49 protein-coding genes, 1 tRNA gene and 1 pseudogene (1 of these 51 running past the window's edge) are annotated in these 56,898 nt (G+C 67.0%); 15 read left to right on the top strand and 36 right to left on the bottom strand.

Features of this window, described 5'->3' with window-relative positions; translation table 11 throughout:
- The 5 genes from ACWV8V_RS18245 to ACWV8V_RS18265 all read right to left on the bottom strand — a co-directional run.
- Nucleotides 1-18: the beginning of a hypothetical protein gene (locus ACWV8V_RS18245; RefSeq protein ID WP_455900403.1), read on the bottom strand. Its footprint begins 177 nt before the window's first position; only the first 18 of its 195 coding nucleotides appear in the window; its start codon is at nucleotides 16-18; its stop codon lies beyond the left edge, outside the window.
- A gap of 967 nt (nucleotides 19-985) precedes the next feature.
- Nucleotides 986-1,318, bottom strand: coding sequence for a colicin immunity domain-containing protein (locus ACWV8V_RS18250; RefSeq protein WP_259259351.1), 333 nt, complete (start codon nucleotides 1,316-1,318; stop codon nucleotides 986-988).
- Nucleotides 1,315-2,406, bottom strand: coding sequence for a colicin D domain-containing protein (locus ACWV8V_RS18255; RefSeq protein WP_455900404.1), 1,092 nt, complete (start codon nucleotides 2,404-2,406; stop codon nucleotides 1,315-1,317). The genes ACWV8V_RS18250 and ACWV8V_RS18255 overlap by 4 nt, the downstream gene beginning before the upstream one ends.
- A 222-nt stretch (nucleotides 2,407-2,628) precedes the next feature.
- The gene (locus ACWV8V_RS18260) at nucleotides 2,629-3,000 is read right to left on the bottom strand and encodes a hypothetical protein (protein ID WP_455900405.1); all 372 of its coding nucleotides are present in this window, start codon (nucleotides 2,998-3,000) and stop codon (nucleotides 2,629-2,631) included.
- 83 nt (nucleotides 3,001-3,083) lie between these two features.
- Nucleotides 3,084-3,683, bottom strand: a complete 600-nt coding sequence (locus ACWV8V_RS18265; protein WP_455900406.1) for a hypothetical protein — start codon at nucleotides 3,681-3,683, stop codon at nucleotides 3,084-3,086.
- A 156-nt stretch (nucleotides 3,684-3,839) separates the two neighbouring features.
- Between ACWV8V_RS18265 and ACWV8V_RS18270 the strand changes: the two genes are divergently transcribed.
- On the top strand, nucleotides 3,840-4,328 hold the full coding sequence (locus ACWV8V_RS18270) for a hypothetical protein (RefSeq protein ID WP_455900407.1): 489 nt from the start codon (nucleotides 3,840-3,842) through the stop codon (nucleotides 4,326-4,328).
- Nucleotides 4,329-4,342: 14 nt separating this feature from the next.
- Here ACWV8V_RS18270 and ACWV8V_RS18275 read toward each other — a convergent pair whose 3' ends face one another.
- The 3 genes from ACWV8V_RS18275 to ACWV8V_RS18285 form a co-directional block, all read right to left on the bottom strand.
- A complete protein-coding gene (locus tag ACWV8V_RS18275) occupies nucleotides 4,343-4,570 on the bottom strand; it encodes a hypothetical protein (RefSeq protein WP_455900408.1) in 228 nt (75 codons plus the stop codon).
- A 201-nt stretch (nucleotides 4,571-4,771) separates the two neighbouring features.
- Nucleotides 4,772-4,845 (bottom strand) — tRNA-Gly (locus ACWV8V_RS18280).
- 124 nt (nucleotides 4,846-4,969) lie between these two features.
- Nucleotides 4,970-6,799, bottom strand: coding sequence for an autotransporter outer membrane beta-barrel domain-containing protein (locus ACWV8V_RS18285; protein WP_455900409.1), 1,830 nt, complete (start codon nucleotides 6,797-6,799; stop codon nucleotides 4,970-4,972).
- Between the two features lie 205 nt (nucleotides 6,800-7,004).
- Between ACWV8V_RS18285 and thiS the strand changes: the two genes are divergently transcribed.
- Genes thiS through ACWV8V_RS18305 form a run of 4 tightly spaced genes read left to right on the top strand, consistent with a single transcriptional unit; the run spans nucleotide 7,005 to nucleotide 10,644 of the window.
- Nucleotides 7,005-7,205: a sulfur carrier protein ThiS gene (thiS, locus tag ACWV8V_RS18290; protein ID WP_455900410.1), complete on the top strand. Its 201-nt coding sequence runs from the start codon at nucleotides 7,005-7,007 to the stop codon at nucleotides 7,203-7,205.
- Between the two features lie 38 nt (nucleotides 7,206-7,243).
- The gene (locus ACWV8V_RS18295; protein WP_259259348.1) at nucleotides 7,244-8,038 is read left to right on the top strand and encodes a thiazole synthase; all 795 of its coding nucleotides are present in this window, start codon (nucleotides 7,244-7,246) and stop codon (nucleotides 8,036-8,038) included.
- Complete coding sequence (gene trmB / locus ACWV8V_RS18300; RefSeq protein WP_455900411.1) at nucleotides 8,038-8,772, top strand: tRNA (guanosine(46)-N7)-methyltransferase TrmB; 735 nt, start codon at nucleotides 8,038-8,040, stop codon at nucleotides 8,770-8,772. Before ACWV8V_RS18295 ends, trmB begins: the two co-directional genes overlap by 1 nt.
- Nucleotides 8,773-8,796: 24 nt before the next feature.
- Complete coding sequence (locus ACWV8V_RS18305; protein ID WP_179460220.1) at nucleotides 8,797-10,644, top strand: SLC13 family permease; 1,848 nt, start codon at nucleotides 8,797-8,799, stop codon at nucleotides 10,642-10,644.
- 121 nt (nucleotides 10,645-10,765) lie between these two features.
- Here the strand turns inward: ACWV8V_RS18305 and ACWV8V_RS18310 are convergent, their stop codons facing one another.
- Nucleotides 10,766-11,113 (bottom strand): Rieske (2Fe-2S) protein, encoded by a 348-nt coding sequence (locus ACWV8V_RS18310; protein ID WP_259259341.1) that lies wholly within the window; start codon nucleotides 11,111-11,113, stop codon nucleotides 10,766-10,768.
- Nucleotides 11,114-11,290: 177 nt separating this feature from the next.
- Between ACWV8V_RS18310 and ACWV8V_RS18315 the strand changes: the two genes are divergently transcribed.
- From ACWV8V_RS18315 to ACWV8V_RS18330, 4 genes are all read left to right on the top strand, one after another.
- On the top strand, nucleotides 11,291-11,566 hold the full coding sequence (locus ACWV8V_RS18315) for a hypothetical protein (protein WP_121039319.1): 276 nt from the start codon (nucleotides 11,291-11,293) through the stop codon (nucleotides 11,564-11,566).
- 108 nt (nucleotides 11,567-11,674) lie between these two features.
- A complete protein-coding gene (locus ACWV8V_RS18320; protein WP_121039322.1) occupies nucleotides 11,675-12,382 on the top strand; it encodes a fumarylacetoacetate hydrolase family protein in 708 nt (235 codons plus the stop codon).
- A 54-nt stretch (nucleotides 12,383-12,436) separates the two neighbouring features.
- A complete protein-coding gene (gene mscL, locus ACWV8V_RS18325) occupies nucleotides 12,437-12,850 on the top strand; it encodes a large-conductance mechanosensitive channel protein MscL (RefSeq protein WP_121039325.1) in 414 nt (137 codons plus the stop codon).
- Nucleotides 12,851-12,996: 146 nt separating this feature from the next.
- Nucleotides 12,997-14,418 (top strand): M28 family peptidase, encoded by a 1,422-nt coding sequence (locus ACWV8V_RS18330; RefSeq protein WP_455900412.1) that lies wholly within the window; start codon nucleotides 12,997-12,999, stop codon nucleotides 14,416-14,418.
- A gap of 326 nt (nucleotides 14,419-14,744) precedes the next feature.
- Here the strand turns inward: ACWV8V_RS18330 and ACWV8V_RS18335 are convergent, their stop codons facing one another.
- The 7 genes from ACWV8V_RS18335 to ACWV8V_RS18365 all read right to left on the bottom strand — a co-directional run bounded on the left by ACWV8V_RS18335 (nucleotide 14,745) and on the right by ACWV8V_RS18365 (nucleotide 25,509).
- Entirely contained in the window at nucleotides 14,745-15,584 is an 840-nt protein-coding gene (locus ACWV8V_RS18335) for a TrmH family RNA methyltransferase (RefSeq protein ID WP_259259335.1), read from the bottom strand.
- Nucleotides 15,577-17,094 (bottom strand): alanine/glycine:cation symporter family protein, encoded by a 1,518-nt coding sequence (locus ACWV8V_RS18340; protein WP_455900413.1) that lies wholly within the window; start codon nucleotides 17,092-17,094, stop codon nucleotides 15,577-15,579. The genes ACWV8V_RS18335 and ACWV8V_RS18340 overlap by 8 nt, the downstream gene beginning before the upstream one ends.
- Before the next feature lie 129 nt (nucleotides 17,095-17,223).
- Entirely contained in the window at nucleotides 17,224-20,349 is a 3,126-nt protein-coding gene (locus ACWV8V_RS18345; RefSeq protein ID WP_259259332.1) for an efflux RND transporter permease subunit, read from the bottom strand.
- Nucleotides 20,346-21,434, bottom strand: coding sequence for an efflux RND transporter periplasmic adaptor subunit (locus ACWV8V_RS18350; protein WP_259259330.1), 1,089 nt, complete (start codon nucleotides 21,432-21,434; stop codon nucleotides 20,346-20,348). Before ACWV8V_RS18350 ends, ACWV8V_RS18345 begins: the two co-directional genes overlap by 4 nt.
- 245 nt (nucleotides 21,435-21,679) lie before the next feature.
- Nucleotides 21,680-23,737, bottom strand: coding sequence for a TonB-dependent copper receptor (locus ACWV8V_RS18355; RefSeq protein WP_455900414.1), 2,058 nt, complete (start codon nucleotides 23,735-23,737; stop codon nucleotides 21,680-21,682).
- A gap of 70 nt (nucleotides 23,738-23,807) precedes the next feature.
- Nucleotides 23,808-24,278 (bottom strand): hypothetical protein, encoded by a 471-nt coding sequence (locus ACWV8V_RS18360; RefSeq protein WP_346472558.1) that lies wholly within the window; start codon nucleotides 24,276-24,278, stop codon nucleotides 23,808-23,810.
- A 247-nt stretch (nucleotides 24,279-24,525) separates the two neighbouring features.
- Nucleotides 24,526-25,509, bottom strand: coding sequence for a LysR family transcriptional regulator (locus ACWV8V_RS18365; RefSeq protein ID WP_121039345.1), 984 nt, complete (start codon nucleotides 25,507-25,509; stop codon nucleotides 24,526-24,528).
- Between the two features lie 238 nt (nucleotides 25,510-25,747).
- Between ACWV8V_RS18365 and cysK the strand changes: the two genes are divergently transcribed.
- Together cysK and ACWV8V_RS18375 are read left to right on the top strand one after the other, a co-directional pair.
- Nucleotides 25,748-26,707: a cysteine synthase A gene (gene cysK / locus ACWV8V_RS18370; RefSeq protein WP_346472504.1), complete on the top strand. Its 960-nt coding sequence runs from the start codon at nucleotides 25,748-25,750 to the stop codon at nucleotides 26,705-26,707.
- A gap of 240 nt (nucleotides 26,708-26,947) precedes the next feature.
- Complete coding sequence (locus ACWV8V_RS18375; protein ID WP_123730339.1) at nucleotides 26,948-27,547, top strand: O-acetyl-ADP-ribose deacetylase; 600 nt, start codon at nucleotides 26,948-26,950, stop codon at nucleotides 27,545-27,547.
- A 4-nt stretch (nucleotides 27,548-27,551) separates the two neighbouring features.
- On the opposite strand, the gene ACWV8V_RS18380 is transcribed toward ACWV8V_RS18375, so the two are convergent.
- From ACWV8V_RS18380 to gap, 8 genes are all read right to left on the bottom strand, one after another.
- Nucleotides 27,552-28,868, bottom strand: coding sequence for a M1 family metallopeptidase (locus tag ACWV8V_RS18380; RefSeq protein ID WP_455900415.1), 1,317 nt, complete (start codon nucleotides 28,866-28,868; stop codon nucleotides 27,552-27,554).
- Between the two features lie 127 nt (nucleotides 28,869-28,995).
- Complete coding sequence (locus tag ACWV8V_RS18385) at nucleotides 28,996-30,000, bottom strand: class I fructose-bisphosphate aldolase (RefSeq protein WP_123730338.1); 1,005 nt, start codon at nucleotides 29,998-30,000, stop codon at nucleotides 28,996-28,998.
- A 152-nt stretch (nucleotides 30,001-30,152) separates the two neighbouring features.
- Nucleotides 30,153-31,619 carry a pyruvate kinase gene (pyk, locus tag ACWV8V_RS18390; RefSeq protein ID WP_259259314.1) on the bottom strand — a complete coding sequence of 489 codons (1,467 nt, stop codon included), beginning with the start codon at nucleotides 31,617-31,619 and terminating at the stop codon, nucleotides 30,153-30,155.
- A 213-nt stretch (nucleotides 31,620-31,832) separates the two neighbouring features.
- Nucleotides 31,833-32,474, bottom strand: coding sequence for an HAD-IA family hydrolase (locus tag ACWV8V_RS18395; RefSeq protein WP_455900416.1), 642 nt, complete (start codon nucleotides 32,472-32,474; stop codon nucleotides 31,833-31,835).
- The gene (locus ACWV8V_RS18400; RefSeq protein WP_455900417.1) at nucleotides 32,471-33,646 is read right to left on the bottom strand and encodes a phosphoglycerate kinase; all 1,176 of its coding nucleotides are present in this window, start codon (nucleotides 33,644-33,646) and stop codon (nucleotides 32,471-32,473) included. The genes ACWV8V_RS18395 and ACWV8V_RS18400 overlap by 4 nt, the downstream gene beginning before the upstream one ends.
- Before the next feature lie 114 nt (nucleotides 33,647-33,760).
- Nucleotides 33,761-35,137 (bottom strand): DUF3999 domain-containing protein, encoded by a 1,377-nt coding sequence (locus tag ACWV8V_RS18405; RefSeq protein ID WP_455900418.1) that lies wholly within the window; start codon nucleotides 35,135-35,137, stop codon nucleotides 33,761-33,763.
- Nucleotides 35,137-37,803 carry a DUF2339 domain-containing protein gene (locus ACWV8V_RS18410; RefSeq protein WP_455900419.1) on the bottom strand — a complete coding sequence of 889 codons (2,667 nt, stop codon included), beginning with the start codon at nucleotides 37,801-37,803 and terminating at the stop codon, nucleotides 35,137-35,139. Before ACWV8V_RS18410 ends, ACWV8V_RS18405 begins: the two co-directional genes overlap by 1 nt.
- Before the next feature lie 177 nt (nucleotides 37,804-37,980).
- A complete protein-coding gene (gene gap, locus ACWV8V_RS18415) occupies nucleotides 37,981-38,982 on the bottom strand; it encodes a type I glyceraldehyde-3-phosphate dehydrogenase (RefSeq protein WP_259259306.1) in 1,002 nt (333 codons plus the stop codon).
- Between the two features lie 200 nt (nucleotides 38,983-39,182).
- On the opposite strand from gap, the gene ACWV8V_RS18420 reads away from it, so the two are divergent.
- Entirely contained in the window at nucleotides 39,183-39,812 is a 630-nt protein-coding gene (locus ACWV8V_RS18420; protein WP_259259304.1) for an OmpW/AlkL family protein, read from the top strand.
- A 77-nt stretch (nucleotides 39,813-39,889) separates the two neighbouring features.
- On the opposite strand, the pseudogene ACWV8V_RS18425 reads toward ACWV8V_RS18420, so the two are convergent.
- A pseudogene (locus tag ACWV8V_RS18425) lies at nucleotides 39,890-40,114 on the bottom strand (aspartate/glutamate racemase family protein); the annotation flags it as partial.
- 127 nt (nucleotides 40,115-40,241) lie between these two features.
- Between ACWV8V_RS18425 and ACWV8V_RS18430 the strand changes: the two are divergent.
- The gene (locus tag ACWV8V_RS18430) at nucleotides 40,242-41,057 is read left to right on the top strand and encodes a S1/P1 nuclease (protein ID WP_455900420.1); all 816 of its coding nucleotides are present in this window, start codon (nucleotides 40,242-40,244) and stop codon (nucleotides 41,055-41,057) included.
- 10 nt (nucleotides 41,058-41,067) lie between these two features.
- Complete coding sequence (locus ACWV8V_RS18435; protein WP_259259301.1) at nucleotides 41,068-41,874, top strand: MBL fold metallo-hydrolase; 807 nt, start codon at nucleotides 41,068-41,070, stop codon at nucleotides 41,872-41,874.
- Between the two features lie 57 nt (nucleotides 41,875-41,931).
- Here ACWV8V_RS18435 and ACWV8V_RS18440 read toward each other — a convergent pair whose 3' ends face one another.
- Genes ACWV8V_RS18440 through ACWV8V_RS18450 form a run of 3 tightly spaced genes read right to left on the bottom strand, consistent with a single transcriptional unit; the run spans nucleotide 41,932 to nucleotide 44,067 of the window.
- On the bottom strand, nucleotides 41,932-42,501 hold the full coding sequence (locus ACWV8V_RS18440; RefSeq protein WP_259259299.1) for a hypothetical protein: 570 nt from the start codon (nucleotides 42,499-42,501) through the stop codon (nucleotides 41,932-41,934).
- Complete coding sequence (locus ACWV8V_RS18445; protein ID WP_455900421.1) at nucleotides 42,498-43,709, bottom strand: M56 family metallopeptidase; 1,212 nt, start codon at nucleotides 43,707-43,709, stop codon at nucleotides 42,498-42,500. The genes ACWV8V_RS18440 and ACWV8V_RS18445 overlap by 4 nt, the downstream gene beginning before the upstream one ends.
- Complete coding sequence (locus tag ACWV8V_RS18450) at nucleotides 43,702-44,067, bottom strand: BlaI/MecI/CopY family transcriptional regulator (protein WP_259259297.1); 366 nt, start codon at nucleotides 44,065-44,067, stop codon at nucleotides 43,702-43,704. Before ACWV8V_RS18450 ends, ACWV8V_RS18445 begins: the two co-directional genes overlap by 8 nt.
- A gap of 248 nt (nucleotides 44,068-44,315) precedes the next feature.
- Between ACWV8V_RS18450 and ACWV8V_RS18455 the strand changes: the two genes are divergently transcribed.
- Entirely contained in the window at nucleotides 44,316-46,268 is a 1,953-nt protein-coding gene (locus ACWV8V_RS18455; RefSeq protein ID WP_455900422.1) for an acetyl-CoA hydrolase/transferase C-terminal domain-containing protein, read from the top strand.
- Nucleotides 46,269-46,400: 132 nt separating this feature from the next.
- Here the strand turns inward: ACWV8V_RS18455 and tkt are convergent, their stop codons facing one another.
- From tkt to ACWV8V_RS18495, 8 genes are all read right to left on the bottom strand, one after another.
- Nucleotides 46,401-48,410 (bottom strand): transketolase, encoded by a 2,010-nt coding sequence (gene tkt, locus ACWV8V_RS18460; protein WP_455900423.1) that lies wholly within the window; start codon nucleotides 48,408-48,410, stop codon nucleotides 46,401-46,403.
- Between the two features lie 151 nt (nucleotides 48,411-48,561).
- Nucleotides 48,562-49,905 (bottom strand): dicarboxylate/amino acid:cation symporter, encoded by a 1,344-nt coding sequence (locus tag ACWV8V_RS18465; RefSeq protein ID WP_455900424.1) that lies wholly within the window; start codon nucleotides 49,903-49,905, stop codon nucleotides 48,562-48,564.
- A gap of 67 nt (nucleotides 49,906-49,972) precedes the next feature.
- Nucleotides 49,973-51,676 carry a BatD family protein gene (locus ACWV8V_RS18470; RefSeq protein WP_455900425.1) on the bottom strand — a complete coding sequence of 568 codons (1,704 nt, stop codon included), beginning with the start codon at nucleotides 51,674-51,676 and terminating at the stop codon, nucleotides 49,973-49,975.
- The gene (locus ACWV8V_RS18475; protein WP_455900426.1) at nucleotides 51,673-53,424 is read right to left on the bottom strand and encodes a VWA domain-containing protein; all 1,752 of its coding nucleotides are present in this window, start codon (nucleotides 53,422-53,424) and stop codon (nucleotides 51,673-51,675) included. The genes ACWV8V_RS18470 and ACWV8V_RS18475 overlap by 4 nt, the downstream gene beginning before the upstream one ends.
- Nucleotides 53,421-54,419 (bottom strand): vWA domain-containing protein, encoded by a 999-nt coding sequence (locus tag ACWV8V_RS18480; RefSeq protein ID WP_455900436.1) that lies wholly within the window; start codon nucleotides 54,417-54,419, stop codon nucleotides 53,421-53,423. Before ACWV8V_RS18480 ends, ACWV8V_RS18475 begins: the two co-directional genes overlap by 4 nt.
- Before the next feature lie 5 nt (nucleotides 54,420-54,424).
- Nucleotides 54,425-54,886 carry a DUF4381 domain-containing protein gene (locus tag ACWV8V_RS18485; RefSeq protein ID WP_455900427.1) on the bottom strand — a complete coding sequence of 154 codons (462 nt, stop codon included), beginning with the start codon at nucleotides 54,884-54,886 and terminating at the stop codon, nucleotides 54,425-54,427.
- A complete protein-coding gene (locus tag ACWV8V_RS18490; protein WP_455900428.1) occupies nucleotides 54,883-55,806 on the bottom strand; it encodes a DUF58 domain-containing protein in 924 nt (307 codons plus the stop codon). Before ACWV8V_RS18490 ends, ACWV8V_RS18485 begins: the two co-directional genes overlap by 4 nt.
- A 5-nt stretch (nucleotides 55,807-55,811) precedes the next feature.
- Nucleotides 55,812-56,834 carry an AAA family ATPase gene (locus ACWV8V_RS18495; RefSeq protein ID WP_455900429.1) on the bottom strand — a complete coding sequence of 341 codons (1,023 nt, stop codon included), beginning with the start codon at nucleotides 56,832-56,834 and terminating at the stop codon, nucleotides 55,812-55,814.
- Between the last annotated feature and the right edge of the window lie 64 nt (nucleotides 56,835-56,898).

The raw sequence follows: 56,898 nt of genomic DNA on the forward strand, positions 1-56,898 counted from the left end.
TTGTTCGGCTTCAGGCAAACTCGCATGCAGTGACACAAGGGCACAGTAACCGGGAGCTCCGCGGAGGCGATCTAACCGGTAATTGGCATTTCAAGGCTATGCACGTGCGCTTCGCAATTCACTCTAACGATCAGAAGGCAGTCAACAGCCCAATCCGTGCAAGAGCATCCGAAGAAACAAGGAGTGTGGCAGCGGCGTGTACGTGGAGAACAAGTTGTTCCAGGCGCTCTACCGCCACGCCGACGCCTTGCTGCGGGACGCCATGTACCTCACCGACCTCACCGGCCGGCGCGTCGGCGACGTCTAGTTCATCGACCTTTGCCAGCTCACCCCACGTGGCTTGGCCATTACGCAGGCGAAGTCCACTAACAAGTTGATCATGGAGATCACAGGTGAGCTCGCGACATTGCCGGAGCGGATCGCCAAACGGAAGAGCTAGAAGCTACCCGAGGGCAGATCCAAGCCCTACAGCACTCGCTTTATGATGGACAACAGCGGATTGGAACTCGGCTTCCGCGCTCCGCTACCGGCTTGACAAGACGAGTGACGACGCCGCTATGGCACCCCGGGACCTGCGCGCGAAGGCAGGAACGGAGAAGGCTGATTCGGCTAATGACATTCGCGAGGGGCAGGGCCAACTGGGGCATTTATCGGTCACCACGACCGAGATCAACGAGCGAGAGCTAGATGGAAGGCAAGCTTCACTTTGACAAACCAGCTACATGGCTCCTCATCGCATTCAGCAGGGACGACGCCCAGCAGATACCACAGCACCCTGCCTTACGCTGAACGTACACATTGCGGAGCGGGCAGGACTTTGCGGAGCGGCCAAAATCCATTAAAGCTCTGGGAAGCATGGAGCCGATGATGGGAACCGAATTATTTCACGCCAACCAATTGATTCTCCCAGCTTACCCAGCAGGAGGGTGATCCAAAAATTGTGCCTCAAATGGTACCCCAGTCATCCTATTTTGTCGTCAAGAAATCATCGGGCGCGGCCCGTTTTTGAAGGAGGGCGGGAGCGCGCTGCTTCCCGTGCCTCCACTAGGCGCAGCTCAACTGCGGCACTCATCGCCTGCTCCTTCAGCTGCTCAGCGTTCAGGTAGAAGGCAGGCAGTGACGCCAACAGCTTTTCGTCATCTGTATACGAATCCGCATCCCCGAACAGCCCATCCAAGACCATAAAGCTCTCTTCGGGAAGCGCTACATCCTCATTCTTGAACTTCTCTAAATACCTTCCACTGAACTCGTCGGCATCAATTTCGCCGCCAACGAAAGCATCGATTAGAGAGAGATACTCAGCAACTTTCCGAATCATTTTGAACCTCCGAGCGATCCACTCTCGAGCACGTGGTTCAGCTGCTGGTTGCTCAGCTTCCAACCTGAAAGGAAGCTGCCCGACGAATCTTTCATCACATTAAGCCCAGTCGCGGGATCAACGAAATGCGTGACATCGTTGCCGCGGTATGTTCCTTGAATGGCCACAGTTGAATCACTTGCCACATGCCGCTCAATTGCGGACCCGAACTCCGTTAACGTCTTGTTGTTAGCATTTCCTGCTACGCCAAAGTCGCCGGCATGCTTGAAAGCATGCTGAAGCTGAGGCCGGCTAAAATTCATCGACATGATACCTTCCTTGGCGATAAGGCTGGCGCCTCTCAGCATTTTCACCGGGGGGAGAACCGCCGCTATCTCCAGCCCAGCCCCTACCCTGTCACCTGAGTTGACTGATCCCCATCCCTTGTCAGAAATCTGACTGATCCCTTCAGCCCCAAGAACCGTCCAGGCGGCGCTCAAGGTCGCCCAACCGGCGCAGGACACGGGACCGCAGCCCTCCGCACCCGAATCAATCATCTCTCCAACACTTTGCCGGCCGTCAGGATCCGTGAAACGATACGGATTATTGTTAGCATATCTGTAGCGGTGAAACTGGCTAACCGGGTCACTGTAGGCCGTTACTGGATCCACAGACAGGAACATCCCTATCTGAGGGTCGTAATAGCGCTGCTGCATTTGCGAAAGACCGGTCATCGAGTCGCTGACGTGCCCTGCATAGCCAGGGCGGTCATTCGCCTGCCCATTCACCTCTGCGCCGTAGGGTTCATAGACGACCCGGCGGGTAACGACACCGTTCGCGTCCGACTCCGCAATGACTGACCCCTGCACATCTGTATGGATGTAGGTGACTGTCTGAGCGAAGGCGCCGGGCAGACAGAGCAAAAAAACGGCTGGTGACGCCAGCAATCTCGCAGTCCGTTCGCGACTGGATCGCCCGGACCAAGTGCGACCGAACTGAACGAGGGCTCCAACAACCCTACGCAGCGAATGCAAGATGCCGCTCACATACGTTGAGGCATTGCGGCATTCGCCACCGAGCCCGGACGGGGAAAGCTCCTCATTCTTCATCTCGAGATTCCTTTTGTGTATCACCAGCGCCACAGCCCCTTACGGACTCTTGAACGGAGCAGACTTTCTCTATGTAGCAGACCCACCGAATGCAGACCTATCGTCCGTCTCTAGAGACACTCTACTCTCCCATAAGTGACATAGGCCAACGCACTCGCCTTCCCTGACGCGCAAGAAGTGACAGGAACATTGATGATTGCCGACTCGGAATACTCGGACTGCTCAGTCCAATGATCGATCGACGCCTGCCCCCAAAAAGTTGAGTTCATCATGAATTCGATGCGACAGAAGGGGTAATCGGCGTCGCTCCCAAAGGCGCATTCCCACACCACTGTTCCAGCAGGTGGACCACTCGGCGTTGCACAGGTGTTGCCAGTGTTGACCCAGTCGCCGGCGGGCACCAAATTCCCACTCCAGGATTCCAAGACCCCAGTAATCCTCAATCTTAGGATTAGCTCGCCAAGCATCGTAGATGCTGATGATCTGCTCTACTGAAAAATGACCGTCGCCATCAAGACCCAAGCAGTGGACTCGATCCCCTTCTACCTTGACGAAGTGAAGCTCCTCATCGCCCAAAGTTAGGGTGACACTCACGCCTCGAACCGCCGCGCCTGCCTTACCTGTACGAGGAATTCGTTCGGGTACAGCATTCTGCTGCGCGTAAGCGAGCCAATATCTCAATCGATCTGATGAGAACACACGGTCTCCGGGAGGTTGCGGAGCGACCTGGCCATTGTGGCTGCCGCGTCCTGTTCAGCTTCCCGCATTTTATCCAGCAGCCACTCGTACACGCCACGCCAGCGCTCCCTATAGCTCGACTCATCGCGGCCGATGACCATCAGCTCGGCCTCGTCGCTGTTGATGCAGCGGTCCTGCATGGCCTCAACGGCCGTGCCGGTCAGGCGGCCAACGCCGGTGGTGATGTCAAGCAGCTTCAGCTGCAGCGCGCCGATCTCGTCCGGCCAGCCGCCCTCCGGCGGAGGCGGCACCACGTCCACGGCCATCCCGAGGCGGCCGGCCAGCGCCTGCATCCACTCCAGGGCGTACTCGCTGCCGCCAGCCTTCTCCTGCATCCACTCGGCAAGCAGTTCGGCGATCTCGATCGATACCGACTCACCCTCCAGGCCGCGCAGCTTCGCGCGCAGCGTCTCCGGGTGCATGGTCTTGCCGCGGCGATCAGCTAGGAACGCGGCCGCGTCGGCCACGCCGCCGGGCGTCTTGCGCACGGAGTTGTAGAGGACGTCGATCCAGTTGAGGGCGGAGGTGCGGCAGGTCATGGGTTCACCTTGGGAGGGCTGGTGCTTCAAGGTTTCGGGGCTGGCCCGGGCGGCGCACGATTGGCGCCATGGACAACAACTGCTCAGGGATCGAGGGCGCCGCCCTCCTTGCGTTACGCTGGATGTGCGAACAACTCAGCCCGCAAGGAGGGCGACATGGACTTGGCCTCAATCGGCATTGCTTTCACGGCTCTCGATACGATCCGAAAGGGACTTGGCGCAGCCATCGAGCTGCGCGACTTCAACAAGGCAGCTACAGAACTCGCGAAACTCAACGAAGCCCTGATCAGTGCTCAGACGGCCTTGCTTGCTCAGAACACCGCGCTCTTCGATCTGCAGCAAGAGAAGTTCGAGACCGCAGAGAAGTTGAGAAAAGCGGAGGAATCCCTCGCGGAGCGGGGTCGCTACTCGCTGTTCGAGCTCACTTCCGGGAACTACGCCTATCGCGTGAACGTCGCCCCACAACAGAGCGGGTCCAGCGAGCCAGGAAGCTCGGAGCCTATGCACTACCTCTGTCAGCCTTGCTTCGACAGTGGGCGAAAGGTCGTTCTGCAGAGGCAGTGCGCACTCGGTTCGATCCACGCCCGTTGCCCTGCTTGTACCAACGAGGTCGACACTGGGGAGCGGTACAGCATGAGCGTTTGAAGGCTGAGACCGGCTCATGCAGCCTCCACGTTGATGATTCGGTCAGCGTCCGGGTCGCGCGGTGCCTCTTGGGCGACCGGCTGCTGTTCCTGCACGCCCAGCAACCTCATCACCTGCGGCAGCGCCGGGACGCTCTGCTCTTCCGGCCAGCCCTCCACCTGCTCAACGGGCAGCTTCAGCAGCTTCGCCAGGGGCGCATCGGTCTTGAAACCGAACTTCGCCCGCAGCGCGCGCTTGCTCATACGGCTACGGTGTTGCGCCGTATCAGGATGGCGGGGCGACAAGCGGGCCAGTTGTCGAGTGGACACTGACTTTGCCAACTGAGGAACAAGCAAACGCGCTACTGGCCGAAATCTAGGCTGTACCGTGGCGGCAGAAGCTCAAATTGCGGAGCGGCTGGGATATTGCGGAGCGGCCCAAATCCCCGCATGCATTGGGGGATATGGAGCGGGTGAAGGGAATCGAACCCTCGTCAGTAGCTTGGGAAGCTACAGCTCTACCATTGAGCTACACCCGCAAGGCGCGGCGTAAGTCTATTCGGGCGGGGGCATGAAAGGCAACGGGCGGCACTGGGCCGCCCGTTGCTTCTCGCTTTCCGCTGCCGTGCGCGGCGCCCGCGAACGGGCACTGCGCACGTGGGATCAGAAGCTGGCGCCGAAGCTGGCGAACAGCGACACGTCACGCGCGCGCTTCTGCATCGTGGTGGTGCTCATGCCGATATTGCTGCTCAGGCCCCACAGGTTCAGGCGCGCACCCAGCACGGCGGTGGCGTAGTCACGGTCGAACTCCAGGCCCGGCACCTTGTACATGCCCACGTCCGGCATGGTCTGCAGCCAGGCACTGGCCTGCTTGCTGTCCTCGAACTCGTGGTCGTAGGTGACCTGCACGTACGGCTTGACGTTGCCGCCATCGAAGCGGGCCTGCCAGCCAACGCGGCCGACGGTCGAATCCACATCCTGGTCGGCATAGCCCAGCGCCGAGGCGCTCAGGTTCGATTCGGTGTAGCCGTCCAGCTTCACCTTCTGCCAGATCACGGCGGCGACCGGACCGTGACGGAAGCCGCCTTCGGTGCCGAACTCGTAACCGGCGTTCAAGGCCGCGGTCAGGTTGCTGCCTTCCGGGGACCCCTTGTGGATGCGGGTGGCCGGGCCGAGCTGCAGCTTGCGGGTCACGTCGTAGTCCAGCCAGCTGTAGCTGAGCTGGCCATTGACCCAGGCGCGCTCGCCATACCAGCCGGCGAACAGGCCCACGGTGGTGTCGGACTGGGTGAAGTCACCCTTGCTGTTGCCGAAATCGGCGTCCATGCGGCCATAGCCGGCGAAGCCGCCGACCACCATGCCATCACGCGCCCAATCCACACCGAACAGGCCGGCCGGGGCCATGCCGTCGTACAGGTCGGCGTGGGCGTAGCGCTGCATGTCGCCGCGCAGGTTGCCCCACCAGCTCAGGCCGTCGGCCGGACGGCCATCCACATGCCAGCTGACCTGGTCAGCGCGCGAGCGGCCGATGGTCTGTGCCGAGTGGGTCAGGATCTGCTGGTTGCGCGGGGCTTCCAGGATCGACAGCGTGTACTGGCCCAGCATCTCGTGCGTGGCCGTGGTCGGGTGCACGCCATCGGCGAACACGTAGCTGTTGGCAGCGTTCGGGGTGGCGTAGCTGGTCGGGTTGCAGGTCAGCGAGGACGCCGTGGTGCAGGCCGGGCTGGTCACGTTGACGAAGCCGTACTGCGCCGGGTTGGCGACGATTTCCTGCAGGATGTGGAAGGTGTCGACCGGGATCACCTGCAGGCCGGCAGCCTTCAGGCCACCGAACAGGGCATCGTTGTAGGCCTTGGCCAGCGCGGTGCCGGCAGCCATGCCGGCCGGGCCACCGGCGCGGGCGCCCGGGGTCAGGCCGACGTCCGGAATGGTCGGGACGACGATGTATTCGGCGCCAGCCGCCTTCAGCGTGCCGACGATGCCGACCTGGTCGGTGACGGCGTTGGTGAGGGTGGAGACCAGCGGCGCGCCGGCCTGGATCGCGAACAGATCATTCGCACCGCCCCACACGGTGTACAGCGCGTTCGGATCGGCCTTGCCGCCGTTGGCCGCCAGGTACTGCGCGGTCTGGGTCTTGAGCGAGTACACCGGAACGGCCGGGGTACCGGCAGCCAGCACCTGGCTGGTGTCCACGCCGACGCGGGCGCCGCCGATGGCGTAGTTGTCACCGTTCTGGCCATTGCCGTGGGCCGCACCGTTGGTGCCGTAGTAATTGGCCACGTGCTGGGCCCAGGTCCAGCCCGGGTTGGTGGTGAACTGGCCGGTCACCGGCTGCACCGAAGCGGGCAGCAGCGGACGGAAGTAGCCGGCATCAGTCAGGCTGTCGCCGATGAAGACGGTCTTGGTGTACGGCGACTGCGCCATGGCCGGCATCGCGGCCAGGGCAATGGCCACGGCCATGAGGGAACGGATCGGGCGTTTGCTGAGCAACATGAAAATTCCTTTAAGGTGGGGAAAACGGCGGACGTACGCCGGCGCACGGTGCCATGTTTCCACTGCACCTCGCCGGCATCACGCTGCGCTGCGGCATGAACTGCCACAGCCCGCCGCCCGGCCATCGTTGGCCTGACGCGCGCGGCACCTCTGCCGCGGGGCGCACAGGGTACGCACTGCGGGGTGATTGCGGGACAATACCGTCATGAACATCCAGCTCAACGGCGAGAACCGCCAGCTTCCGCACACCGCCACCGTCCACGACCTGCTGCGCAGCGAAGACCTCCTTGAGCGCCGCGTGGCGGTCGAGGTCAACAGCGAGATCGTCACCCGCAGCGAGCACACCAGCCATGTCCTGCGCGAGGGCGACGTGGTCGAGATCGTGCACGCGCTGGGCGGCGGCTGAGGCAGCATCGTGACGCGCGATAGGCGATAATTCGGGCCATGAATGCACCTGCCCCCACTGACTCGCTGGTGATTGCCGGCAAGACCTATGCTTCCCGCCTGCTCACCGGCACCGGCAAGTTCAAGGATCTGGAAGAAACCCGCCTGGCCACCGAGGCCGCGGGCGCCCGGATCGTCACCGTGGCGATCCGCCGCACCAACATCGGGCAGAACCCAGGCGAGCCGAACCTGCTCGACGTGCTGCCGCCGGACCGTTACACCATCCTGCCCAACACCGCCGGCTGCTACACCGCCGAAGACGCCGTGCGCACCTGCCGGCTGGCCCGCGAGCTGCTGGACGGCCACAACCTGACCAAGCTGGAAGTGCTGGGCGACCAGAAGAGCCTGTACCCGGATGTGGTGCAGACCCTCAAGGCGGCCGAGCAGCTGGTCAAGGATGGCTTCGAGGTGATGGTCTATACCTCCGATGACCCGATCCTGGCCAAGCGCCTGGAAGAGATCGGCTGCGCCGCGGTGATGCCGCTGGCCGCGCCGATCGGCTCGGGCCTGGGCATCCAGAACAAGTACAACCTGCTGCAGATCATCGAAGACGCCAAGGTGCCGATCATCGTCGATGCCGGCGTGGGCACCGCCTCCGATGCGGCCATCGCGATGGAGCTGGGCTGCGACGGCGTGCTGATGAACACCGCCATCGCCGGCGCGCGCAATCCCATCCTGATGGCCAGCGCGATGCGCAAGGCCGTGGAAGCGGGCCGCGAGGCCTTCCTGGCCGGGCGCATTCCGCGCAAGCGCTACGCCAGTGCCTCCTCGCCGATCGACGGGTTGATCGCCTGATGACCAATCCTTTCGACAGCGCCGGTGCCAAGGCACCGCCCAAGCCGTTCACCATCACCGAAGGCCGCCGCGAGGTCCGCAGTTTCGTGCTGCGCCAGGGGCGTTTCACCCCGGCCCAGCAGCGTGCATTCGATGACCGCTGGCCGCGTTTCGGCCTGGATTTCACCGGTGAGCCGCGCGATCTGGATGCCACCTTCGGGCGCGATGCGCACAAGGTGCTGGAGATCGGTTTCGGCAATGGCGCCGCGCTGCGCTTCGCCGCGCAGCAGGATCCCAGCCGCGATTACATCGGTCTGGAAGTCCACGCCCCCGGCGTGGGCCGCCTGCTCAATGCCCTGGCCGACGACAACGCCGACCACGTGCGCCTGTACCACCACGACGCGGTAGAGGTGCTGGAGAAGGAAATCGCCGATGGCGCGCTGGATGAAGTGCGGATCTACTTCCCGGACCCGTGGCACAAGAAGCGCCATAACAAGCGCCGCCTGATCCAGCCCGGCTTTGCCGAGCTGCTGGTTCGCAAGCTGCGCGTCGGTGGCCGCCTGCACTGCGCCACGGACTGGGAAGACTATGCCGAGCAGATGTGGGACGTGCTCGATGCCACCGCCGGGCTGACCAATCGCGCCGGTCCGCGTGGCCAGGTGGAGCGGCCGGAATGGCGCCCGCAGACCCATTTCGAAACCCGTGGCCAGAAGCTCGGCCATGGCGTGTGGGACCTGTTGTACGACCGCACCTGATCCGACAAGGAACCGCGCCACCCCATGGATACCGCGCTGACGCTGACTACCGACATGAAGCTCGTCCTCGGGCTGGTCGGCTTCACGATGGCGATGTTCCTGTTCGAGCGCATCCGCGCCGACGTGGTGGCATTGGTGGTGCTGGTGGTGCTCGGCGTCACCGGCCTGATCGCCCCGGAAGAAATCTTCGGTGGCTTCTCCGGTAACGCGGTGATGAGCATCATCGCCACCACCATCCTCGGCGCGGGCCTGGACCGCACCGGGGCGCTGAACCGGTTGGCGGCCTGGCTGCTGCGGCGCGGGCATGGCGTGGAAACACGCCTGCTGATGATGACCACCGCGATCGCCGGCTTGAACTCTTCGTTCATGCAGAACCCCTCGGTGATGGCGTTGTACCTGCCGGTCGCCTCGCGGCTGGCCGCGCGCACCGGGCTGACGCTGCAGCGCCTGCTGCTGCCGATCGCCGCGGCCATCGTGATGGGCGGTGCGCTGACCATGGTCGGCAACTCGCCACTGATCCTGCTCAACGATCTGCTGGCCTCGGCCAACAACAACCTGCCCTCGGGCCTGGCCACCATCGAGCCGCTGCGCATGTTCGCGCCGCTGCCGATCGGCGTGGCCCTGCTGATCGCCTCGCTGCTGTATTTCCGCTACTTCGGTGATCGCAAGCTGGTGGAGGAAGAGACGCTGGCCAACGATGGCGTCACCCCGTCGCGCACCGAGAGCTACTTCGCCAAGACCTACGGCATCGAAGGCGATGTGTTCGAGCTGGTGGTCACCGCCGAGAGCCCGCTGGTCGGCATGACCCTGGGCGAGGCGGAGAACGTGCACGATGCGCCGCTGCTGCTGGCGCTCAAGACCGGCAACGACACTCGTCTGGCCCCGCCGGCGGAGATGCGGATCTGGGTCGGCAGCGTGCTGGGTGTGATGGGCGCGCGCCAGCAGGTCAGCGATTTCGCACAGAACCAGTTCCTGCGGATGTCCTCGCGGTTGAAGCACCTGGGCGATCTGTTCAACCCGAGCCGCGCCGGCATTTCCGAAGCGGTGGTGCCGCCCACCTCCGATGTGATCGGCAAGAGCGCTTCGGACCTGCGCCTGCGCAAGCAGCGCGGCATCAGCCTGCTGGCGATCAACCGCGACAAGCAGGTGATCCGCGAAGACGTGCGCAACGTGGCCCTGCGCGCGGGTGACATGCTGGTCTTCCACAGCATCTGGACCGACCTGGCGCAGGCGGCCAAGAGCCGCGACTTCGTGGTGGTGACCGATTACCCCAAGGGTGAGCAGCGCCCGCACAAGTTCAAGATCGCGATGAGCATCTTCGCCCTCACGATCCTGATCGCGCTGACCTCCAAGCTGCCGGTGGCGCTGACCCTGATGACCGGCGTGGCCGGGATGCTGCTGACCGGCGTGCTGCGCATGGACGAGGCCTACGCCTCGATCAACTGGAAAACCGTGTTCATGATGGCCGGGCTGATTCCGCTCGGCTGGGCGATGGACAGCAGTGGCGCGGCGGCGTGGATCGCCGGGCACACCATCGACCGCCTGCCGACCGGCATCCCGGTGTGGGTGCTGGAAATCGCGCTGGCATTGTTGACCACGATGTTCTCGCTGGTGATCAGCCACGTGGGCGCAACCATCGTGATGGTGCCCATCGCGGTGAACCTGGCGCTGGCCGCCGGGGGCAGCCCGACCGCGTTCGCGCTGATCGTGGCGCTGTCGGCCTCGAACAACCTGATGACCGCCTCGAACCCGGTGATTTCGATGATCACCGGCCCGGCCAATTACACCCCGCGCGAGCTGTGGCGCGTCGGCGCCCCGCTGTCGTTGATCTATACGGCGGTGGTGGTGCTGATGATCAACCTGATGTTCTAGGGCGTGCCGGCCGCTGGTCGGCTCGCCCGATACGCCCAGTAGTGCCGGCCGCTGGCCGGCATTGGAGGCGTAGCGGCCAACGGTCGCTACCTACCGATGGGCCCGGGCCCACCGGTCGTTGTCACGCCAGCCAGACCTGGCCGTCGCGCACCTGCACGGACACCGCGCGCAGGCGATCACCGCGACACGGGCCGGCCACGCAGTCGCCGTTCTCCAGCGAGAACGAGGCGCCATGCGCTGCGCAGACCAGATGGCCTTCCTTGCTTTTCAGGAACTGACCCGGCGCCCAATCCAACCGGCGGCCCGCGTGCGGGCAGATGTTCAGCCACGCACGCACCTGGTCGCCCTCGCGATACAGCACCACCGATTCACTGTCGCCATCGATGCTGGCATCGGTTTCAGCGAAACCTCCGTCGGCCATGGCGTCCAAGGCGATGAGGGCGGTGGCAGTGGTCTCTGGAACGGACATGGCATCTACAACAGGCAGTGGAGGCACAGTGTCTCACGCGCTCATGTCACTGGCTCCCGGATGAATACAAGTCATTGATTTGCAATGCACGCGGGGTACGTTTAACGCTTTTTTCACTCAGTCACAAAGGCCAGCACGGATACTCGTCCACTGCTGACCTCAGCCAAAAAGAGTGCCATGTACAGCCGCATCTTCCAGTTCAACCAGTTCCGTGCCCTGTTCGCGCCGCGCAAGCCGCGCCACCCGTTGGTGCGCGTCGCGGTCGGTCTGTTGGGCCTGGCGATCCTGGCCGCGCTGGTGTTCGTGGGTGTGTTCGTGGGCGCGGCGATGATCATCGCCGGTCTGGCATGGAAGCTGCTCGCCCAGCGCAAGAGTGCGCGCACCGTTCCGTCGCAGGTCGTGGACGGCGAGTACCGGGTGGTCCGCAAGCAGGCCTTGCCGATGTCGCGTTGATCGACGCGCATTCCTCCTGATGACGGCCGCGCCCTGCGCGGCCGTTTCTGTTTCTGGCGGCGGGAAAACGCTCTAGACTGCGGCGAAACCTCTCCACAGGACGCACGCATGACCGATGTAATTCCCACGCCCGAGCAGCCCCGTATTCCGGTCGCTGGCGGCGGTACCTTCCCGGTGCGTCGTATCTACTGTGTCGGCCGCAACTTCGCTGATCACGCGCGCGAAATGGGCGCAGCGGTGCCGTCTGCCGATGATCGCGGCCGCCCGATGTTCTTCAGCAAGCCGGCCGATGCGATCGTGGTCGGCCATGACGATGTGATTCCCTACCCGCTCGCCACCCAGGACCTGCACCACGAGGTGGAACTGGTGGTGGCGATCGGCAAGGACGCGCCTGCCGGCGAGCTGCCGGTGGACCAGGCCGAGGCGCTGGTGTTCGGCTACGGCGTCGGCCTGGACCTGACCCGCCGCGATCTGCAGGCGCAGGCCAAAGCCAAGGGCCACCCGTGGGATCCGGCCAAGGGTTTTGACCAGTCCGCCCCCGTGAGCGAGCTGGTGCCGGCCGGTGAAGTCGGCGATCTGGCCGCCCTCAACCTGTCGCTTGAGATCAACGGCGAAGTGCGCCAGCAGTCGCTGCTGGACCAGATGATCTGGAACGTGCCGGAGATCCTGCATGAGCTGTCCAAGCTGTGGGCGCTGCGCGCAGGCGATCTGGTGTTCATGGGCACGCCCTCGGGCGTGGCCGCGCTGAAGCCGGGCGACCGTTTCAGCGCGCGCCTGGAAAACGTGGCCGAGCGCCACGGCATCATCGCTGGATGACATCCACTGCGTTACGCTGCGGCGTCTTTTTCCCCACTGCGACAGGAGAGCCCGATGGGTGTACTGACTGAGTTCAAAGAATTCGCGATGCGCGGCAACGTCATCGATCTGGCCGTCGGTGTGGTCATCGGCGCGGCGTTCGGCAAGATCGTCACCGCACTGGTGGACAAGATCATCATGCCGCCGCTGGGCTGGATGATCGGCCGGGTGGACTTCTCAGAGCTGGCCTGGACCCTGGCCCCGGCCCGGATTGCCGCCGATGGCAAAGAGATTCCGGCGGTGGTGATCGGCTACGGTGACTTCCTCAACACCGTGGTGCAGTTCGTGATCGTGGCCTTTGCGATCTTCATGGTCGTGAAGTTCATCAACCGCCTGGCCCGCAAGAAGCAGGCCGAGCCGGCCGCCCCGGCGGCGCCGAGCGAAGAAGTGCTGCTGCTGCGCGAGATCCGCGACAACCTCAAGCACTGAGGCGGCACTACCCATCGAAAGCCCCGCTCCGGCGGGGTTTTCGCTTTTGGAAAACAGCATTCGCCGGAGCATGACCTACCGCCCATGTGCGGCCGGGAGAGGCTGGTAAGCTCGGACGCTTCCGCCCCGTTTCCCGGAGTTCGTCCATGCGTCGCCGCGTCCTTGCCATCGCATCTTCCCTCGCCCTGCTGGCCGCACCCGCGTTCGCGGCGACCGGTATCACCACGCTGCCGCCCAAGTCGCTGGCCACCGCTGCCGAGCTGCGCGAGCAGGCGCTCAAGGACGACACCGGCTGGAAGGTGGTCGAGTCGCTTACCACCGAGATCGGCCCGCGCATCGCCGGCAGTGAAGCCGACGCACGCGCCGTGGCCTGGGCGGTGGCCAAGTTCACGTCGCTGGGCTTCGACAAGGTCTGGACCGAGCCGGTCACCTTCCCCAAGTGGGAGCGCCGCAGTGAACACGCCGAAGTGATCGGCAAGCATGCCCAGCCGCTGACCATCACCGCCCTTGGCGGCAGCCCGGGCGGCACGGTGGAGGCTGAAGTCGTGCGTTTTGCCGATCTGGCCGCGCTGCAGGCCGCGCCGGAGGGTTCGCTGAAGGGCAAGATCGCCTTCGTCGATTACCAGATGACCGCCTACCGCGATGGCCGCGACTACGGCAACGGTGGCGCCGTGCGCAGCAAGGGCCCGTCCGAGGCGATCCGCAAGGGCGCGATCGGCTTCGTGATGCGGTCGGCCGGTACCGATTCGCACCGCGTGCCGCACACCGGCATCACCCGCTTCGATGACGGCCTGACCCCGGTGCCGGCCGCCGCGCTGTCGGTGCCCGATGCCAACCAGCTGGCGCGCCTGGTCGCGCTCGGCAGCACCACGCTCAAGCTCAGCCTGGATTGCGGCTGGGACGGCAAGGCAACCTCGCACAACGTGATCGGCGAGATCACCGGGCGCAGCCTGCCCAAGGAAGTGGTGGTGATCGGCGGTCATCTGGATTCCTGGGACCTGGGCACCGGCGCGGTGGATGACGGCGCCGGCGTGGGCATCACCATGGCGGCCGGCCATCTGATTGGTCAGCTCAAGCAGGCGCCCAAGCGCACCATCCGCGTGATCGCCTTCGCCAACGAGGAGCAGGGCCTTTACGGCGGCAAGGCGTATGCCGAAGCGCACGCCAAGGATGTGGTACTGCACCAGCTCGCGGCCGAGAGCGATTTCGGTGCGGGCCGCATCTACGCCTTCAACACCGGTTCGCCAAACCCGGCCTACTCGCGCGAGGCCACCCGCCAGATCGCCGAGGTGCTCAAGCCGCTCGGCATCGAGTACGCCGCCGACAAGGGTGGCCCGGGCCCGGACATCGGTCCGCTGGCGGCCAAGGGCGGCGCCTGGGCATGGCTGGCGCAGGACGGTAGCGACTACTTCCACCTGCACCACACCGCCGACGACACGCTCGACAAGATCGACCCGGCCGCACTGGCGCAGAACGTCGCGGCGTATACCGTGTTCGCGTATCTGGCGGCCGAGGCCGAGGGCAGCTTCGGCAGCGAAGCCAAGCCAACCACCCCGCCGAGCGAATGATCCCGACACGCAAGCGATAGGTACCGACCGCTGGTCGGTACAAAAAAAAAGCCCGGTCGCACAGCGACCGGGCTACCGGGACACATCACACCCCACGCGGTGAGCGCCGCTAGACCCTCGCGGTCCGGACAAGCGGATCGCCGCGCTGCGGGGGTGTCTCTCCTCACCCACGCAGCACAGCGCCCGCCCGGCACTGTGCGCAGTTTTCACTGCATGCACTATGCGATTAATCCGAAAGCGATGTAGTCACGACGAGTTCGGTGAAACCGATCACACCGTGGGTAGCGCGAATGATGACGCGCGTCCCCGAAACATGCCGGCCATGGTCAAACGCGACTGCGCCCGAACCACTGCGCCAACAGTACCGCCGTTGCCGAGGCAACGTTGAGGCTTTCCACCGCACCGGTACCGGGAATCGATACCTGGTGGTCGCAGTCCTGCGCCAATTCGCGATCCATGCCTTCGCCTTCGGCACCCATCACATAGACCAGGCGCGACGGCAGCGCGCTGGCAAACAGATCTTCGCCACCGTCCACCAGCGTTGCGGCCAGGCTCAGCCCGGCCGCACGCAGCTGGGCCATGGCTTCAGGCAGTTCCGGCAGGCGCACCAGCGGCACCGATTCAGCGCCGCCCTCGGCCACGCGCGCGGCCGCACCGGACAACGCCAGCGTGGAACCCGGCGGCAGCAGCAGCCCGGCCACGCCGAAGTGCGCCGCCGAGCGCAGGATCGCGCCGAAGTTGTGCGGGTTGCCCACGCCATCGAGCCACAGCGCCAGCACCGGCTTGCCGGCCGGCAGCGTGGCGAGCCACTCCTCCAGCTCCAGCATCGGCGCCCGCAGCACGTCGGCCACCAGGCCTTCGTGGTGCGTGGTCGCGGCGAGCTTGTTCAGATCCCCCTCTTCCACCACGCGGTAACCGACGCGGTTGGCCACGCACCACTTCAGCACCGGCTGCATGCGCGGAATCAGCGCCTCGGTCAGGTACAGCTTGCGCAGCGCCTGCGGGCGATGCTCGAACAGGGCCTGCACGGCATTCCAGCCGTACAGGCGCAGCTCGTCGTTGCCACGGCCGGGCGGCGGCGGGGTGCCACCTTCGCGGGGGGGCAGCGGAGTGGCGCGCGGCGGCCGTGCGGACGGACGGCGCGCATTCTTCCAGGGATCATTCACTACGGGACAGCTCCAGCTTGCGTTGACGCCAGAAATCGGCGTTCTTGATGCCCAGGGCATCGGGGTCGAAGGTCGGATCCAGGCCGAGCTTCTTTTGACGCTCATAGTCGCGCAGCGCCAGCATCGCCGGCTTCTGCACGATCAGGATCGCGATGATGTTCAACCACGCCATCAGGCCCACGCCGATGTCGCCCAGTGCCCACGCCATACCGGCATTGTGGAAGGCACCGAAGATCACCATGCCGATGATGCCCAGGCGCAGCAGCAGGACGGTCAGCGGACGCTTGGCGTTGTTGTTGACGTAGGTCAGGTTGGTCTCGGCCATGTAGTAATAGGCCATGATCGTGGTGAAGGCGAAGAAGAAGATCGCGATCGCCACGAAGGCTGCACCGAAGCCCGGGATGACGGTTTCCACCGCCGCCTGCGCGTAGCCCGCGCCTTCAGCGACACCGGCCAGGCCAGCGAACACGGGCGCGCCGCCCGGCACCGGCGAGTACACGTTGTAGGTGCCTGCGGCCAGGATCAGGAACGCGGTGGCGGTGCACACCATCATGGTGTCGAAGTAGATCGCGAAGGCCTGTACGTAGCCCTGCTTGGCCGGGTGCGAAACCTCCGAGGCGGCCGCTGCATGCGGGCCGGTACCCTGGCCGGCCTCGTTGGCGTAGATGCCGCGCTTGACGCCCCACTCCACCGCCAGGCCCATCATCGCGCCGAATGCGGCATGCGCACCGAAGGCGCTGCTGAACACCGTGCGGAACATGTCCGGCACGCGGTCGTAGTTGAGGATCATGATGGTGATGGCCATCAGGATGAAGGCGGCGGCCATGAACGGAACGACCACCTCGGCGAAGTTGGCGATGCGCTTGACGCCGCCGAAGATCACGACCGACAGCAGCAGCGCGACCACGATACCGATGCCCAGCTTGAGCGCCTGCACCGATTCCAGGCCCATGAACTGGCCATCCAGCGGCCCGCACAGGGCGCCGCCGCGGCAGGCATTGATGATGCTGTCGGCGATGGCATTGGCCTGCACGCCCGGCATCAGGAAGCCGGCGGCGATGATGGTCGCCACGGCGAACGCCAGTGCGTACCACTTCAGCCCCATGGCCTTTTCGATGTAGTACGCCGGGCCACCGCGGTAGCGGCCTTCGGCATCCTTGGTCTTGTAGATCTGGGCCAGGGTGCACTCCACGTACGACGTGGACGCACCGAGGAAGCCCATCACCCACATCCAGAAGATCGCACCGGGGCCGCCAAAGGCGATCGCGGTGGCGACACCGGCGATGTTGCCGATGCCCATGCGCCCGGCCATGGACATGGCCAGCGCCTGGAACGAGGAGACACCGGCGTCCGATTTCTCACCCTGTACGGTGAGTCGGCACATCTCCACGAAACCCCGGATCTGCATGAAACGGGTACGGGCACTGAAGTACAGGCCTGCGGCAAGACACAGGAAGATCAGAGCTTTGCTCCAGATGATCCCGTTGATGAAACTGACTACTTCTTCCACGCGCTCTCTCCAGTCGGCGGAAACAAAAGGAACGTCCCCGTCGGCTGGGACCCGGTCGATTCTCCACGATCCGGGCCGCACTGCGTAGTGGCAATTTCAATGAATGGGCGGCCTTGCCGCCCATTCGGGTCAGGCATGGCCACCGACCGAGGGAGTTTCCGCTTCCTGGCGGGCGAGTTCGCGGGCCACGGCTTCCGGCGAGCGGGTGTACGGGGCCAGCAGCGAGTAGAACGCCGGCACCACGAACAGCGACAGGAAGGTGGACACGGTCACGCCGAAGATCACCACCACACCGATCGTGCCGCGGCTGGCCGAGCCGGGGCCTCCGGCCACCACCAGCGGGATCGCACCGACCACGGTGGCGATGGAGGTCATCAGGATCGGGCGCAGGCGCACCATCGCCGATTCGACGATGGCCTGGTGCACGTTGCGGCCTTCATCGCGCAGCTGATTGGCAAATTCCACGATCAGGATGCCGTTCTTGGCCGCCAGGCCGACCAACATCACGATGCCGATCTGACTGAACAGGTTGATCGTGCCGCCACTGACATACAGACCCAGCAACGCGCCGAGCACGCCCAGCGGCACGGTCAGCATGATCACCAGCGGATGGATGAAGCTCTCGAACTGCGCGGCCAACACCAGGAACACCACCAGCAGCGCCATCGCGAAGGTCAGCAGCACGGCACTACCGGCGTTCTGGTACTCGCGCGATTCGCCCTTCCAGCTGATCTGTGCGTGCTGCGGCAGCTCTTCGCTGGCCACCTGCTGGGCCCAGGCGATCGCCTCGCCCAGCGGGTAGCCCGGGGCCAGGCCGGCGCTGATGGTGATCGAGCGCAGCCGGTTGAAGCGGTTGAGGCTGCCGGCTTCGGCCACTTCGCTGAGCGTGACCAGGTTGGACAGCGGGACCAGTTCGCCGCCACTGGCACGCACGCGGATCGCGGCCAGATCGGCCGGTGAAGCGCGCCCTTCGCGGCCAGCCTGGACCAGCACGTCGTACTCCTCGCCGTTGTCGACGAAGGTGGTGACGCGGCGCGAGCCCATCATGGTTTCCAGCGCGCTGCCGATCGCGGTGACCGACACGCCCAGATCGGCCGCGCGCTGGCGGTCGATGTTCACGCGCATCTGCGGGCGGGTTTCCTTGTAGTCCGAGTCCGTGCCGACCAGGCCGGGGTTGTCGGCCATGCGCAGCAGCATGCGGTCACGCCACTGCGCGATTTCCGCGTACTCCGGGCCACCCAGCACGATCTGGAACGGCTGGCCCTGGCTGCGCACCAGGCCACCACCGACCTGGGTGCGCACGCGCACGCCCCGCAGATCATTGAGGTGGGTCTGCAGCTCGGCCGCCACATCCGGGGTGGACACATCGCGTTGCCGCCACGGCTGCAGGAACACGCTGATGCGGCCGGTATGCATTTCTTCGCTGGAGCCCCAGCCACCGGGCACGCGCGGGTTGGCGCGCACGATCGGCTCATCCTCGCCAACGAAGCCGGAGACGATCTTCTCGACCTGCTGGACCTGGCCGACGGTGTAATCGAAGCCGGCACCTTCCGGGCCATCGATCATGATCTGGAACGAGCCACGGTCTTCGGCCGGGGCCAGCTCGGACGGCAGCACCTTGAGCAGCAGCGCGCTGGCCAGCAGCGAGAGGATCATCACCACGATGTAGACCCACGTGCGGGTCACATGCGCTTCCAGGAAGCGCCCGTAGGCGGCCGACAGGCGATCCAGATTGCGGTTGATCAGCCCGTGCAGGCCCTTCGGTGCCTGGCCGGTATGCGGCTTGAGCAGCTTGGAGGCCATCATCGGGGTCAGCGTGAGCGACACGAACGCCGACAGCGCCACGGCCGCGGCCAGCGCGACGGCCAGCTCGCGGAACAGGCGACCGGTGTTGCCTTCCAGGAAGCCGACCGGCAGGAACACCGCGACCAGCACCGCGGTGGTCGCGATCACCGCAAACGCCACCTGGGTAGTGCCGCGCTTGGAGGCGACCAGCGGCGGCTCGCCCAGATCGATGCGGCGCTGCACGTTCTCGACCACCACGATCGCGTCATCCACCACCAACCCGATACACAGCACCAGCGCGAGCAGGGTCAGCAGATTGATCGAAAAACCGAAGGCGTACAGCGCGATGAAGGCGGCGATCAGACAGACCGGCACCGTCACCGCGGGAATCAATGCGGCACGGAAACTGCCGAGGAACAGCCAGATCACCGCCAGCACCAGCAGCATCGCCTCGACCAGCGTGGCGTACACGCGATCGACCGCGGCCTCGATGAAGGTGGTGTTGTCGAAGGCCACGAAGATGCGGGTGCCTTCCGGCAGCGTGCTGCTGATCCGGTCGGCTTCGGCGCGTGCTTCGCGGGCGACATCCAGCGCGTTGGCGGTGGAGGTCTTGACGATGCCCAGGCCGATGTTCGGTTCGCCGTTGCTGCGGTAGTACGCCCGGCGTTCGGACGAGGCCAGTTCGATCTTGGCCACATCGCCCATGCGCACCACGTACCCGTCGGCGCCCTTGCCCAGCGGAATGCCGGCGAAGTCTTCGGGTTTGACGTAGTTGCGCTCCACGCGCAGGGTGAAATCGCGGTCGGCCGATTCGATGCGGCCGGCCGGCAGTTCCACGTTCTCGTTGCGCAGCGCGCTTTCCACATCGCCCACGGTCAGCCCGCGCGCAGCGAGCTGGTCGCGGTCCAGCCAGATCCGCATCGCATAGCGCTGGCGGCCACCGATACGCACCTGGGCCACGCCATCCAGGCTGGAGAAGCGGTCGACGATGTAGCGGTCGGCGTAGTCGCTCAGCTCCAGCGTATCCATCGAGGTCGAGCTCATGTTGAGCCAGATGATGGGGTCAGCGTCGCTCTCGACCTTGGCGATTTCCGGTGGCCGCGCCTCTTCGGGCATGCGGTCGGCAACACGGCTGACCGCATCGCGCACGTCGTTGGCGGCCGCTTCGATATCGCGGTTGGAGGTGAACTCGATGCTGACCTGCGAGCGCCCGTTGGAGCTGCGCGCGTTGATGGTATCGATACCTTCGATGCCGGCCAGGGCATCTTCCAGCACCTGGGTGATGCGGCTCTCGATGACCGCTGCCGACGCGCCGGTGTAATCCACCGAGACCGACACGATCGGCGGATCGATCGCAGGCAGTTCGCGCAGGGTCAAGCGCGTGAACGACATGAAGCCCAGCACGACCAGCAGCAGGCTCATCACCACGGCGAAGACCGGCCGCTGGATGGAAATGTCGGAGAGTTTCATCCGGCGGTGTCCGGCTGGGTGGCAGGTGCCGGTGCAGGGGTCGCGGGCGCGGCCTCATCGGCCTGCACTTTCAGGCCCGGGCGCAGCTTGCCGGTGCCGTCCACCACGATGCGGTCGCCCACGGCGAGGCCTTCGCGGATTTCCACCACACCACTGCGGCGCCCACCGGCGATGATGTCGGCGCGTTCCACGGTCTGGTCCTGCTTGACCCGGAACACGTAGGAATCGCGACCGACCTGGACCACCGCGATCTCCGGGATCACCAGTGCCTGGCGCTCGGGACGGAACATGCGCACATCCAGCAGCATGCCCGGGCGCAGCGCGTGGTCGGCATTGATGAAGTCCGCGCGCACGGTAACCGCACGCGTGCCGGGATCGACACGGGTATCGATGGTGGCAACCTCGCCTTCGAAACTGCGGCCGGGGTAGGCCACGCTGGTGGCAGTGACCTTGTCGCCGTTGCTCAGCGAGGCCAGCTCGGCCTCGGGCACCTGGAAGTCCACGTGCATGCGCTCGATGTCGTCCAGCGTGGTGATCGCGGTGCTCGGCGTGACCAGCGAACCGGCGCTGACCTGGCGGATGCCGAGCACGCCGGCAAACGGCGCGCGCACCCGGCGGTCGCCGATGTCCGACTGCATTTCGCGCACGCGCGCCTCGGCGGCATCGCGGATGGCGCGCTGGGTATCCAGTGTGGAGCTGGCCACCAGCTGCTGGGCCGCAAGTTCGCGCTGCCGCTTGTACAGCTGATCGGCTTCCTGGAAGGTCGCCTGGGCCTGCAGCAGGGCCGCTTCCTGGGCTTGGCCGCGCAGGGTCACCAGCGGTGTACCGGCGCTGACCTGCTGGCCACTCTCGAAGTGGACCGTCTCGATGATTTCGCTGACCTTGGCGGTGACCGTCACCGACTCGCGCGCCTTGGCCGTGCCCAGCGCCTGCAGGGTGTCACTCCATGCCGAGGTCTGCACCACCTGGGTGGTGACCGGTACGGCGTCTGCCTGCCGGCGAGCGGCCTCGTCTTTGCTGCCACACCCAGCCAATGCGACCAAGGCGATGCCAGCGGCGAAGCGCGCTGCGATGCGTCCCAACATGTAATGCGATCCCGGTTGTTTCTCGACCGCCGAGTGTATAGAGGGCCCGGGTGAAGACATATGTGCCAAGCGTTTACCGGCGCCTTCACATCTGCCGGTGGCGGGCGAAAGCCCTTTCGTGCTGGGGGGTAGCGGACGTGTATCGCCATGTATCGGCGCATGTCGAAACGCGCGCTGCGGTGCTGCCCTGTCGTGGCTGGCGCAGCAGGCGCCGGGCGAGGCGTGCCCCCGCCCGGCAGCCGGCCTCAATACCGGTAGTTCACTTTCAGCCACGCGGTGCGGCCGGGCTCATTGATCCGTACCGGATCGGCCGGGAAGCCGAAATCGGCGCTGCCGGCCAGGTTCAGATGCTCGCTGTAGGCGCGGTCGAACAGGTTGTCGACGCCTGCACTGACCAGGAGCGCCTCATTGACCCGATAACTGGTGTTCAAGGCCAAGGTGGCGAAGCCGGCGCTGGGGCCGAGATCGCGGGCGACCACGTTGCCCTGCCCGGCCGCCACCCGGCCCTGGCGGGAGACCGCACGTGCCAGCGCGCCCACGGTCCAGCGCTCGCCTTCCCAGGCGGTGCTGAGGCGGGCTTCCAGCGGCGGCATCTGCGGCAGCGCGCGGCCGTCACTGCGGTTTTCGCCCCAGGCATAGGCCAGCGTGCCGCCGAGTTTCCACTGCCGGGCCAGCTGCCACTCCGCGCCCGCCTCGGCGCCGGCGATGCGTGCATCCACGTTGGTTGCCTGGCTGGTACTGCCCATCATGCCGCCGTCGCGGTAGGTGAACAGGATGTAGTCCTGAATACGCCCGGCATACGCCGAAACCCAGGCATTGAGGCGATCGGTGCGGTACTGCAGGCCCAGATCGAGCTGGGTGGTTTTTTCCGGCTGCACGCCGGTAAACGCGTTGACCGCGCCAGCCGGGCCGAGACTCGGCGAGAACAGTTCCCAGTAGTCGGGCATGCGCTCGCTGTGCCCGACACCGGCGTACCAGGTCAGGGCGGGGGCGATGTCGCGCTCGAACCGGACAAACCCGCTGCCCAGGGTCTCGCGCCGGGCCTGCCCGGCGGTGGGATTCGGCATGGCCATCATGCCGCTGGTGGCGCGCTCGTCCTTCACCTCGGCACGGTCGATGCGCTGGCCACCCACCCAGCGCTGCGCTGTGCCCTCGCCCAGGGTGATCTCGGTGAATGCCCCGAGGTTCTCGAAGCGCGCATCGGTGCGCCACGGCTGCTGCCGGTACGTGTTGCGCCCCATCGCATTGCGGCTGCGGTGACGGCTGTCCTGCGCGTCCACGCCAGCCACGATGGCGATGTCCTGCCAGCGCCATTCCGAGGCGATGCGGCCCCCGGTGGTGCGGCGATCGACATTGGAGCCCATCGGCATCGGCATGCTGCTGGCCGGGTTCGGCGTGCGCAGCGTGTAGTTGTCCATCACGTGGTCGGCGTCGTTGTAGTACAGGTTCGCCTGCAGCCTGTCCCATGCGCCGGGCAGGTTGTCCTTCTCGAAGCGCGCGGCGTAGCTGGTGCGCTTGAACGAGGCACCGTCCATGCCGCGTCCGGCATAGCGCGCGATCGCATCACCGGTGCCGGCAGACAGCTCCAGCACGGTATCGGCATCGGGTGTCCAGCCGACCGCGACATCGCTGTTCCACTTGCGCCACGTGGACGGCACCACGTCGCCGTTGCCGTCCTTGTAGTCGTCCGATTCGGAGCGATTGCCGTTGACGCGCACGTAGCCCGGCGAGGCGCCGGCGGTGAGATCCAGCACCTGGTCATTGCGGTTGCGCGAGCCGACCAGCGCGCTGGCGTTGGTATCCACGCCGGGCTGATCGAACTGCGGGGTATCGCGCTCGAAGCGCACCGTGCCGGCCGAAGCGCCGGCGCCCCAACGCACGCTCTGCGGCCCCTTGATGATGGTCAGCCGATCGAAGGTCTCCGGGGCGATGTAGGACAGCGGGTTGTCCATGCGCGAGGGGCACGCACCGATCAGATTGCCTTCGTTGCTGACGATGTTCAGACGCGAACCGAACATGCCGCGCAGCACCGGATCACCGTTGGTGCCGCCGTTGCGGATCGCCGAGAAACCGGGAACCGTCTTCAGATAGTCCGCGCCATCGCTGGCCGGCACCGGCTGACGCGGCAGCCGCTGATCGGTGACCCAGTGCAGCGGCGAGGACGGCGCGGTGGCGGTGACCACCAGCGTATCGAGGGTGCGGGCGTCGTCATTGGCGGCATGCAGCGGCAGCGCGACCAGGGCCAGCGACAGGGAAACAGACAGGCGCGTCAGTGCGCCCGCGCTGCGGGAAGAAACAGTCATGGTGGAACTCCAGAAAAGCACACAGGCACGCGCCGCCATCACGGCGACACGGGCAGGAAGGGCGGCGGTTTCAGGAGATCGCGGGGGGACCGCGTGCGGCGTGGGCAGGCCAGCGCAGGCTGCGTGGCGTGCCCACCGCGCGCAGGACGCGTGGTGCGATGACCGGCAGCGCCGGCAGCAGCAGGATCAGCACCGCCAGCCACGGCATCAGCCGCGAGGCCATCATGCAGTACTCGCAGGCATCGCCATGGCCGGCGTGCTCGCTCATCGGTGGCGACGATGCGGGGGTGTCGTGGGCGCTTGGCAGGGCGTGCATCGGCATGGGTTGCATCGCCATGTCATGGCGCGCCATGTCGTGCTGCTGCATGTCGTGGTGGTGCACGTCGCGCTGCGCGATGTCGTGCTGCATGTCGTGCCCGGCGTGGGCATCGGGCGGCACGGGCGGCACGGGCATCGCGTGGGTCATGCCGGTCGGCATCAGCATCACCGGCGCCTCGGCATGCGCCTGTTGCCAGCGGCTGACCAGCGGCGCCAGCGCCATCAGCAACGTCGCCACGAAGGCAAGCTGCAACAGGACGGCATACGGGCGACGGCGGACGTTCACCCCGTCATGGTAGCGCCCGAGCGTTGGCCGGCCGACCCGACGCCCTGCGACCAACCGTCGCAGCGGCCCTTTCGAAGCGCCCACCGAACCCCTCAACCCCTCTGGAGAAAAGCCCCCTTCTGTTGAAGGGGGCGCGCCAACGGCGCGGGGTAGAGGGGGAATGCGCGGGCAGCCATCACCGTCGCTAGACGGTGATGGTCTGCGTCAGCGATTCCCACGTCGGCGGCAGCGGCCAGTTGGCCTCCTGGTTGCCGTCGATCACCCGGCGCAGGTCGCGGGTATCGATCTGCGGGGCGAGCACGTGCACCAGCTCCAGCGCGTAATCGCGCAGCACGCGGTCGCGCGGCAGCACCGCCCAGGCGATGCACTCGTCGATCGGCGCCGGGGCCGGCCAGGACCGCAGGTCTTCGTCGCTGGCGTTGACCGCCATTTCCGCCAGCAGGCCCACCCCCAGGCCGGTGCGCACGTAGGTCTTGATCAGGTCCGCATCCAGGGCGGTCAAGGCGATGTCCGGGGTCAGCCCGGCGCTGGCGAAGGCGCGCTGCAGCGAGGAGCTGCCGCGGGTGGAGGATTCGTAGCTGATCAGCGGGTGGCTGGCGAGCGCCTGCAGGTCCGGCGCCGCGCCCGGGCGATCCAGCGCGTGCCCACGCGGCACCAGCACCAGCCGGCGCCAGCGGTACAGCGGAATGGCCAGGCCGGCCGTGGGCTCACCGCCCGCGGTGCTGATGATGGCGATGTCCGCATCGCCCTGGCTGAGCAGGTCCAGCGCGTCGCTTTCAGCAGCCTGCTGCAGATGCACGCTGACCTGCGGGTAGGCCTGCTTGATCCGCGCCACCGCCGGCGGCAGCACGAAGCGCGCCTGGGTATGGGTGGTGGTGAGCACCAGTTGGCCCTGGCTTTCACGGCGCTGGTTGGCCGCATAGGTGCGGATATTGTTGGCCTCGCCCAGGACGGCGCGGGCGCGGCCGATCACTTCCACGCCCGCCGGGGTCACCGCTTCCAGGCTGCGGCCCTTGCGCACGAACAGCAGGAACCCGAGTTCATCCTCCAGCTGCTTGAGCTGTTTGGACAGGCCGGGCTGGGTGGCGTGCACACGGGACGCCGCCAGCGTGATGTTCAGCTCGGCGTCGGCGATGGCGACCAGGTAGCGAAGTTGAGTCAGCGTCATGGGCGGGCGATACGGCGCATGGAGAGGGGGCCATCCGACTGTAGGGCAAATGCCGTCACCAGCTTATAACCAAACGTTGTTTAAGAAGGTAATCAGGTCATTTCGCGCGGTCATATGCCAGCGGTACGGTCTGACCGACCCCGGCCCGGCCGCGCGCGGGCGCCTTGCGCCGCCACCGGCCCGACCCTTCCCCTGCCGCACGGCCCCCGGGCGGCACCGACTTCTCCGGAGCATCCCCATGGCCCTGTACGACTCCATCCTGGACACCATCGGCAACACCCCGGTGGTGCGCCTGCACCGTCTCGCCCCCGAGCACGTCACCCTGTATGCCAAGGTCGAGTCGTTCAACCCCGGCGGCTCGGTCAAAGACCGCCTGGCGCTGGCGATCATTCTCGACGCCGAGGCCAAGGGCCTGCTCAAGCCCGGCGATACCATCGTGGAAGCGACATCGGGCAACACCGGCGTGGCGCTGGCGATGGTGGCCGCCGCGCGCGGCTACAAGTTCGTGGCCACGATGGTGGAGACCTTCTCCATCGAGCGCCGCAAGCTGATGCGCGCCTATGGCGCCAAGGTGATCCTGACCCCGGCCGCCGAGCGTGGCTCGGGCATGGTGCGCCGGGCGAAGGAACTGGCCGAGGAACACGGCTGGTTCCTGGCCAGTCAGTTCGCCAACCCGGCCAACCCGGCCTATCACCGCAACACCACCGCCCCGGAAATCCTGCGCGATTTCGCCGGCAGGCGACTGGACTACTTCGTCACCGGCTGGGGTACCGGCGGCACCCTGACCGGCGTCGGCGAGGTGCTCAAGGTGGCGCGACCGGAGACCCGGATCGTCGCCACGGAGCCGGAAGGCGCTGCCCTGCTCAAAGGCGACGAGTGGAAGCCGCACAAGATCCAGGGCTGGACCCCGGATTTCGTGCCGGAGGTGCTCAACCGCGGTGTCTACGATGAACTGCTGACCATCGACGACGCCCGCGCGATCGAGACCTCGCGCCGGCTGGCGGCCGAGGAAGGCATCTTCGTGGGCATCTCGGCCGGTGCCACGGTCGCCAGCGCGCTGGACATCGCCGCCAAGGCCGCACCCGGCTCGGTGATCCTGGCGATGCTGCCCGACACCGGCGAGCGCTACTTCTCCACCCCGCTGTTCGCCGACATCAACGAAGGCTCCGACGACGACTGGCTGGCCGGTCTGCCCTGATCCCGGCGTTGGTCCGTATGAACGAAACGCCCGCCTTGATCGGCGGGCGTTCTGCTTGGTGACGCGCTTCATCTTCCGTGAAGCGATCCGGCGGCATCGTGTGAATGTCAGCCAGCGCCCGCCGGGTCGCACTGCCTGAGACGACGATGACGCAGCCTAGATGTCGCGCAGGTTACGGTGCAGCGCAGGCACGTCATTTCGTTGTATGGACCCGGTATCAGCACGTAAGGAGCGGTACGCATGAAGATCGAAGTGTGGCAGGGCGACATCACGACCCTGGCGGTGGATGCGATCGTCAATGCGGCCAACGAATCCCTGCTGGGCGGCGGTGGCGTGGACGGCGCGATCCATCGCGCAGCCGGCCCGCAGCTGCTCGACGCCTGCCGCGCCCTGCCGGAGATCCGCCCCGGCATGCGCTGCCCGACCGGGGAGGTGCGCGAAACTCCGGCGTTCGATCTGCCGGCAAAGCACGTGTTCCATACGGTCGGCCCGGTCTGGCAGGACGGTCTGCGCGACGAGCCGGCGCTGCTGGCCAACTGCTATTGGAAGTCGCTGCAGCTGGCTGAAAAGCTGGAACTGGAATCCATCGCCTTCCCGGCGATCAGTTGCGGCGTGTTCGGCTATCCGCTGCACCAGGCCGCGCACATCGCCGCCACCGAGACCCTGACCTGGCAGCGCTCGCACCACCAGCCGCGCCGGATCATCCTGGTGGCGTACAACGCGGCGACGTACAAGGCCTACCAGTCGGCGCTGGCCGCGCTGGGTCAGCCGGTCGAGCCGTCAACCTCGGCGATCTTCGCGCCGCTGGCGATGGGATTACCGCCGGCGGCAGCGCACTGACGCGTCAACCGACGCCGTAGACCCACTGCGCGAAAAATGGCTGCAATGATCGGCCGGCCGCGGTTTCCATCGCACGCTGGAAATCGGCGGTCACCACCGACCGCCCATCATTGGCCTGCGTGTACGCACGGATGCCGCGCCAGAACGCGGCCTCGCCCATTTCGCCGCGCAACAGGTGCAGTACGTACGCGCCCTTCTGGTACACCACCGCGCGGTCATCGCCGGTCGGCGCGCTCCAGTCCGCGTACACCAGCGCATGATCCGCGCCCTTGGCACGCAGCGCGTCCAGCCGCGTGCGCCAGATGGTGACCTGCGCCTGGTAGGCCGCCTCTCCCTGCGCCTGCTGGAGGTAGGCGGCGGTCATGAAGTTGGCCATGCCTTCGTTGAGCCAGAAATGTTCCCAGCCGGCGCAGGTCACCCGGTTTCCCCACCACTGATGCGCGGCCTCGTGCGCCATCAACGCGGTTTGGGCGGGGTCTTCCAGCAATTGCTGGCCGTAGCGCTCGGACATCAGCGACAGCCCGGCCATTTCCTGCCCGATCGTGCGGGCCACCAGCGCCTGCTGATAGTCGCCGCGATACGGCAGTCCCGCGCGTGCGGCGAAGAAATCCAACATCGCGCCCGTAGCGGTGAACACGCGCTGCAGCTGCTCGGGCGAGCGCTCCCTGGACAGGAACCGCAAGCCGGTCGCGCCATGCTGCTGTGTGGCTTCGTGATATCGGCCTGCGGTGAAGCCGTAGACATACCCCGGCATCGGCGTCTCCAGCTGCCAGCGATGTTCGATGCGCCCATCGGAAAGCGTGCGCACCGGCAGCGCGCGACCGGTCCCGGCGGCCAACAGGCCCGCCGGCAGGGTCACGGACAGGGCCAGCGTGGCGCGCTCGTCGGGGGCATCCACCGACGGCATCCACTGACTGGTCGAAAAGATCGTGTAGACCTCGTCGCGCTCGGGCGCGAATTCCAGGCCATACGGCGGTTGGCCGTGATAGCGGATCGTCACGCTGGCGGTATCGCCGCGCGCAAGCGGTTCGGCCAGCGTGATGTGCACCTTGGCCTCGTCCTGCGCGAATGCCAACGCGCGATCGCCCTGCAGCGCCGCCGTCACCTTGAGCGCGCCGCTGTCCAGCGTCACTGCGCGCAGCGCATGCTCGGCCCGGAACCGCACCGTCTGCTCGCCAGTGACGCGCTTGTGGGCGATGTCGGGCACCAGCGCGACCTCGTAATGCAGCACATCGAAGCCGCGCGATGGCACAGCGTGCGCCGATGCGCTCACCAGCAGCAACGGCAGCACACACAGCCAGATACAGAAGCGAGCGAACATGAGACCCATCCATGCGAAGGTGGACCGCATCGTGCCAGAGCACGCGCGCCTTTGCGCACCGTTGTATCGCGCAAACAAAAACGCCGGCACAAGGCCGGCGTTCTCGTTGACGGTGGTCAGGCGTGAATCAGCCGTTCCACTTGCCCAGGGCGGCCTGGCCGTTTTCCTTGGCGCGGTCGAACACGGTCTGCTGTGCCTTGGCGATGTTGGCCTTGGTGTCCTTGGCCCACAGCTTCAGCGCTGCCTGCTGCATGGCGCGGCCGTAGGAGAAGCTCAGCGGCCACGGCAGGTTGCCCATCTGGTTCATGGCGTTCAGATGCGCGGTGGACTGCTCATCGCTCTGGCCACCGGACAGGAACACCACGCCCGGCAGGATCGCCGGCACGGTGCTCTTGAGGCACATCACGGTCGACTCGGCCACTTCCTCGACGTCGGCCTGCTCTTCGCAGCCCTTGCCGGAGATGACCATCGAGGCCTTCAGGATGGTGCCTTCCAGCAGCACGTTCTGCTGGTACAGCGCGTCGAACAGCGAACGCAGGGTCGCTTCGGTGACTTCGTAGCAGGTTTCGATGTCGTGGTCGCCGTCCATGATCACTTCCGGCTCGACCATCGGCACCAGGCCGCATTCCTGGCACAGCGCCGCATAACGGGCCAGCGCGTGGGCGTTGGACTCGATGCAGGTGCCCGACGGGATGCTTTCACCGATGTTGATGACCGCACGCCACTTGGCGAAGCGCGCACCCAGCTTGTAGTACTCCTGCAGGCGCTCGCGCAGGCCGTCCAGGCCTTCGGTGACCAGCTCGCCCGGGCAACCGGCCAGGGCATGGGCGCCCTTGTCGACCTTGATCCCCGGAATGATGCCCTGGGCGGCCATGTACTTGGCGAACGGGACGCCGTCCTTGGTGGACTGACGGATGGTCTCGTCGTACAGGATCGCGCCGGAGATGTGCTCGTTCAGCTTGGGCGTGGTGAGCAGCAGTTCGCGGTAGGCGCGACGGTTCTCCTCGGTGTTCTCCAGGCCGACGCTGGCGAAGCGCTTGCCGATGGTGCCGGTGGATTCGTCGATCGCGATGATGCCCTTGCCCGGGGCGACCATGGCCTGTGCGGTTTCAGCCAGCTGTTCGATGCTCATGTACTTCCTGTGGCGGGTGCGGGAAAACGCCAATTATAGACCCCGCCTCCCGTGAACTGGCCGTCCACGAAATCTGGAAACGATTCCATCTGAAACGACGAACCCGCGCGGCTGTGAGGCTACGCGGGTCCGGGTACTGCGGGGCGGGTCGGTTAAAGCTCGCCCAAGCCGCTGGCACGGCCGTCTTCGCCGACTTCCAGCAGGCGCAGCGTGTTGGTGGCGCCATGGGTTTCCATGTGCTCACCGCTGGTGAAGACGACGCGGTCGCCGCTCTGCAGCTGGTTCGCTTCGAACAGCAGGCGGATGCTGCCGCGCGCGGCTTCGCGCGGGGTCAGGCCGCGGCTGTCGAAGTTGATCGGGAACACATCGCGCATCAGCGCCATCTGGCGGCGGGCGCCGTCATGGCGGGTCACCGCGAACACCGGTGCCGAGGCGCGGAAGCGCGACAGGTAACGCGCGGTGCCACCGGATTCGGTCATCGCCACGATCGCGCGCACGCCCACGTGCTGGGACAGGAACATGGTGGCCATGGCGATCGCCTGGTCAGCACGCTCAAGGCCGCGCGGCGAGGCGCCGAAATCGGTCTCGGTCTGGAACTGGCGTTCGGCACCGAGGCAGATACGCGCCATCGCTTCGACCGCCTTGACCGGGTACATACCCGCGGCGGTTTCGGCCGACAGCATCACCGCATCGGTACCGTCGATGACCGAGTTGGCCACGTCCAGCACTTCGGCACGGGTCGGGATCGGGCTTTCGACCATCGACTGCAGCATCTGGGTGGCGGTGATCACCACCTTGTTCTGCGCCAGCGAGGCCTTGATGATCTTCTTCTGCAGGCCCGGCAGTTCGGCATCGCCGATTTCCACGCCCAGATCACCACGCGCGACCATGACCACATCGCTGGCGTCGACGATCTCTTCGAGGTTCTCGATCGCTTCGGTGCGCTCGATCTTGGAGACCAGCGCGGCGTAGCAGCCGTGCGACTCGGCGATCTCGCGCGCGTCGTTCATGTCCTGCGCGTTGCGGCAGAACGAGACGGCGATGAAATCCACGCCGATCTTGGCCACGATGCCGATCAGTTCTTTGTCGCGCTCGGTCAGCGCGCCCAGCGACAGGCCACCGCCCTGCTTGTTCAGGCCCTTGCGGTCGGACAGCACGCCATCGTTGAGTACCGTGTTGATGATGCGCTCGCCCTGCACTTCGATCACCTGCAGCTGCATCAGGCCATCGTCGAGCAGCAGCACGTCACCGGCGACCACGTCCTGCGGCAGGCCGAGGTAGCTCACGCCGACCTGGGTGGTGTCGCCCGGCGGCGGGGTGGCCGAGGCAACCAGGTCGAAGCGGTCGCCCGCCTTGAGCTTGATCTTGCCTTCGGCGAAACGCTCGATACGGATCTTCGGGCCCGGCAGATCGGCCAGGATGCCCACTTCCACGCCCACGCGGGCGGCCGCGGCACGCACATCGGCGGCGCGCTTGGCCTGGCCGGACGGGTCACCGTGGCTGAAGTTGAGGCGAACCACGTTCACGCCGGCGCGGAAGAGATCCTCCAGCACGCCCGGCGGGTCGGTCGCCGGTCCGAGGGTGGCAAGGATCTTGGTGCGACGCTGACGCTCAATCATGGTTAATGGGCTCCCGTTAAAGGAGTGAAATTAGCACACCCATCACGTCCCATGAATACGATTACACCGCTGGCACGCTTGGGTTTCGCTGTTGTCCTGCAGACAGCCCGAGACGACCGGGCGGACAGTCGTTTGACCGCCCGGCGGCCAGCGCCAATCGCGGCGGGGCTTTGCGCAGGACATGCGGCGGCGTACGGATCGCCGCCGCGGCCCTCAATCGATCAGGCTGAGCAGGTCGTCCGGTGCCTGCGCGAGATGCGCCGCCCCGGCCGCCGTGAGCTCTTCGGCACCGCCGAACCCCCACAACACGCCGATATTGCGCAGACCATGATGGCGGGCGCCTTCGATATCCATGCGCCGGTCGCCGATCATCCAGCACTGCGCCGGGGTCAGCGACAACCGCTGCAGGGCCTCGGCGACCAACTGCGGCTTCTCGCTGCGGCTGCCATCCGGGGTGGCCCCGATCACATCCTCGAAGCAGTCGCCGAACGGCAGGTGCTCGACGATGCGCCGGGCGTGCGGCTCGTTCTTGGCGGTGACGATCGCCAGCCGATGGCCGCGTTCCTTCAAGGCCTGCACGACCTGGCCGATCCGCGGGTAGACCTCGTGCTCGCGCCAGCCGACCACGTCGAAGCGCTCGCGGTAATACGTCACCGCCTGTTCGACCTGGGCCGGATCGTTGAACAACGGCGCGAAGCTGGTGCGCAGCGACGGCCCGATCCAGCGCCGCAGGTCCGCCTGGGGCGGAACCGGCAGGCCCATCTGGGTGAGCGCATGCGCCACGCACCCGGTGATCCCGACGGCCGAATCGATCAGCGTGCCGTCGAGATCGAAGAACAGCACATCGCGGCTCACGAGCCGCGGGCCTCCAGCGCGGCGACGGCCGGCAGGGTCTTGCCTTCCAGGAACTCAAGGAATGCACCGCCACCGGTGGAGATGTAGCTCACCTCGCCCGCGATGTCGTACTTGTCGACCGCGGCCAGGGTGTCGCCGCCGCCGGCGATCGAGAACGCCGGCGAGGCAGCGATGGCACGGGCCAGCGCTTCGGTGCCATGGCTGAAGGCCTCGAACTCGAACACGCCGACCGGGCCGTTCCAGACCACGGTGCCGGCCTTGGCGATCAGGCCAGCGTAGTGCTGGGCCGTCTCCGGGCCGATATCCAGGATCAGGTCATCCTCGGCCACGTCGGTGACGGCCTTCACCGTGGCGTCGGCGTCCGGCAGGAACTGCTTGGCCACGACCACGTCGGTCGGCAGCGGGATGTCGGCGCCACGCGCCTTGGCATCGGCCACGATCTTCTTCGCGGTGTCCAGCAGGTCCGGCTCATACAGCGACTTGCCGACCGAGTAACCGGCGGCCGCGATGAAGGTGTTGGCGATGCCACCGCCGACGATCAGCTGGTCGACCTTGCCGACCAGGCTGGAGAGCAGTTCGAGCTTGGTGCTGACCTTGCTGCCGGCCACGATCGCCAGCAACGGCGGGGCCGGGGCGAGCAGCGCCTTGGCCAGCGCGTCCAGTTCGGCCATCAGCAGCGGACCGCCAGCGGCGACCGGAGCGAAGCGGATCACGCCGTGGGTGGAGGCCTGCGCGCGGTGCGCGGTGCCGAAGGCATCCATGACGAACACATCGCACAGCGCGGCGTACTTCTTCGCCAGCGCTTCATCGTCCTTGCCTTCGCCGACATTCATGCGGCAGTTTTCCAGCAGCACGATGGAACCCGGTGCGACGTCCACGCCATCGACCCAATCACGCACCAGCGGCACCTCGACACCCAGCAGCTGCGACAGGCGCACCGCCACCGGCGCCAGCGAATCGGCCTCGCTCCACACGCCTTCCTTCGGACGCCCCAGGTGCGAGGTCACCATCACGGCGGCGCCCTTCTCCAGCGCCAGCTTCAGCGTCGGCAGCGACGCGGTGATGCGCTGCTCGGAGGTGATCTGGCCGTTGTCGATCGGCACATTCAGATCCTGGCGGATCAGCACGCGCTTGCCGGAGAGATCGAGGTCGGTCATGCGAACGATGGACATAAGCAACTCTTTGGCTCTGAAGAAGGAAGGGCGCCGTGCGGCGCAGACGATCATTGTCCCGGCTGCGCGGGTGCATCGCAAATCCATAACAGGGACGGGGGTAGTTAAGCGCGCTTAACTACCCCCGTCCCCGTTAAGACGCGGCTGGCGCAGCAGGCTGACCGCGAAGCCACCGACGATCAGCACGCCGATCACCAGCAGCGCCCACAGCAGCCACTGCTTCCAGTCGCGCTGCGGGGCCACTGCGGCATCGCCAGCGAGTATTTCCGGTGCGCCCTGCACGCTTGCCTGCGCCGGTTGCCACTGCGCACCATGCTGCTCGCGCAGCTGCGCGATCACAGTGGCCACCGGCGCATCCTGGCGCTCGGCGCGCACGCTGCCAGCGGCCACCGCAAACGGGGGCTCGCCCTGGCTGAGGAACACCAGCGCTTCGGGCTGGTAGCCGAGCTTGAGCGTCGGTGCCGGCATCGACTGCGGCTGGCCGGCCACCAGCTTCCAGTAACGGTCACGCGTGCTGCGTGCCAGCGGCTGGGTCTGCGATTGGCGTCGGTCGGCGGCGTCCTGCAGCTGATAGGCCACCCACGGGCCGGCGCGCACCTGCCACGGTTGGTCGGCATCGTCGCGGCTCAACAGCGTCCACTGCACCACGCTGTTGTCGGCGGTGGCGATATCGGCCTGCGCGATCGGGAAGCGCCCGTCCAGCTGGTACTCGAATTCGCCGGGTTTGCCGGCGGTACCGGTCAGCGACTGCCAGCGCCACGCGATCGCCTGCGCGGCCGGCGCCAGCTCGGCCTGCACCGTGGACAGCGCCGGCAAGGCATCGGCGCCGATCGGCAGGATCCGGAAGTACTTGGCCTGGCGCGCGATCTCGATGCGGCGCTGCTGCAGGCGGCGACCTTCGTGCTGCAGGTCCACCAGCGGCACGTCGTCGGCGACGCGCAGCCAATCGCGCAGATCGTTGCTCATCTCCACGCGAACGCGCGCCTGCAGCGGCGACTGTGTCTGCCAGTCCAGGCGCAGCGCCTGCACGCCGGTCTTCAGCGCGCTGGCATCGATCAACCAGCCGGCCGGTTGCCCGGCCGCGCCACCGCGTCCCAGCCGCGCTTCCACCCGGCGCACGCTGCCGTCGGTATTGCGCTCGGTCAGCAGCTGCAGATCATCACCGGAGGTGCCGGCCATCGGCGGCAGTGGAAACCAGGACAGCGTCTGCCATTGCGGGGCCTGCGCCAGTGGCTGGTCGGCAGCCAGCAGCGCCGAGGGCAGTGCCTGGCCTTGTGCGTTGAACACCTGCACATCGGCCAGGCGTGGCGACACCGCGGTACGGTAGACGCCATCGTCGAGCGTCAGCCGGTAGGCACCGGCCTGCGGCTGCGCGAGCTGCAGCGGCCACTGCTGGCGATAGGCCTGGCGGTCATCGGCGACCTGGGCCTGGGCCTGCGCCAGCGCCGGAAGCGCCAGCGCGGTGAGGAGGATCAGCGGGCGAAAGGTCATCAAGACTGCGGCTCCACGGCGGGGTCCGGCGCGCGCGGCGGCGCCGGTGCCAGATAGCCCACGACCGTGCACAGCAGGCCGTAGGCGATGAAAGAAGAAATGCCCAGCAGGTTGCCCAGGTGCTGGCGGTCGATCAGCACCAGCTTGGCCAGCACCACGCCCATCAGCACCGCGCCGACCAGCCACAGCACGCGTTGCCCGCGGCGCGAGCCCCACACCCAGCTGATCACGCCGAGCACGCTCCACACCACGGTCAGGCTGGTCTGGGCGAGGGTCGAAGACCACAAGCGCTCGTTCCACGGCACCCCGCCCCAGTGATGCACGGCGTGCAGGGTGATGCTGGTCAGGGCGACAAAGCCGGCAATCGCCAGCAGCGGTATGCGCCTCGCACGCAGGCCATCCGGCGCCTGCGCGGACCACAGCCAGCGCGCGGCGAGCACCACAACGGCGAGCTGCGCCAGTTCCACCGGGTTGAGCAGCGGCAGCCACGGCAGTGGTGCAGCGCCGGCCGGGACCAGCAACAGGCCCGCCCAGCTCACGCCAAGCACCGCGAACAACGTGCCCTGCAGCGGCGTGCGCATCGGATCGAAACGTTCGCCGAGCGGCACCGTCAGCCAGCGCCAGCGCAACAGCGCCACTGCGGTGACGAGCAGCCACGGCAGCAGCATCAGGGCCAGGCCCCACCCCTGTGCGAGCGCGAAACGGTCGGCCAACCACAGGCAGGCCAGCGACACCACGGACGGCCACAGCAACCACCACAGGAACTGCGCCGCCAGCGATGTGCGGTCGTCGCCAGCGCGCAGACACCACAGGCTGCGCACGCCCACCAGCGCGAACACCGCCCAGGCCAGCGCGCCATAACCGGCGAACGGCTGGTCATGCACGTCCGCCTGCCACAGCGCCAACGGGAACGCGGCCAGCACCATTGCCAGCGTGGTGAGCACCAATGCGCGTGCCGGCCAGCGCCGATGCATCTCGGCGGCCAGCCAACCAGTGACGGCCGCGGCGATCAGCAGCGCATCAGGTTCGCTGCGGTGCGCGACGAACCGCAGGATCTCGTGGGTGACACTGCCCAGCCACCACAGCAGGCCCCACAGGTAGTAGACGATGGCCGGTGCATCGCGCTGCGCACGGCGATAGCTGAAGGCCGCGGCAAAACCGGCCAGCGCCAGCAGCAGGCCACTCATGAAGGTCGGGTTGGCGATGGCCGTGGCGTCCAGATGCCAGTAATCCGCGCCGACCACGAAGCCGAACGCGGCGCCCAGGGTCAGCAACGCACCGGTGATCTGCGGCAGCCAGCGCTGCTGGCGCAGCCCCAGCCAGGCCAAGGCGGCCCCTTCCAGCGCGAACACGCTGGCGGTGGCCCGTGCAGACAGCGCCAGCGGCACCGCCAGCGTCGCAAACCCCACCGCGAGTAGCGCATGCGACTGCCCCAGCGCGGCATAGCGCTCGCGCTTGATCAGCGCCCACGCCAACCCCGCATACAACGCGGCCAGTGCCAGCGAGCACAACGCCAGCAGCAGGCGATCGTCATGCAGCAGGCCGGCCTGCAACGAGAACGCAATCAGCGGCGTGCCGAACACCAGGCTGCCATCGATCAGGTCGCGCTTGCCCGCGCTCTGCCGACGCGCATAGAGGATCGGGATCAGCAGGTAGAAGGCGAAGAACAGCAGCAGGAACGGCTCGGTGCTGGCGAACTTGTCCGCGCTGTACTGGAGCACGCCCCAGGCCGTACCAATGCCGAAGGTGAAAGCAAAGCCGAGCAGATTCAGCGCGCGCCACGGTCGCCACCAGGCAATCGCCAGGATCGCCGCATTGAGCACCGCGTAATACGAGAACAGCGCGACGTGGTTGCCGCTGCCGGTGGACAGCCAGATCGGCGCCATGAAGCCGGCCAGGATGCCGAGCACGGCCAGCGTGCGCGAATTCTGCACCACCGCCAGCACACCCATGCCAGCGACCAGCAGCACGCTGAGCGCGAACGCCGGCGCGGCGGGGATCAGGTCATAGCGCTTGAACGCGGCGAAAATGGTCAGCAGCAGGATGCCGATCGCCCCGCCCTGCAGCGCCAGCGCGAACAGGCGCCGGGTATCGCGCTGCACCCAGCCGAACACCAGCCCGGCCAGCGCCGCCAGCGCGATGGCTGCCAGGCGCAGCTCGATCGGGGCGTTCAACCAGCCCTGGTCGCTGGCGTACTTGAGCAGGGCGGCCACACCGGCCAGCAGCACCAGCATGCCGATCTTGACCGGCACGTTGCCCTCGGTGAACCACTGCTTGAGGGTGCCGAGGATGCGCTCGCCGATGCCGGGGCCTGGTGGCTCAACCGGTGCCACCGGCGGCGCGGGCCGGGGCGGCAGCGGGGGCGGCAGGGGGGCTGCCGCTGCGGGGGCATCGACGGCGTCCGGGGGCTGGACGGGCGTCTCGACCGCTGGACGCATGGCGAAGTCCAGCGGCGCGGCCACGGTGTCCACGGATGCAATCTCCGTCCACCGCAGCGGCCTTTCCGGTTCGGTCGGCGCCGGCGCGGCGTCCCAGGCAGACCCGGCCGCGCGATGTTCCAGCGCGGCCACGCGACGGCGCAGGCCGGCGATCATCACCAACGCCACGATCAGCAGCAGTGGGATCGCCAGCAGTACCAGCACCAGCAGGACAATCAGAGCTTCCATTCCAGGCCATCCTCAAGAGGGCCGCCACGGCTGCACCCGGCAGGCACAGTGCCGGCGGCACGCGGGCCATGCTAATGGATCGGCGGCGGTGGCGGGATCAACGCCCCGACTGCCCCCTGAAACGACAGACCCCGGCAGGGGCCGGGGTCTGTGGAATGACGCAGGGACAGCGCTGGCTTACGCCGCGACGACCTTGACCATTTCCAGGCACTTGTTGGAGTAGCCCCATTCGTTGTCGTACCACGACACCAGCTTGACGAAGGTGCCATCCAGCGCGATGCCGGCATCGGCGTCGAACACCGAGGTGTGGGTTTCACCGCGGAAGTCGGTCGCCACGACCTTGTCTTCGGTGTAGCCCAGGATGCCCTTCAGCGCGCCTTCGCTCTGTGCCTTCACTTCGGCGCAGATCTCGGCGTAGGTGGCTTCCTTCTCCAGCTCGACGGTCAGATCGACCACCGACACGTCCGAGGTCGGCACGCGGAAGCTCATGCCTGTCAGCTTCTTGTTCAACTCCGGAATCACCACGCCGACGGCCTTGGCCGCACCGGTGGAGGACGGAATGATGTTTTCCAGGATGCCACGGCCACCGCGCCAGTCCTTGTTGGACGGGCCATCGACAGTCTTCTGGGTGGCGGTCGCGGCGTGCACGGTGGTCATCAGGCCACGCTTGATGCCCCACTTGTCGTTGATGACCTTGGCCAGCGGCGCCAGGCAGTTGGTGGTGCACGATGCGTTGGAGACGATCGCCTGGCCGGCGTAGGTCTTGTCGTTCACGCCGAACACGAACATCGGGGTGTCGTCCTTCGACGGTGCCGACAGGATCACCTTCTTGGCGCCCGCATCGATGTGCTTCTGCGCGGTTTCCTTGGTCAGGAACAGGCCGGTGGATTCGATGACGACGTCCACGCCGACGTCGTCCCACTTCAGGTTGGCCGGATCGCGTTCCTGGGTCAGGCGGATCTTCTTGCCGTTGACCAGCAGGTCGTTGCCGGAGACTTCCACGTCGGCCTTGAAGCGGCCATGCACGGAGTCGTACTTCAGCATGTACGCCAGGTAGTCCGGCTCCAGCAGATCGTTGATGGCGACGATTTCGATGTCATTGCCGAAGTTCAGCACGGCCGAGCGCAGCACGTTGCGCCCGATGCGACCGAAACCGTTGATGCCAACCTTGATTGCCATGTTCACAAGCTCCTGCAGCCGCGACGGTGCGGCGCCGATGGAAAGGGGCGTTCATTCTAGCAGGGCCGGAACCGGCCCGGCCCGGGGTAGACGAATGGGAACCAGTTACAACGGTAAATACCCGGATTGATCCGGATCAAGGCGCGCAGGCGCATGGACGGGAAAACTGGCGCCATTCCAACCCGCCACGAGACCGTCTCATGCGCAAGACCTCCCCCCTCCTGCTCTCCAGCCTGGCCGCCGCCCTGGCGCTGGCCGCCGCCCCCGCCATGGCCCAGTCCAAGGGTGACTGGACGATCGGTGCCGGCGTGCACCAGGTCGCCCCGAAGTCCAACAACGGCTCGCTGGCCGGCGGCACGCTGAAGGTCGATGTCGACAACGACATCAAGCCGACCATCACCGGTGAGTACTTCATTGCCGACAACCTGGGCATCGAGCTCCTGGCCGCGCTGCCGTTCAAGCACGACATCAACATCGCCGGGCTGGGCAACGTGGGCAGCACCAAGCACCTGCCGCCGGTGGTGTCGCTGCAGTATCACTTCAACAGCAAGGGCAAGGTGTCCCCGTTCCTCGGCGCCGGCATCAACTACACCACGTTCTTCAGCGAGAAGACCGGCGGCGCGTTGGCTGGCAGCACGCTGAAGATGGAAGACTCCTGGGGTCTGGCCGCCCATGCCGGCCTGGATTTCGCGATCAACGACAAGGGCTCGCTGCGCGTTGATGTGCGCTGGATGGACATCGACAGCAAGGTCAAGCTCGATGGCGAAAAGATCGGCACCGTCAACATCGATCCGCTCGCTTACGGCGTGTCGTACGTGTTCAAGTTCTGATCGGCGGATCAGAACCCAACAAGGCAACACCCTCGCAGCAAGACAACTTCCCCGGCTTCGGCCGGGTTTTTTTTGGCTCATTCGGCCAACAGATGCCGCCCCGCCGCCTGCGCATGCAGCGTGGTCGTATCGAACACCGGCACCGTTGCATCCTGCGCGCCGACCAGCAGCATGATCTCCGTGCAGCCCAGGATGATGCCCTGTGCACCGTGGTCCACCAGTCGCTGCATCACCGCCCGGTAGGTCTCGCGCGATGCCGGCAGCACCTGCCCCTGCACCAGCTCGTCATAGATGATCCGATGTGGGCCATGGGGACCTCCGGATTCTGCCCGATGCGGGCACCCGGCGAGCCTAGCCCACGCCGACGGACGCTGCAGCCGGCCAGATCCCGGCAAGCCCGCGCGCGGTCAGCCCGCTAGAATGCCGCGGATGAAAATGCCTTCTCTGCTCCCGGCCACCGTGCTCGCGCTGGCCCTCACCCTTGTTTCCACCGATGCCCTGGCCTGGGGCGCGCAAGGCCATCGGCTGGTGGCGCGGATCGCCGAAACCCGGCTGACCCCGCAGACCCAGGCCGAAGTCGACCGCCTGCTCGCTGCCGAACCGGACCCGACGCTGCACGCCATCGCGCCCTGGGCCGATGAGCTGCGCGCCAAGGATCCGGACCTGGGCAAGCGCTCGGCTGGCTGGCACTACGTCAACATCGGCGAAGACAAGTGCCACTACAACGTGCGCAAGCACTGCAAAAACGGCAACTGCGTGGTCGAGGCACTGAAGGCGCAGACCAAGATCCTGCGCGACCGCAGCAAGCCCGATGCAGAGCGCGCGCAGGCGCTGAAGTTCGTCGTGCATTTCGCCGGGGACATCCACCAGCCGATGCATGCCGGCTACGGCCAGGACAAGGGCGGCAACGATTTCCAGGTGCAGTTCAACAACCGCGGTACCAACCTGCACTCGCTGTGGGACAGCGGCATGCTGAACGAGCAGAAGCTGGATGACGACCAGTACCTCAAGCGTCTGCTGGCCCTGCCCGAGCCCAAGCTGGCCGAGCGTTCCAACATCGATGTCGATGCCGTCCAATGGGCCGAAGCCAGCTGCCGCATCGCCATTGCACCTGGCGTTTACCCGGACAAGCGTACGCTGGGCCCCAGCTATTCGGCGACCTACCGCCCGGTTGCCGAACGCGAGTTGCGCGTGGCCGGTGAACGCCTGGCCGTGCTGCTCAACGACACTCTGGGCAAACGCTGAGGTCAGCACCATGTCACTGCACGTCGCCAGTTTTTTCCACCCGGACAGCCACACCTTCAGCTACGTGGTGCACGACCCGGCGACGTTGCAGGCGGCGGTGATCGACCCCGTGCTGGATTACGACCCGGACACCGATGCACTCGGCGCCGGGCCGCTGCAGCCGCTGCTTGCCCATGTGCGCGAGCACGGTCTGCAGGTGCGCTGGCTGCTGGATACCCACGCGCATGCCGACCATGTCAGCGCCGGGCGCTGGCTCAAGACGCAGTGGCCCGCAGCGACCCTGGCCATGGGCCAGGGCATCGTGCAGGTGCAGCGCACCTTCGCGCCGCGCTACGCGTTGGATGTACCCACCGATGGCTCGCAGTTCGACCATCTGTTCGCTGACGGCGAACGCTTCACCCTCGGCGATGTCGACGCCGAGGTGATCGCAGTGCCGGGGCACACCAGTGACAGCGTCGCCTATCGCATCGGCGATGCGCTGTTCACCGGGGATTCGCTGTTCATGCCCGACGGGGGCACCGCCCGCTGTGATTTCCCGGGCGGCGATGCGGGGCAGCTGTATCGGTCGATCCAGCGGTTGTTTGCATTGCCCGATGCGACCCGCGTGTTCATCTGTCACGACTACGGCCCCGGTGGCCGCGAGGTCGCCAACCAGACCACCATCGGCGAGCAGCGCGCGCACAACATCCACCTGCGCGATGGCATCAGCGAGGCGGACTTTGTCGCCACCCGCCAAGCCCGTGATGCCACTCTGCCCGAGCCGAAACTGATGCAGCCCTCGGTCAAGGCCAACCTCCAGGGCGGTCCGGAAAGGTAGCGCCGGCCGCTGGCCGGCACCCCCTGTTGCCCGGTTGGCACAGTACGCGTTACCTGTTCAGCGTCCTTGCCGGCGCACCACGTGTTGCCCTTTCACGATCTCGAACGTGAAGCCGTACAGCAGGCTTACCGGCACCGGTTCGATGCGCTCGGCGCCTTCGCAGTCTCCCCGATCCGTCGGCACGCGCTGCGGGGAAAAATGACAGACCGCTGCGGGGGTGTAGCGCCACATCGCCACCGCTTCCTGCGCCGCCTGCATGAGCGGCGCGTTCTCCGGCGCATTGCCGGCCGCGCATTCGCCGCGATCACTCAACGGCACACTGCGCTCCACCCTGCCCTGGGCATCGATCACCACCTGCAGGCACACCATGGTCGGTGCCAGCTCGCGCCGAGGATCGCGTTCCCCGACCACCGGATCGGGCGCGGCGTAGAGCTGCGGCATGCGATAGCCCTCGGTGGGGCCGAGCTGATACGTCCCCACCTGCGCGCTCCCGTTCGTGCCCGCGCTGGCTTGCAGACGCTGGTGGTCCACGTTCTCGGCACGCGTGTCCACCGTGGTGATCTGATCGTGCCCTGCACAGCCCGACAGAAGCAGCAAAGACAGCGCCGTTGCCACCTCCCGCCTCATCGCGCGGGCTCGTCGTCATCCATGGCGAACGTGACAGGAATCTTCAGCGCCGACGCTACCGCTTTGCCATTCTTGATCGCTGGCTCGAAGGTCCACTGCTCCGCGGCAGCCACCGACGCCGCATCGAAGATGCCCGCCGGGGTGGCCTCCAGCACGCGCACGCTGGTGGCCTTGCCGTCGGCGTCGACGTTCACCTGCAACACGACCTTGCCGACGATGCTCTGCTCGAAGGCAATCTTCGGATAGGACGGTGGCGGCATCATGCGGGCAGTCGCGCCGCGATCGGCCGGCATGTCGACCTGTCCCATCCCGCTGACGGCAGCCGCTGCGCTGCCCTGGCTGGCCCACGCCACTGTGCCCAGACCCACACACAACCCGACCACCAGCACCTGCCCGGCCATCCACGGCAATGCGTTCCGCTTGTGTTCCTTCAACATGGCAATACGCTCCTTCAACATCGGTTGGCTGCGCCAGTGGCAGGCCATCGGGGCAACCGGGTGGACCAACTGCGCCTTCAGCAACGCGTTGGCGTAAAGCCGGCGCAGGGCCGGATGCGGGTCGACCGTGCGTGCGTCGCAGGCCAGTTCCTGATCCCGCAGGAACCGGCGCGCCACCCACCGCAGCAACGGGTGGAACCAGAACACGCAGCGCAGCGCGGCCAGCGCGGCGTTTGCCCAGGGATCGCCATGACGGCGGTGGCTGTGTTCATGGCGCAGGATCAGGTCCTGCTCGGCGGGGCTGAAGCGCTGCTCGAAGTCGGGGCCGACCACGATCCGCGGCTTCCACAGGCCCACCAGCGCCGGCAGGCCCGGGTCGCCACTGGCCTGCCAGCTGCCATCCCCGCGCAGTTGCAGCTCCCCCAGCGCATGTTCAAAACGACGTTGCGCGCGCCAGCTGAGGCCAGCCATCGCCACTGCGCCCAGCAGCCACACCGCCAACAGCAGCAGCGGCCACTGCGAGGCATCGCTGGGCACGGCCGGCGCGCGCAGGGCCGAGGCCATGACCATCACCGGCTCTATCTCAGTGATCGGCAGCCGTGGCAGTGGCAGATAAGGCACCACCAGCATCAACGGCAGCACCCACCAACTGCGATACGCCAGCGCCGCGCCGCCCAGACGCAGCAACACCGGCCGTGCGGCGGCCACCACAAGCGCCGCCAGCGCCAGCCAGACGCTGGCCTGCAGCAACCCATCAAGCAGCTCAGTCATGGTCCAGCTCCCGGATCAGTTGCTTGAGCTCGGCGATGTCCTGCGCGCTGAGCTCCCCGCGCTGGCTGAAATGCGCGACCAGCGGCGCGACGCGGCCATCGAACACCCGATCCAGAAAGCCTTCGCTCTGTTCGGCCACCCAGGCGTGGCGCTGCAGCACCGGCGAATACAGATAGCGGCGCCCGTCGCGGCTGGCACTGATCGCCCCCTTGGTCAGCAGCCGGTTGAGCAGCGTCTTGATGGTGGGCTCGGCCCAGTTCCGGCTGGCCAGCGCGGCCATCACCTCATCGGCGCCCAGCGGATGATTGCGCCACAGCACCTCCATCACGACAGCTTCGGCTTCACTGATCTGGCTCATCATTTACACCCGTAATCGACAGTTCGATTACGCCCGTAATCAGCGTGGCTGTCAACCCCTTCGACAGCCGGTTCATGCAGCCACTGCCAGCATCGGTGCATGCCCCACGGAGGCCTCGATGAGACGCTGCCGAATATTCGATGACAGCGGTGCACGGTTCCTGCGCACCGCCGATGACGTCGCGCGTCGCCGTCTGTTCAACCCCGGAATGCTGTAATGACCCGCATGATTTCGCAGGATAGCGCCGCATGACCGAACACCTGACCGACCTGGACGCCGCCGTCGACTGGCTGCTGCAGCGGGTCGATGGCCCCCTGCGCATCGGCGCACCGCTGGCGCTGGGCAAGCCACACCGGCTGCTCAACGCCCTGTACGCGCGCGTGGAAAACGATGCCTCGCGGCCGCTGCAGCTGTACACCGCGCTGTCGCTGAACCCGCCGCGCGGCGGTGCCGGGCTGGAAGCACGCTTCATGGCGCCGTTCGCCGAGCGTCATTTCGGTGCGGACTTCCCGCGCCTGGCCTATGCCGATGCGATGGTGCGCGACCACCTGCCGGCGCATGTGCAGGTGGAAGAGTTCTACATGCAGTCCGGTGCACTGCTCGGCTCGTCGCAGGCGCAGCGCAGCTACACCAGCCTGAACTACACACACGCCGCCGACGCGGTGGCGCAGCGCGCGCCGCATGCGATCGTGCAGAAAGTAGCGATGCGCGCGAATGATCGGCGCCTGTCGCTGTCGTGCAACAACGACATTACCCAGGACACGCTGGATGCGATGGTCGCGCGCGGGCTGCCACGCCCGCTGATGATCGCCGAGATCGATCCACAGCTGCCCTATCTGGCCGGCTCGGCCACGGTGGATGTGTCGTTCTTCGATCTGGTGATCACCCCGCCGGGGCCGTACCCGGCGCTGTTCGGCCTGCCCCGCCAGCCAGTCAGCGATGCCGATTACGCGATCGGCCTGTACGCCAGCACACTGGTACGCGATGGTGGCACGCTGCAGATCGGCATCGGCACGCTGGCCGATGCGCTCAGCCATGCGCTGGTGCTGCGGCATACCGACAACGCGCGTTACCGCCAGATTCTGCAGGCGCTGGATCCCGGCCTGGCCAGCCACCCCACCGTGCTGGAGTGCGGTGGCCTGGAGCCGTTCGAGATCGGCCTGTATGGCTGCAGCGAAATGCTCAACGAAGGCTTCCGCCGGCTGGTCCAGACCGGGGTGATCCGGCGCAAGGTGCATGACGATCTGGCCTTGTTGCAGCGGATCGAGAACGGCACCGCCTGGACCACCGACTACGCCACGCTCGAGGCCGAGGGCGAGTACCTGCACGGCGCGTTCTATCTGGGCTCGCCGGAGTTCTACCAGTGGCTGCGCGATCTGCCCGATGAGGAACGCAGCGCGATCGGCATGCGTCGCATCAGTGAGATCAACCAGCTCTACGGCGGCGATGAAACGCTGGAGCGGATGCAGCGCCGCGATGCACGCTTCTTCAACTCCTGCATGATGGCCACCGCGCTCGGCGCTGCGGTGTCCGATGCGCTGGAAGACGGCCGCGTGGTCTCCGGCGTGGGCGGCCAGTACAACTTCGTGGCGATGGCGCATGCCCTGCCCGGCGCCCGCAGCGCGCTGATCTTCCGTGCCACCCGCGAGGACAAGGGCGTACTGCACTCCAACGTGCGCTGGAACTACGGGCACACCACGATTCCGCGGCATCTGCGCGACCTCTACATCAACGAGTACGGCATCGCCGACCTGCGCAACATGACCGACGAGGACTGCGTGATCGCCATGGCCGCGATCACCGATGCACAGTTCCAGGTCGCGTTGCTGGACAAGGCGAAGGCCTCGAAGAAACTGGCGGCCGGTTTCACTCCAGCCGGTGATGGGCAGCGCAACACAGCCGCCGCCGTCAGTGCCGCGCTGTCACCGTTCCGCCAGTCCGGGCTGCTGCCGGATTACCCGCTGGGCAGCGATTTCACCGAGGTCGAGCAGCACCTGGTCAAGGCGCTGGGCTGGCTGAAGCAGAACACGCAGACGCCGATGACCAAGCTGCGCACGGTGCTGGCCGCCGTCACCCAACCCGCCGGCGATGGCGATCAGGCCTATCTGCAGCGGATGGGGCTGGAGGCGCCGAAGACGATGGGCGAACGCATCGAGGCGCGGTTGCTGCGGCTGGGGTTGGCGCGCACTGCGGCCGGGTGATGTAGACCCACGCCATGCGTGGATCTACCCTCGATCCAGGATGGCGTGGTGTTTGCCTTTCAACAAACGAAAAGGCCGGGGATATCCCCGGCCTTTCGCGTTGCAGCGGCCGGGCAGCGCCCGGCGCCGCCATCAGTTCGCCAGCTGCGCCTTGGCCGCAGCCACGACGTGCTCGGCGGTGATGCCGAAGTGCTTGTACAGCGCGTCCGCCGGGGCCGACGCACCGAAGGTGTCGATACCCACCACCGCACCGTCCAGGCCCACGTACTGGCGCCAGAAACCGGTGACGCCGGCTTCCACGGCCACGCGGTTGCGCACGGCGTTGGGCAGCACGGACTCACGGTACGCCGCGTCCTGACGCTCGAAGACATCGGTCGACGGCATCGACACCACGCGGGTCTTGATGCCGGCGGCATCCAGTTCCGCCTTGGCGGTCACGGCCAGGCCCACTTCCGAACCGGTGCCGATCAGGATCACGTCCGGCACGCCACCTTCCGCATCGGCCAGCACATACCCACCGCGCGCGATCTGTGCGACCTGCTCGGTGCTGCGCGGCTGGTGCGGCAGGTTCTGGCGGCTGAACACCAGGCAGCTCGGGCCGTCCTTGCGGGTGATCGCGGCCTTCCAGCTGACCGCCGATTCGACCGCATCGCACGGGCGCCACACATCGTTGTTCGGGATATAGCGCAGCGAGGCCAGATGTTCCACCGGCTGGTGGGTCGGGCCGTCTTCGCCGAGGCCGATCGAATCGTGCGTGTACACGTGGATCGCGTGGGCCGGGATCAGCGCGCTCATGCGCACGCCGTTGCGGGCGTAATCGCTGAACACCAGGAAGGTGGCGTCGAACGGAATGAACCCGCCATGCAGGGCCAGGCCGTTGGCGATCGCGGTCATGCCGAACTCGCGCACGCCGTAGTAGACGTAGTTGGCGTTCGGGTCATCGGTGGCGACCGACTTGCTGGCCTTCCACAGGGTCAGGTTGGAGTGCGCCAGATCGGCCGAACCGCCCACCAGTTCCGGCAGCAGCGGCGCGAACGCTTCGATCGCCAGCTGCGAGGCCTTGCGCGAGGCGATGGTCTGGCCATCGGCCTGGACCTGGGCGATGTAGGCATCGGCCTTGGCGATGAAATCGGCCGGCAGCTCGCCGTGCGAACGACGGATCAGCTCATCGGCTTCGACCGGGAACTGCGCGGCGTACTTGTCGAACTGCTGTTCCCACTCGGCCTGGCGCAGGGTGCCGGTACCGCCGGCACGCCAGCCGGCGTAGATGTCTTCCGGAATCTCGAACGGGCCGTACGGCCAGCCCAGCTGCTTGCGGGTCGCGTCCAGCTCATCCTTGCCCAGCGGGGCGCCGTGGCTGGATTCCTTGCCGGCCTTGTTCGGCGAACCGAAGCCGATGGTGGTGCGGCAGCAGATCAGGGTCGGCTTGTCGAACTGCGACAGCGCGCTGTCGATGGCGGCCTTGATGCTGTCCGGATCGTGGCCATCGACGCGGCGCACCACGTTCCAGCCATAAGCTTCGAAACGCTCGGGGGTGTTGTCGGTGAACCAGCCATCGGTGTTGCCGTCGATGGAGATGTGGTTGTCGTCCCAGAAGCAGACCAGCTTGGACAGGCCCCAGGTGCCGGCCAGCGAGGCGGCTTCATGCGAGATGCCTTCCATCAGGCAGCCATCGCCCAGGAACACCCAGGTGCGGTGGTCGACGATCTCGTGTTCCGGGCGGTTGTAGCGCTGTGCCAGCAGTTTCTCGGCCAGGGCGAAGCCCACGGCGTTGGCCAGCCCCTGACCCAGCGGACCGGTGGTCGTCTCCACGCCGGGGGTTTCATGGTGTTCCGGGTGGCCGGCGGTCTTGCTGCCCAGCTGGCGGAACTGCTTGAGCTGCTCGATCGGCAGGTCGTAGCCGCTCAGGTGCAGCAGTGCGTACTGCAGCATCGAGCCGTGGCCGTTGGACAGCACGAAGCGGTCGCGGTTGAACCACTTGGGATTCTTCGGGTTGTGACGGAGATAGTCGTTCCAGAGCACTTCGGCGATGTCGGCCATGCCCATCGGCATGCCGGGATGGCCGGACTTGGCGGTTTCGACCGCATCAGCGGCAAGGAAGCGGATGGCATTGGCCAACTGGCGGCGGGTAGGCTGCGTCATGGTTCTGTCGGAATCGGGAGGCGGCCGCGAACGTGCGGGCGGCCCATTGTCCCACAGCTGATCGGCCGGGTCAGGCCAAAGACAGGCCCGGCCCTTAACGCCGACGCCCCGCACAAGGCGGGGCGTCGGGAAGCACCAGACCTGCGCAGGCTCAGTCGCGCGGGGCTGGCGCGGGTGCCGGGGCCACGGCGGCGACGACCGGGCCGTCGTCCACCTCGCCCTTGGCCACCAGGGTGGTCAAGGCCAGATCGCCGGTGACGTTCAGCGCGGTACGGCACATGTCCAGGAAGTGGTTCACGCCCAGGATCAGGCCGATGCCCAGCGGGTTCACGCCGACCATGGCGCAGATCATCGCCACCACCGGCAGCGAGCCGGAGGGCACGCCGGCGGTGCCGATGCCGCCCAGGATGCAGACCGCCATGACCATGAACTGCTGGCCGATGCTCAGGTCCACGCCGAAGAACTGCGCCAGGAAGATGACCGTCACGCCCTCGAACAGCGCCGTGCCGTTCTGGTTGGCGGTGGCGCCCACGGTCAGCACGAAGCGCGAGACCTTCTGCGGCAGGCCCATCTGGTCGGCCACGCGCAGCGCGGTCGGCAGGGTGGCGTTGCTGGAGGCAGTGGAGAAGGCCATCACGGTGGCCTCCTGGGTGTCGCGGAAGAACGCCAGCGGCGAGCGACCGGACAGCCACACGGCCACGCCGTAGGTCACCACCATGTGCAGGCCCAGCGCCAGCACCACCACGCCCACGTAGGCGCCCAGGCGGATGATCAGCTCGAAGCCGAACAGGGCGGCCAGGTTGAACATGAAGCAGGCCACCGCGTACGGGGCCAGGCGGATGACCAGATTGATCAGCGTCATCGAGACTTCGAAGATGCCTTCGATGGCACGACGCAGCGGGGCCACCTTCTCTTCGGGCGAGAGCACCATGCCGATGCCGAACATCAGCGCGAAGAACATCAGCGACAGGATCGCGCTGTTGCTGGAGGCCGCCTCGACCACGTTGCCCGGCACGATCGACAGCAGCATGTCCATGCCCTTCGGCGTGCCATGGATACCGGCGACGATTTCCTTGCTGCGCTCGGCATTCTCGGCCAGCATCTGCGCGGCCACGACCGGGTCCACGCCCACGCCGGGCTTGAGCACGTTGACCAGCACCAGGCCGATGCCCACCGCAATGCCGGACAGCACGATGGTGTAGGCCAGCGTCTTCCAGCCGATGCGGCCGAGGGCGCGGATGTCGCCCATCTCCGACACGCCCATGATCAGCGCCGAGAAGATCAGCGGCACGATCAGCATGAAGATCAGATTGAGGAACAGGCCCGACGCCGGGCTGGTGATGTAGTCCATCACCCACTTGGCCACGCCGCTCAGGCCGTCAACGGTGCCGCCGAGGGCATGCACGGTCAGCCCGAGGACCAGGCCGATGATGAAGCCAATGCCCATTTTCCAGTGCAAGGGCAGTTTCTGCCGGGTCGTTGCGGCCTCAGTCATGGAGCGGCGTTCCTCGAAAAAATGAAATCAGCTTAGCAAAGGCGGCCGCCGTGACCGACACGCCTTTTTATGAATGCGCAGATGGGTACAACGGCGCAAGGGCATTGTTCTGGGCGGCCGCACGCACCCGCCAGTGTGGTCCGTCATGGAAGGCGCGCCGCAGGTCCTGCCGGGCCTGGCCGACATCGCCGCCCTGCCCGCCCCAGCGGACCTGCTGCATCTGGACCAACGCCTCGCGCTGCTGGGCATCGTCGAGGTGCTCCAGCACCTGCTCCAGGGTCTGCACACCGCCCATGCCCGCCAGCACCGCGACGATCTCATCGAGCCCGCCCGCTTCCATGGCCCGGCGCAGATCGGCGCGGGTGTACGCGCTGCCTGCCGCGGCGGCGGGAACGCCGCCTTCGGCACCGCGCACGGCAACCGGGCGCCCGCGCCGGTGCCAGCCCCAGACCAGGGTCAGCAGCCACAGCACGGCCAGGCCGGCCGACAGCCCGATCCAGCCCCACGGCCGTGACGCGCCCTGCGCCGGCGCCAGCTGCAGATCGGTGGAAGATGCCGCCGGCTCGCCCGGCAGGGCCGAGGTGGTGTCTACCGGCAAGGTCGGCGCGGCACTGCCAGCGACCCCGGCGGCGATGTCCAGTTGCAGGTCAGGCAGGGTGGCGCTGCGGGGTTGACCGGCGGCCACGTCCCACCACGCCATCCGCAGGCCCGGGACCGTCAGCGGCCCAGCCTGGCGCGGCACGATCGCAAAGCGCCGGGTCAGCGTGAGCTGCGGGGTGTTGCCATTGAAGGTTTCATCGAACTGCGGCGGCTCGGCGAACACCTGCGCGCCTGGGCCGACGTCCGGCACCGGCAGCTCCGGGAACTGCGCCTTGGTCGCGCCCTCGGCCACGGCCTCCACCACCACGGTGGCCGCTTCACCGGCACGGCCGGTGGTGGGCGCGGCGGTGTAGCGCAGGCGCAGCCCATGCAGTGGCAGCCACGGTTGGGGTGCCGAGGCTGGCTGCGCCTGGACCTGCAGCGTGCGCTGGGCCGAGGCCGCGCGGAGCCGACCGTCACCGCCGAACATGTCATTGAAGAAGCCGCCCGCACTGCGCCCATTGAACTGCGCGGCCGGCAGCACCAGCGGGCCACTGCGCTCGGGGATCAGCAGAAAGCGCCGCTCCACCACGTTGTAGCGGCGGCCGTTGACCTCGCGTACCTGGCTGCGGTCATCGCCCACCCGCTGCAGCGATGCACCGGCCGGCGTATCGAGTACCAGTTCACCGCTGAGCAATTGCGCGGCGTAGAACAGCCGCACCACCACGCCCACGCTCTGCTGCACATAGGGTGTGGCATCGTCGACCTCGGTTTCCAGGAACACGGCGGCATTGCTGCTGGCCGCCGCCGGGGCAGCGGCGCTGCTGGCAGCGACCTGCAGGGTCAGCGGCTGGGTCCGGCCGCTGCCCACCTGCAGGGCGGGAATCTGCAGCGTGCCACTGCGCCTGGGACTGAGCAGCACGGCATACAGCGCGCGCGAGGTCGTCGCGCCATTGGTCCACTGCACCTGGCGGCTGCTGGTCTGGCTGCTGAGATCGAAGTCGGTCCGCAGCGGGCCATAATCCGGCGCGCCGCCGCCCGCATCGGATTCGATGTTGAGGGTGACGGTATCGCTGTCGGTGATCTGCTCGCGGTCGAGCCAGGCACGGGTCTGCGCGTGCACGGCCATGCTCGCGCACAGCAGCAGGGCAAGCCCGGCGCGCAACCCGCGCTGTATCGTGGAATGTGTCATCGCCCTTCCTGTTTCCTGCGTTCGTTTTCCAGCTGGAACTTGGCCCGCAGCAGGCTGCCCGGGTCATCGGGTACCCGCCGCATCCAGGCTTCGACGGCCTGCTGCTGCTCGCGCTGCTGCGGGGTGCCGCTGACCTGGCCCTGCGCCTTGTCGGTGCCGTCGTTCTTCCCTTGGCGCTGCATCGCCTGCTGCATGCGCTCGCGCTGGGCCGCGTCGGCCTCGGCCTGCGCCTGGCTGTCGGCCGCTTGCGGCGACTTCTCGCCCTGGGAGCGGCCATCCTTCGGATCACCGGACGAGGGCGGCGGAGACTGCCCCTGTTCGCCCTTGTCCTGCGGCGGCGAACCGTCACCGTCCTTGCCCTGTCCCTGCCCCTGGCTCTTGCCGGCGTCGGGCTTGTCGGGCGGCTTCTTTCCTTCTTTCTGATCGTTGTTCTGGTCGTTGCTCTGCGGTGGCCTGCGCTTGCGTGCGGCATCGACCGCAGCGCGATTGGCGACCGCATCAGCCATGCCCGGGTGCGCTTTCAGCGCACGGTCGTAGGCATCGATGGCCGCGTCGTACTGGCCCTGTCGCGCCAATGCATTGCCGAGGTTGTACCAGCCTGCGTCCGTATCGATGCCCTCGAACTGCTGCTGCGCCGCCTTGAAGTCGCCCTTGCGGTACGCATCCACGCCGGTGGACAGGCGCTGCTGATCGAGCTGATCGGCGCGCTGCCACCATGTGCCCTCTGCTGCGTGCGCAGACGTCGGCATCGCCATCGGCAGCGCCGCGATCATCACCAGCACCACGAGCAGACCGCGGCGGCGGAACGCGAACAGTGCCAGCAGCATCAGCGGCGGCAGCAGCCAGAAGCCTTCATCGCGCCACGTGCGGCCCTGCCCTTCCCGGCTGTCATCGGCACTGACCCGCGGGGTCAACACGTCGAGCGCCGCAAGATCCTTGTCATCGGAGGCGATACGCGCATAGCGGCCGCCGCCACGGCTGGCGACACCCCGCAGCGTGCCCTCCTCCAGCCGCGCCGGCACGATCTGGCCCTCGCCGTTGCGGTAGGCCGCGCCCTGCGGCGTGCCCAGACCGAGCACGGAGACCACGAAGCCCTGCGCACGTGCCGAGGCCGCCGCCTGTTCGGCATCGGCGTCGGCGCGGTCGGTCAGCAGCAGGATGTCGCCGCTGCGCGCGCCGGATTGCTGCAGCAGCTTGACCGCCGTTTCCAGCGCCCGATCGGCACGCTGGCCATCGCGTGGCATCACATCCGGTGCCAGCGCATCCAGATACAGCGCGACATTGGCCATGTCGTCGGTCAGTGGTGCCACGGTGTAGGCATCATCGGCGTACACCAGCAACGCAATTTCGCCGCCCTGACGCTCGCGCAGCAAGGTGGCCAGCTTGGCGCGCGCCTGCAGCAGGCGCGACGGCGGCAGATCGGTCGCGGTAACGCGCGAGGAGAGGTCCAGTGCCACCACCAGCGGCGACGGCGTCTGCCACAACGGCTGGGCGACCTGCCGCCACGACGGGCCGGCCAGCGCGACGATGGCGATCGCTGTGCCGAGCAGCAGCACGATCACCCCACCCCAGGCGCGGCGGTCGCGGCCAACCAGCAGATGACGCAGCAGATGGGCATCGACCGTCTGCCGCCAGACATTGCTGCGCCGCCGGCGCAGCCACCAGATCGCCACCAGCAGCGGCAGCGCCAGCAGCGCCCACAACGCATCGGGGCGCACGAAATGCAGAGCATTCCAGCTCACGTTCATCGCCAGCGCCTCGGCAGCAGCCAGGCCAGGCCGGCCAGCAGCAGTGCCAACGCCAGCGGCAAGGCATAGCGCTCGATCCGCGGCCGCACCGCAGGCCCGGCCGATTTCACCGGCTCCAGGCGTTCCAGTTCGGCATAGATGCCGGCCAGCTCATTGGTATTGCGCGCCCGGAACGAGCGGCCGCCGGTGAGCTCGGCAATCCTGTTCAAGGTGGCCTCGTCGACCGGATCCTCGCCCGGGGCGATCTGCACGCCAAACAGACTGATGCCGCCGTCACCGCCAAAGGCCACGGTATAGACGCGCACGCCTTCGGTCTGGGCCAGCTCGGCCGCACGCAGCGGCTCGAGCACGCCGGCGTTGCTCACACCGTCGGTAAGCAGGATCAGCACGCGTTGGCCTTCGGGTTGTTCGCGCAGGCGTTTGACCGCCAGCGCGATCGCATCGCCAATGGCGGTCTCACGCCCGGCCAGGCCGACCACGCTGTCGCGCAGCTGATCGCGCACACTGGTGAGGTCGGCAGTCAACGGGGTCAGCGTATAGGCACGCTCACCGAAGATCAGCAGGCCAACACGATCGCCCACTCGGCGGTCGAGGAAGTCGGCCAGCACGGCCTTGGCCGCCGTCAGCCGCTCGACCACCTGGTTGCCGAGCATCATGTCCGCTTCGCTCATGCTGCCGGACACGTCCACCGCGAGCATCATCTGCCGGCCCTGCTGCGGTGGCGTCACCGCCTCACCCAACTGCTGCGGTCGCGCGGCGGCCACACACAGGCAGGCCCACGCCAGCCATAGCAGCGCGCGCCCCAGTCGTGGCCCGGCACCGCCCGAAGCAGGCCCGAGCGACTGCAGCTGCTCGGCGGCATACGGCACCCGCAACGCGGCACCTGCACCGGGCCGCGAGGGCCACCAGCGCATCAGGATCGGTAACGGCAACGCCAGCAGCATCCACGGCCAGGCCAGGCCGTCGAGCCAGCTCAACCATGCCGGCCATGTGATCGCGATCATCGGCGCCGCTCCGTCAGCAGCGACAGATAACGGCGGCGCGCGAGGACGCGCAACCGCTGCACCGCTTCAGCGTCGACACTCGGCCGATAGCCGCCCTCGAGCAGCAGCGCGCCGTCGCCCCCGGAAAAGGCCCGGCTGTTCTTCTCGTCCAGGAACGCCAGCCATGCGTCGCCCTGCAGACGTTCCGCCCCGGGCTGGTACTGACGTGCGGCGCGGCGCAGCAGCTCGGCGATGGCCGCCACTTCCAGCACCGGCGAACCGGCCTGGGCTACCTGGGCATCGAACAGATCCAGCCAGCGCTGGCGTACACGTCGCCGGCGCCATTGCCACGCCCAGATCGCTGCCGCCACCAGCATGATCGCGACAAACACCAGCCACCAGCCCGGCGCGGGCGGCCACCACGACGGTGACGGTGGCAGCTGCACATCGCGCAACGGCAGCGAGGCCGCGGTGCTCATGCCACCACCGCGGTCGGCATCGGGCTCAGCCAGCTGTCGCTGGCATCATCGGTGGCCACCACATGCACCTGGATGCGGCGCGCGGCCAGGCCGTTCTGCAGCGCTTCCAGTGGTGCCACGAAACGATCGCGCCAGTGCTCGCGCACCGCTGCGCTGCCCAGATCGAGCAGCACCCGCCGGCCCTGCGAAAGAAATGGCAATGCCTCGGCCGGAGGCGCCAGTTCCAGCGGATCGACCAGCAGCATCACCACCACTTCGTGGTGCATGGCCAGTGCGGCCCAGCGTGCACTGCTGATCGTCGCGGCGCGCGCCGGATCGGCCAGCACCACCACGCGTGCGCCAGGGCGCAGCAGCCGCGCCGCCTGCTCCAGCGCACGATCCAGGCCGGCATCGTCGGCGGGCGGTTCGGCATACCAGCGGGTCAAGGCATCGAGCACCCGCAGCACACCGCGGGTGCCGCCGGCCGGTGCGATCGGCGGCTCCCGGGTGCTGCCGCGCACGGCAGCAAGGCGATCGCCCTGGCGCTGCGCCAGCCACGCCGCGACCGCGCCGACGCGCGCGGCCTGCACGGATTTGAAGCGGACCCGGGTGCCGAAATACAGCACCGGGTCGGTATCGGCGACCAGCAGCGTCAAGCGCTCGCGCTCGGCCTGGAAGAGTTTGGTATGTGCGCGCCCGGTGCGCGCGGTGACGCGCCAGTCGATATGCCGCGCGTCATCGCCCGGCACGTACTCGCGCGATTCGGCGTATTCCATGCCGCGCCCGCGCGCGGGCGACGGCGCACTGCCGGCATGACCGAGCCGGCCGCGCCGGGCTGGCGGCGCACGATGCGCACTGCGCCGCAGCGCGACCAGTTCGGCCAGGCGCGGCTGCAGGCCATCGCCCTCAAGCGGCGTGGCGGCAGGCACGGGCACGTCCATGGCGCTCAGGGCGCCGGCACGCGGGCCAGCAGCTCGGCCACCAGCCGCTCGCCATCCCAGCCCTCGGCCGTGGCTTCATAGCTGGGCAGCACACGGTGGCGCAGCACGTCCGGGGCCACGTTGCGCACATCTTCCGGGGTCACGAAGTCGCGGCCGGCCAGCCAGGCGCGCGCGCGTGCGCAGCGCTCCAGGGCGATCGAACCACGCGGGCTGGCGCCCCAGGCGATACGCCGGGCGAGTGCCGCGTCATAGCGGGCGGCATCGCGCGAGGCCAGCACGATTTCGATGAGGTACCGCTCCAGCGCCGGCGCCATATGCAGCGACAGCACGGCCTTGCGTGCAGCAAAGACATCGCTCAACGGCATGCGGGCGGGCGCGGCGGCCGGGGTGGACAGCGCCTCCCGGGCCCGCTCACGCGCCAGGCGCAGGATCTCGGCCTCGGCGTCCGAATCCGGGTAGCCGATCCGGACGTGCATCAGGAAGCGGTCCAGCTGGGCTTCGGGCAGCGGGAAGGTGCCTTCCTGCTCGATCGGGTTCTGCGTGGCCATCACCAGGAACAGCGACGGCAACGGATAGGTATGGCGTCCCACGGTGACCTGGCGCTCGCCCATCGCTTCGAGCAGCGCCGACTGCACTTTGGCCGGGGCACGGTTGATTTCGTCGGCCAGCAGGATGGGGTGGAAGATCGGGCCGGGCACGAACTCGAAACGGCCTTCCTGCGGACGCCAGATCTCGGTGCCGGTCAGATCGGCCGGCAGCAGATCGGGCGTGAACTGCACGCGGGAGAAATCCGCGTCCAGCCGGGCGGCCAGCGCGCGGATCGCGGTGGTCTTGGCCAGGCCGGGCGCGCCTTCGACCAGCAGGTGGCCATCGGCCAGCAGCGCGGTCAGCAGGCGCTCCACGAGCGCGCTCTGGCCCACGATGTCGGCGGACAGGGCATCGCGCAGGGCGCGGAACGCGTCGTGCAGGCGGTCGTGCTCCACCGGAGCGGATGAGGAGGTATCGGGCATGGGGGGCGGCAGATTCATGGCATCCATGTGACCTCCACGGTGGGCAGAGGTTCCATCGCCATGATGGCAGGACAGCGACGGT

The organism is Stenotrophomonas sp. Ker107b (assembly GCF_053847245.1).

Bases quoted from the DNA above. Each gene is read 5' to 3' on its own strand.
- ACWV8V_RS18250 (WP_259259351.1), bottom strand. From the start codon at position 1,318: ATGATTCGGAAAGTTGCTGAGTATCTCTCTCTAATCGATGCTTTCGTT.
- ACWV8V_RS18255 (WP_455900404.1), bottom strand. From the start codon at position 2,406: ATGAAGAATGAGGAGCTTTCCCCGTCCGGGCTCGGTGGCGAATGCCGC.
- ACWV8V_RS18265 (WP_455900406.1), bottom strand. From the start codon at position 3,683: ATGACCTGCCGCACCTCCGCCCTCAACTGGATCGACGTCCTCTACAAC.
- ACWV8V_RS18270 (WP_455900407.1), top strand. From the start codon at position 3,840: ATGGACTTGGCCTCAATCGGCATTGCTTTCACGGCTCTCGATACGATC.
- ACWV8V_RS18275 (WP_455900408.1), bottom strand. From the start codon at position 4,570: ATGAGCAAGCGCGCGCTGCGGGCGAAGTTCGGTTTCAAGACCGATGCG.
- ACWV8V_RS18285 (WP_455900409.1), bottom strand. From the start codon at position 6,799: ATGTTGCTCAGCAAACGCCCGATCCGTTCCCTCATGGCCGTGGCCATT.
- thiS (WP_455900410.1), top strand. From the start codon at position 7,005: ATGAACATCCAGCTCAACGGCGAGAACCGCCAGCTTCCGCACACCGCC.
- ACWV8V_RS18295 (WP_259259348.1), top strand. From the start codon at position 7,244: ATGAATGCACCTGCCCCCACTGACTCGCTGGTGATTGCCGGCAAGACC.
- trmB (WP_455900411.1), top strand. From the start codon at position 8,038: ATGACCAATCCTTTCGACAGCGCCGGTGCCAAGGCACCGCCCAAGCCG.
- ACWV8V_RS18305 (WP_179460220.1), top strand. From the start codon at position 8,797: ATGGATACCGCGCTGACGCTGACTACCGACATGAAGCTCGTCCTCGGG.
- ACWV8V_RS18310 (WP_259259341.1), bottom strand. From the start codon at position 11,113: ATGTCCGTTCCAGAGACCACTGCCACCGCCCTCATCGCCTTGGACGCC.
- ACWV8V_RS18315 (WP_121039319.1), top strand. From the start codon at position 11,291: ATGTACAGCCGCATCTTCCAGTTCAACCAGTTCCGTGCCCTGTTCGCG.
- ACWV8V_RS18320 (WP_121039322.1), top strand. From the start codon at position 11,675: ATGACCGATGTAATTCCCACGCCCGAGCAGCCCCGTATTCCGGTCGCT.
- mscL (WP_121039325.1), top strand. From the start codon at position 12,437: ATGGGTGTACTGACTGAGTTCAAAGAATTCGCGATGCGCGGCAACGTC.
- ACWV8V_RS18330 (WP_455900412.1), top strand. From the start codon at position 12,997: ATGCGTCGCCGCGTCCTTGCCATCGCATCTTCCCTCGCCCTGCTGGCC.
- ACWV8V_RS18345 (WP_259259332.1), bottom strand. From the start codon at position 20,349: ATGAAACTCTCCGACATTTCCATCCAGCGGCCGGTCTTCGCCGTGGTG.
- ACWV8V_RS18350 (WP_259259330.1), bottom strand. From the start codon at position 21,434: ATGTTGGGACGCATCGCAGCGCGCTTCGCCGCTGGCATCGCCTTGGTC.
- ACWV8V_RS18355 (WP_455900414.1), bottom strand. From the start codon at position 23,737: ATGACTGTTTCTTCCCGCAGCGCGGGCGCACTGACGCGCCTGTCTGTT.
- ACWV8V_RS18360 (WP_346472558.1), bottom strand. From the start codon at position 24,278: ATGGCGCTGGCGCCGCTGGTCAGCCGCTGGCAACAGGCGCATGCCGAG.
- ACWV8V_RS18365 (WP_121039345.1), bottom strand. From the start codon at position 25,509: ATGACGCTGACTCAACTTCGCTACCTGGTCGCCATCGCCGACGCCGAG.
- cysK (WP_346472504.1), top strand. From the start codon at position 25,748: ATGGCCCTGTACGACTCCATCCTGGACACCATCGGCAACACCCCGGTG.
- ACWV8V_RS18375 (WP_123730339.1), top strand. From the start codon at position 26,948: ATGAAGATCGAAGTGTGGCAGGGCGACATCACGACCCTGGCGGTGGAT.
- ACWV8V_RS18380 (WP_455900415.1), bottom strand. From the start codon at position 28,868: ATGTTCGCTCGCTTCTGTATCTGGCTGTGTGTGCTGCCGTTGCTGCTG.
- ACWV8V_RS18385 (WP_123730338.1), bottom strand. From the start codon at position 30,000: ATGAGCATCGAACAGCTGGCTGAAACCGCACAGGCCATGGTCGCCCCG.
- pyk (WP_259259314.1), bottom strand. From the start codon at position 31,619: ATGATTGAGCGTCAGCGTCGCACCAAGATCCTTGCCACCCTCGGACCG.
- ACWV8V_RS18400 (WP_455900417.1), bottom strand. From the start codon at position 33,646: ATGTCCATCGTTCGCATGACCGACCTCGATCTCTCCGGCAAGCGCGTG.
- ACWV8V_RS18405 (WP_455900418.1), bottom strand. From the start codon at position 35,137: ATGACCTTTCGCCCGCTGATCCTCCTCACCGCGCTGGCGCTTCCGGCG.
- ACWV8V_RS18410 (WP_455900419.1), bottom strand. From the start codon at position 37,803: ATGGAAGCTCTGATTGTCCTGCTGGTGCTGGTACTGCTGGCGATCCCA.
- gap (WP_259259306.1), bottom strand. From the start codon at position 38,982: ATGGCAATCAAGGTTGGCATCAACGGTTTCGGTCGCATCGGGCGCAAC.
- ACWV8V_RS18420 (WP_259259304.1), top strand. From the start codon at position 39,183: ATGCGCAAGACCTCCCCCCTCCTGCTCTCCAGCCTGGCCGCCGCCCTG.
- ACWV8V_RS18430 (WP_455900420.1), top strand. From the start codon at position 40,242: ATGAAAATGCCTTCTCTGCTCCCGGCCACCGTGCTCGCGCTGGCCCTC.
- ACWV8V_RS18435 (WP_259259301.1), top strand. From the start codon at position 41,068: ATGTCACTGCACGTCGCCAGTTTTTTCCACCCGGACAGCCACACCTTC.
- ACWV8V_RS18440 (WP_259259299.1), bottom strand. From the start codon at position 42,501: ATGAGGCGGGAGGTGGCAACGGCGCTGTCTTTGCTGCTTCTGTCGGGC.
- ACWV8V_RS18445 (WP_455900421.1), bottom strand. From the start codon at position 43,709: ATGACTGAGCTGCTTGATGGGTTGCTGCAGGCCAGCGTCTGGCTGGCG.
- ACWV8V_RS18450 (WP_259259297.1), bottom strand. From the start codon at position 44,067: ATGAGCCAGATCAGTGAAGCCGAAGCTGTCGTGATGGAGGTGCTGTGG.
- ACWV8V_RS18455 (WP_455900422.1), top strand. From the start codon at position 44,316: ATGACCGAACACCTGACCGACCTGGACGCCGCCGTCGACTGGCTGCTG.
- tkt (WP_455900423.1), bottom strand. From the start codon at position 48,410: ATGACGCAGCCTACCCGCCGCCAGTTGGCCAATGCCATCCGCTTCCTT.
- ACWV8V_RS18465 (WP_455900424.1), bottom strand. From the start codon at position 49,905: ATGACTGAGGCCGCAACGACCCGGCAGAAACTGCCCTTGCACTGGAAA.
- ACWV8V_RS18470 (WP_455900425.1), bottom strand. From the start codon at position 51,676: ATGACACATTCCACGATACAGCGCGGGTTGCGCGCCGGGCTTGCCCTG.
- ACWV8V_RS18475 (WP_455900426.1), bottom strand. From the start codon at position 53,424: ATGAACGTGAGCTGGAATGCTCTGCATTTCGTGCGCCCCGATGCGTTG.
- ACWV8V_RS18485 (WP_455900427.1), bottom strand. From the start codon at position 54,886: ATGAGCACCGCGGCCTCGCTGCCGTTGCGCGATGTGCAGCTGCCACCG.
- ACWV8V_RS18490 (WP_455900428.1), bottom strand. From the start codon at position 55,806: ATGGACGTGCCCGTGCCTGCCGCCACGCCGCTTGAGGGCGATGGCCTG.
- ACWV8V_RS18495 (WP_455900429.1), bottom strand. From the start codon at position 56,834: ATGAATCTGCCGCCCCCCATGCCCGATACCTCCTCATCCGCTCCGGTG.